This is a genomic window from Oceanobacter sp. 4_MG-2023, assembly GCF_030689165.1.
GTDB lineage: Bacteria > Pseudomonadota > Gammaproteobacteria > Pseudomonadales > Oceanobacteraceae > Oceanobacter.
The window spans coordinates 1-42,784 of the sequence record NZ_JAUYVV010000026.1 but is presented as its reverse complement, the minus strand read 5'-3'; the positions used below and the strand labels follow the sequence as shown (position 1 = coordinate 42,784).

At 52.4% G+C, this 42,784-nt stretch carries 37 protein-coding genes and 2 pseudogenes; 21 read left to right on the top strand and 18 right to left on the bottom strand.

From position 1 onward, the window contains the following. Positions 1-98: 98 nt before the first annotated feature. The 8 genes from Q8W24_RS14835 to Q8W24_RS14800 all read right to left on the bottom strand — a co-directional run bounded on the left by Q8W24_RS14835 (position 99) and on the right by Q8W24_RS14800 (position 8,215). Complete coding sequence (locus tag Q8W24_RS14835) at positions 99-758, bottom strand: hypothetical protein (RefSeq protein ID WP_305475817.1); 660 nt, start codon at positions 756-758, stop codon at positions 99-101. Positions 759-773: 15 nt separating this feature from the next. Beyond that, positions 774-2,066, bottom strand: a complete 1,293-nt coding sequence (locus Q8W24_RS14830; protein WP_305475816.1) for an ammonium transporter — start codon at positions 2,064-2,066, stop codon at positions 774-776. A gap of 1,379 nt (positions 2,067-3,445) precedes the next feature. Beyond that, a complete protein-coding gene (locus tag Q8W24_RS14825) occupies positions 3,446-4,054 on the bottom strand; it encodes a bifunctional 2-polyprenyl-6-hydroxyphenol methylase/3-demethylubiquinol 3-O-methyltransferase UbiG (protein ID WP_305452349.1) in 609 nt (202 codons plus the stop codon). 174 nt (positions 4,055-4,228) lie between these two features. After that, a complete protein-coding gene (locus Q8W24_RS14820; RefSeq protein ID WP_305475814.1) occupies positions 4,229-5,680 on the bottom strand; it encodes a DUF1566 domain-containing protein in 1,452 nt (483 codons plus the stop codon). A 417-nt stretch (positions 5,681-6,097) separates the two neighbouring features. Then, entirely contained in the window at positions 6,098-6,433 is a 336-nt protein-coding gene (locus Q8W24_RS14815) for a hypothetical protein (RefSeq protein WP_305475812.1), read from the bottom strand. Beyond that, positions 6,430-6,906, bottom strand: a complete 477-nt coding sequence (locus Q8W24_RS14810; protein ID WP_305475810.1) for a hypothetical protein — start codon at positions 6,904-6,906, stop codon at positions 6,430-6,432. Before Q8W24_RS14810 ends, Q8W24_RS14815 begins: the two co-directional genes overlap by 4 nt. 106 nt (positions 6,907-7,012) lie before the next feature. After that, positions 7,013-7,663, bottom strand: coding sequence for a DUF4145 domain-containing protein (locus tag Q8W24_RS14805; RefSeq protein ID WP_305475809.1), 651 nt, complete (start codon positions 7,661-7,663; stop codon positions 7,013-7,015). Between the two features lie 75 nt (positions 7,664-7,738). Continuing rightward, positions 7,739-8,215 carry a hypothetical protein gene (locus Q8W24_RS14800; protein ID WP_305475808.1) on the bottom strand — a complete coding sequence of 159 codons (477 nt, stop codon included), beginning with the start codon at positions 8,213-8,215 and terminating at the stop codon, positions 7,739-7,741. A 143-nt stretch (positions 8,216-8,358) separates the two neighbouring features. On the opposite strand from Q8W24_RS14800, the gene Q8W24_RS14795 reads away from it, so the two are divergent. The 3 genes from Q8W24_RS14795 (at position 8,359) to Q8W24_RS14785 (ending at position 11,306) form a co-directional block, all read left to right on the top strand. After that, the gene (locus tag Q8W24_RS14795) at positions 8,359-8,700 is read left to right on the top strand and encodes a hypothetical protein (RefSeq protein ID WP_305475806.1); all 342 of its coding nucleotides are present in this window, start codon (positions 8,359-8,361) and stop codon (positions 8,698-8,700) included. A 445-nt stretch (positions 8,701-9,145) separates the two neighbouring features. Further along, positions 9,146-9,907, top strand: a complete 762-nt coding sequence (locus Q8W24_RS14790) for an SDR family NAD(P)-dependent oxidoreductase (protein ID WP_305475804.1) — start codon at positions 9,146-9,148, stop codon at positions 9,905-9,907. Between the two features lie 25 nt (positions 9,908-9,932). Continuing rightward, positions 9,933-11,306 (top strand): aspartate aminotransferase family protein, encoded by a 1,374-nt coding sequence (locus tag Q8W24_RS14785; RefSeq protein WP_305475803.1) that lies wholly within the window; start codon positions 9,933-9,935, stop codon positions 11,304-11,306. Between the two features lie 58 nt (positions 11,307-11,364). On the opposite strand, the gene Q8W24_RS14780 is transcribed toward Q8W24_RS14785, so the two are convergent. Beyond that, the gene (locus Q8W24_RS14780) at positions 11,365-13,872 is read right to left on the bottom strand and encodes a DNA polymerase II (protein WP_305475801.1); all 2,508 of its coding nucleotides are present in this window, start codon (positions 13,870-13,872) and stop codon (positions 11,365-11,367) included. 583 nt (positions 13,873-14,455) lie between these two features. Here Q8W24_RS14780 and Q8W24_RS14775 point away from each other — a divergent pair. After that, positions 14,456-14,794 (top strand): Rieske (2Fe-2S) protein, encoded by a 339-nt coding sequence (locus tag Q8W24_RS14775; RefSeq protein WP_305452361.1) that lies wholly within the window; start codon positions 14,456-14,458, stop codon positions 14,792-14,794. 112 nt (positions 14,795-14,906) lie between these two features. Here the strand turns inward: Q8W24_RS14775 and Q8W24_RS14770 are convergent, their stop codons facing one another. The 3 genes from Q8W24_RS14770 to Q8W24_RS14760 all read right to left on the bottom strand — a co-directional run bounded on the left by Q8W24_RS14770 (position 14,907) and on the right by Q8W24_RS14760 (position 17,593). Further along, positions 14,907-15,344 carry a hypothetical protein gene (locus tag Q8W24_RS14770; protein ID WP_305475799.1) on the bottom strand — a complete coding sequence of 146 codons (438 nt, stop codon included), beginning with the start codon at positions 15,342-15,344 and terminating at the stop codon, positions 14,907-14,909. A 252-nt stretch (positions 15,345-15,596) separates the two neighbouring features. Further along, positions 15,597-16,394, bottom strand: coding sequence for a DNA/RNA nuclease SfsA (locus Q8W24_RS14765; RefSeq protein ID WP_305475797.1), 798 nt, complete (start codon positions 16,392-16,394; stop codon positions 15,597-15,599). After that, the gene (locus tag Q8W24_RS14760) at positions 16,391-17,593 is read right to left on the bottom strand and encodes a pyridoxal phosphate-dependent aminotransferase (protein ID WP_370693338.1); all 1,203 of its coding nucleotides are present in this window, start codon (positions 17,591-17,593) and stop codon (positions 16,391-16,393) included. Before Q8W24_RS14760 ends, Q8W24_RS14765 begins: the two co-directional genes overlap by 4 nt. Before the next feature lie 256 nt (positions 17,594-17,849). Here Q8W24_RS14760 and dksA point away from each other — a divergent pair, with 256 nt between their 5' ends. The 4 genes from dksA to Q8W24_RS14740 all read left to right on the top strand — a co-directional run bounded on the left by dksA (position 17,850) and on the right by Q8W24_RS14740 (position 23,868). Next, positions 17,850-18,284: an RNA polymerase-binding protein DksA gene (gene dksA / locus Q8W24_RS14755; protein WP_303434236.1), complete on the top strand. Its 435-nt coding sequence runs from the start codon at positions 17,850-17,852 to the stop codon at positions 18,282-18,284. Positions 18,285-18,388: 104 nt separating this feature from the next. Further along, positions 18,389-19,372: a tRNA glutamyl-Q(34) synthetase GluQRS gene (gene gluQRS / locus Q8W24_RS14750; RefSeq protein WP_305475795.1), complete on the top strand. Its 984-nt coding sequence runs from the start codon at positions 18,389-18,391 to the stop codon at positions 19,370-19,372. Between the two features lie 129 nt (positions 19,373-19,501). Further along, positions 19,502-22,423, top strand: a complete 2,922-nt coding sequence (locus tag Q8W24_RS14745; RefSeq protein ID WP_303434234.1) for an ATP-binding protein — start codon at positions 19,502-19,504, stop codon at positions 22,421-22,423. Beyond that, entirely contained in the window at positions 22,420-23,868 is a 1,449-nt protein-coding gene (locus Q8W24_RS14740; RefSeq protein ID WP_305415178.1) for a sigma-54 dependent transcriptional regulator, read from the top strand. The genes Q8W24_RS14745 and Q8W24_RS14740 overlap by 4 nt, the downstream gene beginning before the upstream one ends. A gap of 1,218 nt (positions 23,869-25,086) precedes the next feature. On the opposite strand, the gene Q8W24_RS14735 is transcribed toward Q8W24_RS14740, so the two are convergent. Continuing rightward, positions 25,087-25,722: a hypothetical protein gene (locus tag Q8W24_RS14735; RefSeq protein WP_305475793.1), complete on the bottom strand. Its 636-nt coding sequence runs from the start codon at positions 25,720-25,722 to the stop codon at positions 25,087-25,089. Between Q8W24_RS14735 and pcnB the strand changes: the two genes are divergently transcribed. From pcnB to mtnC, 10 genes are all read left to right on the top strand, one after another. Next, entirely contained in the window at positions 25,697-27,043 is a 1,347-nt protein-coding gene (gene pcnB, locus Q8W24_RS14730; RefSeq protein ID WP_303434231.1) for a polynucleotide adenylyltransferase PcnB, read from the top strand. The genes Q8W24_RS14735 and pcnB overlap by 26 nt on opposite strands. Beyond that, entirely contained in the window at positions 27,040-27,561 is a 522-nt protein-coding gene (gene folK, locus Q8W24_RS14725) for a 2-amino-4-hydroxy-6-hydroxymethyldihydropteridine diphosphokinase (protein ID WP_305475792.1), read from the top strand. The genes pcnB and folK overlap by 4 nt, the downstream gene beginning before the upstream one ends. Positions 27,562-27,769: 208 nt before the next feature. Continuing rightward, a complete protein-coding gene (gene panB, locus Q8W24_RS14720) occupies positions 27,770-28,576 on the top strand; it encodes a 3-methyl-2-oxobutanoate hydroxymethyltransferase (protein ID WP_303434229.1) in 807 nt (268 codons plus the stop codon). Then, positions 28,576-29,463: a pantoate--beta-alanine ligase gene (gene panC / locus Q8W24_RS14715; RefSeq protein WP_368501396.1), complete on the top strand. Its 888-nt coding sequence runs from the start codon at positions 28,576-28,578 to the stop codon at positions 29,461-29,463. Before panB ends, panC begins: the two co-directional genes overlap by 1 nt. 117 nt (positions 29,464-29,580) lie before the next feature. Next, positions 29,581-29,961 carry an aspartate 1-decarboxylase gene (gene panD / locus Q8W24_RS14710; RefSeq protein ID WP_303434228.1) on the top strand — a complete coding sequence of 127 codons (381 nt, stop codon included), beginning with the start codon at positions 29,581-29,583 and terminating at the stop codon, positions 29,959-29,961. Between the two features lie 288 nt (positions 29,962-30,249). Then, positions 30,250-31,908 (top strand): glucose-6-phosphate isomerase, encoded by a 1,659-nt coding sequence (gene pgi, locus Q8W24_RS14705; RefSeq protein ID WP_303434227.1) that lies wholly within the window; start codon positions 30,250-30,252, stop codon positions 31,906-31,908. A gap of 181 nt (positions 31,909-32,089) precedes the next feature. After that, positions 32,090-33,094 carry an S-methyl-5-thioribose-1-phosphate isomerase gene (gene mtnA, locus Q8W24_RS14700; protein ID WP_303434226.1) on the top strand — a complete coding sequence of 335 codons (1,005 nt, stop codon included), beginning with the start codon at positions 32,090-32,092 and terminating at the stop codon, positions 33,092-33,094. A gap of 23 nt (positions 33,095-33,117) precedes the next feature. After that, positions 33,118-33,750 carry a methylthioribulose 1-phosphate dehydratase gene (locus Q8W24_RS14695; RefSeq protein WP_303434225.1) on the top strand — a complete coding sequence of 211 codons (633 nt, stop codon included), beginning with the start codon at positions 33,118-33,120 and terminating at the stop codon, positions 33,748-33,750. Positions 33,751-33,872: 122 nt separating this feature from the next. Further along, on the top strand, positions 33,873-34,436 hold the full coding sequence (locus Q8W24_RS14690) for an acireductone dioxygenase (protein ID WP_305415252.1): 564 nt from the start codon (positions 33,873-33,875) through the stop codon (positions 34,434-34,436). 2 nt (positions 34,437-34,438) lie between these two features. Next, positions 34,439-35,140 carry an acireductone synthase gene (gene mtnC, locus Q8W24_RS14685; RefSeq protein ID WP_305415170.1) on the top strand — a complete coding sequence of 234 codons (702 nt, stop codon included), beginning with the start codon at positions 34,439-34,441 and terminating at the stop codon, positions 35,138-35,140. A 933-nt stretch (positions 35,141-36,073) separates the two neighbouring features. On the opposite strand, the gene Q8W24_RS14680 is transcribed toward mtnC, so the two are convergent. The 5 genes and pseudogenes from Q8W24_RS14680 to Q8W24_RS14660 all read right to left on the bottom strand — a co-directional run bounded on the left by Q8W24_RS14680 (position 36,074) and on the right by Q8W24_RS14660 (position 40,707). Beyond that, positions 36,074-36,787: a hypothetical protein gene (locus tag Q8W24_RS14680; protein WP_305475791.1), complete on the bottom strand. Its 714-nt coding sequence runs from the start codon at positions 36,785-36,787 to the stop codon at positions 36,074-36,076. 386 nt (positions 36,788-37,173) lie between these two features. Continuing rightward, positions 37,174-37,857, bottom strand: coding sequence for a hypothetical protein (locus tag Q8W24_RS14675; protein WP_305475789.1), 684 nt, complete (start codon positions 37,855-37,857; stop codon positions 37,174-37,176). A gap of 335 nt (positions 37,858-38,192) precedes the next feature. Further along, positions 38,193-38,445: pseudogene (locus Q8W24_RS14670) on the bottom strand (transposase); the annotation flags it as partial. 188 nt (positions 38,446-38,633) lie between these two features. Then, entirely contained in the window at positions 38,634-39,461 is an 828-nt protein-coding gene (gene fghA, locus Q8W24_RS14665) for an S-formylglutathione hydrolase (protein ID WP_305475787.1), read from the bottom strand. 124 nt (positions 39,462-39,585) lie between these two features. Continuing rightward, a complete protein-coding gene (locus Q8W24_RS14660; protein ID WP_303434218.1) occupies positions 39,586-40,707 on the bottom strand; it encodes an S-(hydroxymethyl)glutathione dehydrogenase/class III alcohol dehydrogenase in 1,122 nt (373 codons plus the stop codon). A 106-nt stretch (positions 40,708-40,813) separates the two neighbouring features. Between Q8W24_RS14660 and Q8W24_RS14655 the strand changes: the two genes are divergently transcribed. From Q8W24_RS14655 to Q8W24_RS14645, 3 genes and pseudogenes are all read left to right on the top strand, one after another. Then, the gene (locus Q8W24_RS14655; RefSeq protein WP_303434217.1) at positions 40,814-41,686 is read left to right on the top strand and encodes a LysR family transcriptional regulator; all 873 of its coding nucleotides are present in this window, start codon (positions 40,814-40,816) and stop codon (positions 41,684-41,686) included. Positions 41,687-41,920: 234 nt separating this feature from the next. Next, positions 41,921-42,208: a putative quinol monooxygenase gene (locus Q8W24_RS14650; protein WP_305453086.1), complete on the top strand. Its 288-nt coding sequence runs from the start codon at positions 41,921-41,923 to the stop codon at positions 42,206-42,208. Positions 42,209-42,459: 251 nt separating this feature from the next. After that, a pseudogene (locus tag Q8W24_RS14645) lies at positions 42,460-42,784 on the top strand (transposase); the annotation flags it as partial.

The window sequence follows — 42,784 nt, the reverse complement described above, 5'->3', positions numbered from 1 at the left end:
CATTTCGCTGCATTCGTCGCCTTGCCCTGAACAACGGCAACACTCGCGCAGAGCCGTGCAGGATTAAATGGATGTCCTCTGCCGTATAACCTGTGTGCTCAACGTGTGTGATGCTGCAATAGCAGACGGGCGTCCACTCCTTTGAACTTTTTTCTGGCACGTTCAATCGCTTGTGACAGCATGCGATCGGTGGCCACTGGCCCGAGTTGCTCACACATGGCGACATAAACCAGATTCAATAGTGTTTTTAGTTCACCAAAATCGGGCGATAGCAAATTAGTGGACGACTTGCCTAAGGCCAGCATGGAAAACGCATACACCAGGTCTGGTGTCACCCCGCGGTGTTGCGCCTGTTCTTCAGCCTGCATCCGTACCTGCTGCACTTGCGCGGCTGGCACCTGGAGCATTAATTCTTGTACCACCACGCTGAAACAGGGCATCCATTCATGCGTATTGAGCGTAACCGGGTTGTCCAGTATGCCATTACGTTGCCGATAAGCTTCCATTTGCGAGATCGGGTCAGCCTTCAGACCAGATGTTCCTTTCATCAGCAAGCCAATCAGATCACGGTAAAGCTGTGATCGATTGGAGGCGATGGCATGCAAATCCCGACAGTCGTTAAAGAAGCCGTTCAACTCATACTGGGATTTCTGGGCGTAGCCCTCTTCCCAGCGCCACATCACATCCCAGAGTTCGTCGCCATCCAGTACTTCACTCAGTACGGTATACACCACACGACGTTTGGTATCGATATTCATCCATACGCTCCATACTTACTGACGAAAGTACGTCATGTCTTTGTGGAACTCGGGATAGGCCACCTCATAGTGTTCAGACACATCAAGGCCCTGTTGCTCTTCAGCGGTGGTAACCCGTAACCCTATCGTCATCCGGATCAGTCCAAACGTCAGCAGTGACAGCGGGAAAGCCCATACGAACGCAGCCACAATGCCAATCAACTGCACCATCACCTGATGAGTGTTAAACAGATCCCCGGTCACAAACATACCGGCGGCCAACGTCCCCCAGACGCCAGCAAAACCATGCACAGGTACCGCACCCACAACGTCATCCAGTTTCATCCGTTCCATTATCAATGATCCGGCGACGGCGATCATACCCGCAATCAACCCTGTCAGAATGGCCCACTGAGGCTCCATGCTGGCACATCCAGCGGTAATGCCCACCAACCCGGCAATACTGCCATTGACGGTTGCCGTCAGCAAAATGGGAATCCGGAATACGCGGCTGAACAGCAAGGCACCGAGCGCACCGGCACCGGCGGCAAGCTGGGTATTCAGCGCGATCAAACCGATATCCGCCGTCGCAGCCAGAGTGCTGCCGCCATTAAAGCCAAACCAGCCGAGCCAGAGAATAAAACCGCCCAGAGCTACCAGCGACAGGTTATGCCCCGGAATATTGCGGACTTCGCCAGTCTCGCGGGAGAAACGACCAGTACGGGGTCCTAACACAATAATGCCCGCCAGAGCGCACCAGGCACCGACTGAATGCACGACGGTCGAACCGGCAAAATCAATAAAGCCCATATTGGCCAACCAGCCAGCGCCACCGTACAGGCCACCCCAGACCCAGCTGCCAAACACGGGGTAAATAAAGGCCGCAATCACAGCCGACGCCACCAGATAAGCATCGTAGCGGGTACGTTCAGCCATCGAGCCACTACAAATCGTGACGGCGGTTGCGGCAAACATGGTCTGGAACAGCAAAACGGTGTAATCCCAGGGTTCCACATCCGACATCATGAAATGGCTGGAGCCAAAATATCCGGTGACATTATTGCCAAACATCAGACCATACCCGACCAGCCAGAACATCAGGGTTCCCAGACACACATCCATGTAGTTTTTCATCATCACATTGACGGAGTTTTTTGCCCGCGACATGCCGGCTTCGAGTAAGGCGAAGCCTGCTTGCATAAAAAATACCAATGCAGCGGCAGTCACGACCCAAATGGTATCGGCTGCCAGAGTAGAAACGACGGATTCCTCCGCTTGGGCTGGCAACCCGATCAGGCAACCGGTGAATACTACGGCCAATCTGCGCATATCTTATCCTCGTTGTTATATAACGATAAAAAGCAACCTTGTGACAGCCATGGCTATCTCCCCAGACACAGCCATGACCAAGCTCACAAAGTGCTGTGTGACAGATCACCGGATTAATGGGCAATCCATATGCCATCTTGCCCGCGCACCGACAGAGTGCATCTGTTACATGCCAAAGTGGACGGTGGTACTTGTATTCCATAAAAATGGTTTCAGTCATCATTAAATACGCCGCTAATGTGCTTATAAGGTGCACCATCGACTATTGATAAGAAAATCAGTGACAGATTTGGAAAAGCGGAAATCAGACTGGTGCAACCGGTACCAACCGTACCCGGCATCACCACAGAAGCGTGCACCGGGACAGCACATGGGCTGCAAATCGACGTCAAAAATTAACCGCCACAATTGATCTGTCTCAATCGTAGCAGCCAATTAAAATGCCAATTCTGGACAATCAGCATGCCAGGGCACCCACACTTGGCCCGTTGCGTATAAAAACAGCAGTGTTCTTTTCCTGGTCACCCACTGTTGGGGTCTAACGTAAAAAATTCATCGGACAACATGATATAGGGACTACCCAACTCTCCATCTCCAATACGTATTAAATTACTCGCCAAATATATATTCCTATTTTGTAATGTACACCACACCATATTAGGAATGCCTACTGTTTCAAAATCGGAGTTCGTCAAACCATATATTTCCGAACTTCCGACATTACCTGCGCCAAACCTTCCAAAAAAAGGCGATAATCCGAGGGGATTTTAATATCATATTTTTCCAATCACCGAAGAAATATGAAATATCCATAACATCATTATTCTGAAGAATAGAAATCGATTCGTTAATAGCCGCATTATTAATAACCCTACCTGAAAATAGCCATCAAAATAATTAGCCCAGCTCATTCAATATGCTATTTTCCAATCGTCAAACTCTGTTCTGCCAAGACCTGATGGTATCGGATTCGGATTTATAGGAAAGGTTGAATAATAATCAAAATGCATGGCTCCAGTCACTTCAGCGATAGCACGCCCGGCCTTTGAATTAGATGATGTAGATTAATGGACTCACCATCTGGACCAATCAAATCATCTCTTTGAAAGACTCGATTGCCTTGGCTTTTGCTTCAGCCCCAGATCTTTACCACCAGTTCTAGTTGCACTCGCAATTATGTCGTCCCACGCTTTACCTTGCCCTCTGAGATAATCAAAGGAAGGACCAGGTTTGTGTCCGGGTTGCCCTCTGCTCTACTGCCCTGCGACCACCTGACTGGCGTAAAAACGCCGTCACGCCGGGCTTGCTCCGAGGTGACGGCGTTTCCTGTTTCTGAACTGCCGGTTACTGATTTACTGGAGTACCCGGCCAGCCCTTGTTTAATCCTTGGCGGTTTTGCAGGCGACGATCTGCACCACGGCGCTGTCGCCCCGATGGTATTTGCCTTCAACCATATGGCGTTCCACTTCTGCCGCGACTGCAAAATCCAGCCCCTGAAGTTCCGCTTCCAGCGCCTCCAGCGACATAAACATATCTTTTTGTGACGGTGGTGGCCCGCCTGCGCCTTCCATCTCCAGATGCCGTTCGGTATAGGCTTCCAGAATAAACACGCCCCCGGGTTTCAGGGCCGGTTGCACATTGCCGTGCAGCTGTTTACGTAATGCCGACGGCACATGGGCTGCAATCGAGACAATGCCATCCCACGCCTCGGTGCCGAGGTCGAAATCCGCCAGATTGGCGACGACCGTCGAGATAACCACGCCGTTATCCGCGGCCAGTTGCTGTGCCTTGTTGAGGCCAACCGACGACTGGTCGACCGCGGTAACAACATAACCCTGTTTGGCCAAAAAAACAGCATTCCGTCCTTCGCCTTCTGCCAGGCACAAGACCTTGCCGCCCGCCAGTATTTGGCCGTACTGGGCTTGCAAAAAATCATTGGCTACCGTGCCGTAGGCAAAACCTTCTTCGTTATAACGTTGATCCCACATGGGTGATGCTCCTGTTGTCGTCTGCATTCTGTGCCGGTCAAACCGGGTATTCAGCGGTTGGATAACTATTGAATACTGCCGGTTTGAACCTTGGCTTCAGTATACCCATGCAGGCCACTCACTGCTGTTAAACCGTGCTGCCGGGCTTGACTATCAGTCGTTAGCTGACTGCCATCACCGCTGTGGCGGCCGACCCGGCACTCCCAAAGCGTTGATCAATTCATCGGTTGTAACCCCCAGCGCAATTGCCGCCGCCGCAAAATCCGGTGGCCCCTGATTCGGTTTCCCCAATGCCTTGATCAACGCGGTTTCGCTGATATTCAGCGTCGCCGCCGCTGCTGCAACATCCGGTCGCTGGCCAGGGCCACCGGGGCCGCCGCCGTCTGGGCGATGACCGATGCCGCCGGTGTCGCCATCGGCAAATGAGACCACCCGATTGGCTTTGACCGTGGCAGGATCACCTGCCGGCGTGTTGCTCACGTCGCCACCCCGCACCAGACGCACATAGTTGTAATACCTTTCACCATCCGGGCCATCGGCTCCCCCTTCGGCCTTGGTATCAAAGCGGACAGCACCGGCACCGTGCATATCATGGCCCTCATGATCCACCGCGTAACCAAAGGCAACATACCAGGCAAACCAGTAACCGTGGGCATCGTGGGGGTCGATATAAGGGTTGGTGGTGCTGCTCCAGAAGAAGGGATAATCGACGTTGTCCGCTTCATTGGTAATGGTAGAGATATTAAATACGCTGCGATCTATGGCCGGGAAAACCCCGGAATAATCCACCAGACTTTGCAGCTCTTTGATATTCGGCAAGCGCCAGTCATCGTAACCAGCGTCGGTGGCGTTTTCGGCGTAGGCCAATGCTTCTTGCCAGTTCAGGCTTTTGCCGCTGTCGTTTTTACTCCACATCAAACCGGTGGCGTGATCGCTGATGGTGTTATCGCCGTTATCCTGAAAATCGTTAATGCCGTATGGACTGCCACTCACACAACGTACAAATCGCCGACCATTCAGCGCCTTGATATGGCCAGTCCAGTCATTCACAACAAAGGCAACGTCACGCTGGGCCAGCTCGGTATCAACCTGATAATAATTGCTCGACCAGGAGTGCTGTTGCGCACCTTCCTTGCCATTCCCGACCAGATAAAAGTAGTCGGTATCCAGCCAGGGCCAACCGGCAGAAAAGTCCCGGATAGACCAGAGTTCCTTGATATTCGGCAAACGCCAGTCGTCGATACCGCCAAGCTCCAGCGCCGCGCAATAACCGGCGGCATCGGACCAGACCATGGATGCTGCAGATAATGACTGCGTCCACACCAGCCCTGTTACCTGATCGGTGACGGTGCTGTTGCCATTGTCCTGATAGCTGGGCACATTGCCGGTGTATTGGGCATCCTGACCATAAAAAGCCGCCCCGGGCGCTGGGCATTCGATCTCGACACTGTTGTTGTAACAGGTGCCCTGGGCGGTATCGACAATGGCAAAAGCCCGACTCTGGGAATTGGCGGCAGCCTCCGAGCGCCCGCTGGTACCCTCGTGTTTGGTGGCACAGCCAGCCAATGATCCCGCCAGACTCAGCAGTACCGCACTGGTGATGATGTAATGTTGCGATATTTCCATAATTAGCTCTGCCATGTCCTGTAAATTCAGAAAACCGACTGTATGATATAAAACCGATCCACAGAAATATCGAAGACTATGTAAAGTAACGTCGATTAACGCTGATTTTAATCAGGGTTTTGCCATTATTATTTTCAACCTGAGAAGCGGCAATACAGCAGGGCAATACATCAGGATAATAAATCAGGGCACTCCAAGGTTAAAAGCAGTAGGAAACAGGTAAATAAACGCATACGAAAAATCCACTATTCCTATGAGGAAAATAGAAAACACTCAAGATTTATACCTGTCTCCAGAGGATCAACCTAACAACTTTCATTGCCAAAATTACTAATGCAATAACACCTAATGGGGGTTTCGAAGCTTCTTGTAATATCTCTAACAAGCTTATATTTTCCACACCCATTTATATAACTTCTACATGGCTACCTGGAGAGCTTTAATCGCTGTATTAAGCGCGGTATTTAAAATATTAATCGCAGCATTGATAGCCTGTTGAGCAGTAGCCCGTACTTGGATTTCCAATGCAAGTGAGGCGTTTTTCAGTACATCCTTTTCATTTTCGAGGGCTGCATCGAACTCTGCCTCAGTTGCTGTTGGGTCAAGTTTAATGGCAGAAATTAGCTTTAGCCGGTCTTTTTCATCCTCCAGAATTTGCTTCATTTGGTTTCGAATTTGCTCTGTGTCTTCCAGCAACTCTGTTTGCGCGGCATCTACCATCGACTCAAACGTGGCCTCAAAATTAAAACTCATTTTACATCCCCTGCATTAGTCGTGTTGTTCGAAATATTCTTAACTTCTTCGCCAGTTACTATATACCTAATTGCGTCTGCCAACTGTACTCGATAGGCCTTTGCTGATGTATTAGAGATACTTCCCTGAGACTTAATGAGATTAGCAGTCCTACTCCAGACAACGATCACGTTCTCTACCTGTGCTGTTGTTTGTTTGTTTTCATTCCGAGCCTCGTTTTTTAGCAACAAACTGTTCATATCAACTTCAATGCCAATCACTTCCTTTTTGATAGCAGCGTACTTACGGTCTTCACCTTCGGCCTCAAGATAGTTAGCCCAGAATAGATCCACTCGTTTAGCTAAAGCAAAGGTGTCCGCCAACACCTCTTTGTCATAATCAGCAACCAGTGTGACTTGGGTGCAGCTTGATAGCACAAACAATACAAACATAAGTATTGTGTATACTGTCGTTTGTTTGAGATGGTATAGCATAGTTACTATTTTCCTTTTTAGTAGGCTGGTATAGGGCATCTTTTATTGTGTAAATAAGGTGCCCGTTAAAACGGAGGATAATCAAACGGTCGGCTGCATTGACTTGTTATGCCTTTCCATCTCGTTTTTCAACAGCCTGCTTTGCTCCCTCAGGTAAAGCATCAAATAAACTGGCCACTTGCTTTGGTTGAGTTATTTGGTTATCAACAATCAAATTGATCAATCTAAAAAGTGCTACGACTGTATTAGGCTGGTCTTCAACTGATATTTCGCCTGGATGGACAGCATTGTTCCCAACAACACGTACAATATCTAAGGCTTGCTGTATTCTTTGGGGTAATCCACTAGCGACAAGAATGGCAATGTCGTCATTAATATTTTTTCCTTTACCTCCTAACTCACTACATAATTTTTGAATGCAAAGTCTAAGCAATGCTGCTGAGCCTCTTGGAGATTTATTGGAAATATCACGAGCTTCCATATAATCACAACGACATACATCAGGAAGATCTTCGTTAGGCAGCGGCGCAGTATGAACATCTGGATCGATCATGTTGCCAGCTAAAGTATCTCCACCTTCCAAATAATGTGCACGCCAAACGGACATCTTACTGCATCTATGACATTCCGCACGCTTTAACGGAAGCGATTCATTATGTGTCCGAATCCAGTCCCATCTCATTGCTGAGAATGCGCCACAATAAGGACATGTGAATGCATCCTTATCTATTTCTGGTGCTTCGTAATGTTGTTCCATACTCATCCTTTATCAGGCATAACGCCTCAATGCAGCCGACGTGTTAGCGGTCGGCTGCATTGATTTTTTAAGCGATTATTCTATTTTACTAATATCATCCAGGCTAAACTCTGGATGATATTGACAGACAAAAGCCAGTATAACTGCTCTAGCCTTTTCTATGACCTGAAACGCTGGCTCAGAATTTTCAAATTTGCCAGAATGTACAATGCCATTTCGAATCTTGTTTATTTCAATAATATCGCTAGAAAGCTGCCCAAAGGTTTTAGCGTAATCCTTCCCTTTAACAGCAGGCAATATCAGTTTTTGAAACTTCCCTTGTATCCCATTTGCCCATACCATTAAGTGGCTTACAAATTCTTCGTCAATACCTTTAATATTTTCTAGTTCTTCACGAACTACCAAATTCGACGCAATTTCAGCTGCGGTAGCAGCCCTTACAACAGAACCAGACCATTCCCTACGTGAGTACAGCCCGGAAAGCTTTTTCCAATTCGATTGTATTTTTTCAATATCCGTTCGATCTTCGTATTTTTTACTCGTATATGACATTGGAGCTCCATATCGCATAACAGCTTATTCATACGCATGCGCGTTTTTCTGGTGGCACGATTTATTGCGAGAAGAAGGCTGGCATTTGAATTGACTGATGATTTCCGTTTTCACTGAACTCTCCTCCCTGGAAAAGCACGCATGTGCATTTTTCTGTTTTAACGGGCGTATTATTTCTACACCAAAAGCGCAAAACCATTGATCTTTATGGGGTTACGCTAACAGCAACCGAAAAAATGCGCAACCTCTCTGGAAATACGAGCATGGATTTTCTATTCGACCTTATTATACTGTTTATAAATACAGATGTTTCAGAAAAAGTAGAACCATGGGTAAACGTCCGTTTTGAGCCAGATCTCTCGTTTCATCAGGCTGACTGGATACAGCCTTCGAGCAGAAAAAACAGACCTCTGCTGATCATGGCCGGCATGGTCGTCTCTGCAAACCCTGCGACGCCAGCATTTTACGGCGGATCATGTCCATGATCAGGTACAGATACCAGTAGCGGCCCGAGACCGTGCTCGCACACATGGGATTATCGCGTATGTTCATACCCAAGTGCTCACCAGAACCTGACACGCCTGCGGGCACGCGGTTTGACTTCTGGCTCTACATTCGTAATCAAGCTGGATCTACAGCTACCAGCGGATTCCCCTATACCTTAGTCATCTTAATCAGTATGTTGAAAAACCGTTGTGGTGCAGCCAGACATGGCCGGTATGTTTATCAGGATGCAATGTCTAGCCATTGCCCTGAGGCTAAAAACTGTTTCATGCAGTTACACCCCGACCGTTTATTTAACAATAGCAACGCTATCTTGTTGCTATTGAATCAGCCGACAGGGATCGGTCTGTCAATAACAGCCATACCGATATTATTTTCAGTGTATGGGTTAAAACATTGTTTACATGTGTTTAAAGGGTCTGTCTTATGAATAAAACCGCCGTTATTACTGGTGCTACCTCCGGGTTTGGTCTGGCAACAGCCCGTGAATTTGCCGCTGCGGGCTGGAATCTGGTACTCACCGGACGCCGCCAGCAACGACTCGACGAGATAGGCAAAGAGCTGGCGGATAAAACCCAGGTTGCCACACTGGTCATGGATGTCTGTGACTCTGTTGCTGTGCTCAAGGCATTTGATGAACTCGCGGCCCCTTTCGACAAGATTGACCTGCTGATCAATAACGCCGGTCTGGCGCTGGGTACCCAGGGCGCACAGGAGTGTGATCTGGCGGATTGGCATACCATGATCGATACCAATATCAAGGGGCTGACAACGGTAACTCATGCGTTATTGCCACGGCTGATCGAATCCGGCGAAGGCAGCAGCATCATTAATATTGGTTCCATTGCGGGTAGCTGGCCTTATCCGGGCGGCAATGTTTATTGCGGCACCAAGGCGTTTGTTGAGCAGTTTTCGCTGGCCTTGCGTTGTGATCTGGCTGGTACTGGCGTGCGGGTCAGTTGCCTGGCTCCCGGGCTGTCTGAAAGTGAGTTCACTCTGGTCAGAACCGGTGGCGACCAACAGGCTTACGATAATCTGTATAACGGTGCCCATGCTATCCAGCCAGACGATATTGCGTCGACTCTGCTGTGGCTGGCCAACCAGCCGAGCCACCTGAATATCAATACGCTTGAGATTATGCCGGTAAGACAGAGCTGGTCTCCTTTTGCCATCAAACGCGATATCTGACACCGGAATCCAACGGAGATACGTTATGCCACCACTCGATCAATACACCGACGAAGAGATCAAACACTTCGATCAATCTTACGTCTGGCATCATATAACCCCCGGAGCCGCGGCCGCGAAAGGGCTGCCTGTGTTCGTCAAGGGCGATGGTCTGGATTTGTGGGATATCGATGGCAATCACTATCTGGATGCCTCTGCCGGTGGTGTCTGGGTCACGAATGTGGGTTATGGCCGGCGGGAAATTGTGGATGCGATCAGCGCCCAGTTGCTAGAGCTGAATTTCTTTGCCGGTGGTATGGGCAGCAAACCGGCGGCCAGCTTTGCCCATCGCCTGCTGGAAAAGATGCCGGGGATGAACCGGGTGTACTATTCCAGCTCCGGTTCCGAGGCCAACGAAAAAGCCTTCAAGATGGTGCGCCAGATTTCCCACAAATATTATGACGGCAAAAAGAACAAGATTCTTTACCGCGATCGGGATTACCACGGCACCACCATCGCCGCCTTGAGTGCGGCCGGGCAATCCCAGCGCCGGGAACAGTTCGGCCCGTTTGTGCCGGATTTTGTTGAGTTTCCGCACTGCTTTGAATATCGCAACCAGTTTGACGATGCCACCGACTACGGCCAAAAAGCCGCCCAGTTGCTGGAAGATGTTATTCTGCGCGAAGGGCCGGAAACGGTTGGCGCGGTGATTATTGAGCCGATTACCGCCGGGGGCGGCATTATCACGCCACCAGAAGGGTATTTGCAGGCGGTCGACAGAATCTGCAAAAAGCACCATGTGCTGCTGATTATCGACGAAGTGGTGTGTGGCCTTGGTCGTACCGGCCAGTGGTTTGGGTATCAGCATTATGATGTGCAGCCAGATATCGTCACCACGGCCAAAGGGGTGGCGTCCGGGTATGCCGCGATCTCTTGTACCGTTACTACCGAAACGGTGTATCAGGCGCTGCAGGAAGAGAATGCCGCCGATACGATGGGCTACTTCCGTGATATTTCCACTTATGGTGGCTGTCTGGCTGGCCCGGCTGCGGCCCTCGCCAATATGGATATTATCGAGCGCGAAGGCCTGATCGAAAACTGTCAGGTGATGGGTGACCGGTTGATGGCGGGCTTGCAGGCATTAAAAGCCAAATACCCGTTGATTGGTGATGTTCGCGGTAAAGGGCTGTTGTGTGGGCTGGAGCTGGTCGCCGATCCGCACAGCAAAGAACCGGTGGATGAGTCCGTAACCATGCAGTTGGTGGGAGCCTGTAAAAACGCAGGCTTGTTGGTCGGCCGTACCAACCGCTGTTTTGATACGTTTAATAACGTGATTAATATGAGCCCGGCTTTGTGTGTCACCGACGCTCAGATTGACCAGATCCTAGCGATACTGGATCAGGGACTCTCCACCATGTGATCACACCGCCGTGCCTGTCGGTAATTACCGCTATGCACGGCGTCTTGCCCGTTACCTGTCACAAAAACAAGGACCCTTGCATCCCCAGCAGGTCATCCACGTCATCGCCAGTAAACTGAAAAATCGCAGCGGCAATGGGCCGTAGTTGCTTGTCGATATAGTGCTGATAATCCGGTGCGGCAGTTGGGTAGCTTATGCCGTCGTGCTGGTCGTTCTCTGATATGTCATCCAGCGGCTCCGGGCCTTTGGCGGTGATGCGGTAACGTATCCAGCCACGCCCTTGCTGGTATCTCGGCATCAGGCCGTTCTGTTGTCGCCACTGATCCAGTTTCATTGCTGCCCGGGCATGGGGCGGTATCTGCCGCTGGTACATGGCCAACGGTTGTCGCAAACGTTTACGGTAACTCAGCAGATGGTCCGAGTGCCCCGCCAGCAGGTCATCCAGCTGTTGCCGCACCCAATGCGAATACGGCTGCTGCAGAAAGATTTTCCGGTACAGCTGTTGCTGGAACTGCCGCGCCAGCGGTGTCCAGTCGGAGCGCACCGCTTCCAGCCCTTTGAAAACCATGTGTGGCAGGCCATCGGCATCGTGGATCAGCCCGGCATAACGTTTTTTGCTGCCCGTGTCTGCCCCGCGGATCGAGGGCATAAAAAAGCGCTGATAATGGGTTTCGTATTCCATTTCCAGATAACTCTGGATGCCAAACCGTTGTTGCAGGTTATCTGCCCACCAGCGATTCAGGTCACTGGCCAGCTGCTGGCCAATCCGGTCGGCGGCGGCATCGGAGACCGCCGTACGCAAGCAGACAAATACCGAGTCGGTATCGCCATAAATCACTTCGTAGCCTTGTGCCGCAATCCAGTCGGAGCTGGCCTGGATAATTTCATGGCTGCGTTTGGTAATCGAAGCCGACAGCCGGGTGTCGTGAAACCGGCAGCCTTCCGATCCCAGAACACCGTAACAAGACGCCATAATGATTTTGATCGCCTGAGACAGCGGCTTGTTGCCTTCTTGCTTGGCGTGTTCCCGGTGTTCGCCCAACCCTCGGATCAGTTCGGGCAAAATATGCTGTTGTTGATGAAAACGCCCACCAAAAAAGCCCGGCACCCAATGGTCATTGGGTAACGCCTGTGTGGCGTCGGTGGCCAGCCCTTCGATCAAGCCCATCGGGTCGATCTTGAAGGTACGGATAATCGATGGGTACAGGCTTTTGAAATCCAGCACCAGTACGTGCTCGAACAGGCCCGGGGTTGAATCCATCACATAACCACCGGGGCTTTTTTCGGCCTGATAACCTTCGCCAATATTGGGGGCGATATAACCGGCGCGGTGCAGGCGCGGCAGGTAAAGGTTCTCGAAGGCCGCCACCGAACCGCCCATCCGATCCAGTGCCAGCCCGGTCATCAGGCTGCGTTCGATCGCAAAATCCAGCAGTTTGACCTTTTCGAAGATACGCCAGACCAGATCACAATCCTGCAGGTTATAGGCGCTGAAGGCGGCCAGGTCGGTTTGGTAAAGCTGCTGAATATCGTCACCGCGCTGGCTGCCGGTCAGCAGCTTGGAGTCACCTAACAGCTGTTCAGACACCGCATTCAGCGAGAAACTTTCAAACTGGTAGCTGGCTGCCCGGAGCAGTTCGATCCCATCCAGTGCCAGCCGCCCGTCCATATTCACGATAATCCGGTCGGGGGTATTCCGTTGTTGCCGAACCCGCAGGATGCTGCCGTCCCGGCCCCAACTCATGGGGATGGTATGTTCGTGGTATTTTTGCTGCAGCACATCCAGATCGAACTGGATCAGGTTCCAGCCCAGTATCACATCCGGGTCGCTGGCAGCTATCCGGTTGTTGAGGGCGTGTAATACCGATGCTTCGTCCGCTAGCCGGACCAGCTCAGATGGATCTGTTGCCGCTGCTGGTGCGGCACCATGTTGCTCCACCAGCAGCACACACCGGTGCGTTGGTGTCACCAGCCCCACCGAATAGAGTTTCAGCGCTTCTCCCTGCCGTGGAATATTGGTCTCGATATCCAGCGACAGCCAGCGCAAAGTCGGGCGGTAGCTGCCCGGGGTTAAATGGCCACCGCTCAGCCATTGATAGGCAGGGCCTGCGGCCTCTGTGTCTGTGTCGGTGTCGGCAACCGCGGGTAACGCAGATGCCAGCCCGCCCTCTTCGTAATGGATCACCGCGGCACCGTAAATAAAACGCTCCATCAAGTAGCGGTCGGTAATACGCACATCCACTTCGCGACAGGGAATGCCCTGGTTCTGTAGCAAGTTGCGCCAGCGATAGCAGTAGCTGGCGGGCATATAACACGCCGTGACCGCTTGCTGTGTAAAGGTGGTGAGTTCAACCGCTCGACAACGCACAGGCCAACCGAGGGTGTGGGCCATGCGTTCAGCGTCTGCCTGATGGCGACGTTCGATAAAACACACCGCTGGCTGGCGTAGTTGCTGGCGTAACGGGCCATTCGGGGTGTGCCACCAGAATACCAGCTCAGAATCCTGGGCTGGGGCGCTATCCGACCAGCTGGAAGTCAGTAGAAAGGCATCAAGCGAACGGCTCATGAAGGATCATCGGTGCAGGTGGGTGTCCAGTTTAATCAACCTGGTTTTGGCTGACTACAACCGATCGGTAACCGACCCGCCCCCGGTTCACAGCCAATTCCCAACTGAGAGGGCTATCAGCCGCGGCAAGCGTTCATACCTCCAAGAGAAGGTCATTAGAGAAGATCATAGGGAAGGTCATAATGCGCCACTCCCGGCATCCGCCCAAAATAAATGAGAATTATTATTGACACCGATAATGAGAATGACTATTGTTTACTTATCGGCGCTAGAGATAGCAACGGTGTTCACATCACAGCTCAGGTTGTGCGGTGATCTCTCTCATCAAGCTAATCACGGTTGCTTTGCCCCTCTATTTGAGGGGCGTTTTTTTGCCTGCTGTTTATTGCTTCTGATTCCTGCTACTGGCACTTGTGCTTGTTCCCTGTTATCCCGGTCACTCTCGCTATTCCGCACTTGCGCATAACTGGTCATGCTGGCCCTTGGGTATTACCATTCGTGGCTCTGCGTGAGCGGTAGGCGGGCTATTGTCCAGCGGCAGCTGCCGTTCCCTTGCGTCACACCATGTTAACCCGGGGTAATAATGACGATAAATACATGGCGCAGCGTATGTGCCACAGACGCTATTGCCGAGGGTTGCAGTCGAGGTTTTGAGCTGGATGATACGGCGTTACTGGTCGTGCGGCGGGGCGGGCAGTGGTTTGTTTTCCGCAATCAGTGCCCACATCTGGGGATTCGGCTGGAATGGGTTCCAGATCAATTTCTGGATATCGATGGCCATTTTATCCAGTGCAGCACCCACGGGGCCTTGTTTCAGGTTGAGGATGGCCGGTGTATCGCTGGCCCCTGTAGCGGCCAGTATCTAACGGATGTTGCATCGACAATCCGGGACGGCCAGCTGTTGGTACAACTGGATGGATAAATATACCGCCAGCCTGATACCTCGTTTTAACCATCATCTGAACAACCGCTGACGCTGCCGGTTGGCAGCGCCAGCCATCTTGCGGAGCAGACAACAACTCCGTCAGCGGCTTTTAGTTAAACGCATTTTTGAGTGCGCTTTTGCCGGATTCATAACTTTCTTCGGCTACTTCTTTACCTTCGTCATAACTTTCTTTGGCAACATCCTTGCCGTTGTCATAACTTTCTTTAACCACTTCTGTGATTGTTTCCTTGCCAGCTTCATAACCTTCCTTGAGGGTTTCCTTGCTGGATTCGTAGCTGTCCTGGGCCATCTCCTTGCCTGCTTCCATTCCTTCTGCCGCCATGCTTTCGCCTTCGTCGGAGCTGTCTGCGACGGCTTCGCTGCCGTCATCGACCTGACTGGCAACGTCTTCTTCGCCACTATCAAACATCGCCTTGCCTTTGCTCACCAGGCTGTCCCACCAGGACGGCTCGTCATCGGCATAAACAGGTGCCGCCAATACGACAGCCAGGCTGGCAACAGAAATCAATCGGGTGGTTACATTCATACAAGTACTCCGGAGTCGTTAATATGTATCCATGGATGCGCCAATACGCTCGTTGCGACTGGCCCGCGGATCGCGAGCAACAGCATAGTCGGAAAAGAGCAATAATTAACGGGGCAAATGTCTTCTTGCTGTTCTTTACATAAACGGCACCAGGCTGGTGTCGCGCAAAATACAGTGATTGGCTGTCGTTTACGGCGCTGTTTTTTGCCGCCGCCCGGCTACTGCGGCGACCCTAATCTGGCTGGAAGCGGCTTATTCCGTCCCCGGAGCCACAACAGCAGACACAACCGCTATTTCCTGATTGGCTAACAGCTGTAAGCTGGATTGCTCAACATCAAACTGCACTGGCAAGGCCAGCACTTCAACGCCACTGTGGATCACCTCGGCCAATGCCGTGGCGTAGTCCGGGTCGATATCCGCCGCTGCGGCAACCCGGGTTATTCCCTCCAGCGCCACACAGAATAACAACAGGCTGCGATGGCCTTGTTGTTGTAGCTGCTGCAGGCGGCGCAAGTGCTTCAAGCCACGCTCGGTGCGGGCATCCGGGAAACAGCCCATGCCGTGGCCCCGATCTTCACGCAGCAGCGTCAGGCTTTTGACTTCGATATACAAATCCGGCAGCCCTTCCCCTTGCAGCAAAAAATCCAGCCGTCCATCCGTCACTTTGGGTTCTCGTTGTACCCGGGTGTAACCCTGGAAGCGCTCAGATACCGTCAGGCTGTCTGGTGAGCTGGCCGGAGCCGTGCCTGGCTCCGCCGTCAATTGGGCCTGCAGAAATTCAGCCACCAGCTGATTGGCTCTGGCGGTATTGATGCAGGCTTTATACAACCCTGCCACTTCAGTCCATTCCCAGCTGTAGCGCAGTTTGCGCCTGGGATTGGCGCTGTCCCATAACCAGACCCGGCAACCGGGATCGGCACAGCCGGTCATGGCACCAGTATTGGCGCAGTGGGCGGTGATTATATCGCCGTTATCCAGCTCGATATCCGCCAGAAAGCGCTTGTAGCGTTTGATCAAACGGCCGGGAATCAGTGCGGAGCTGTACTTCATCCGCGTGGCACCAACCAGTCTGACAGCCGTTCGACCGCCTGTTTCAGTCGCGCCAGATCGGCGGTAAAGGCAAACCGGATATGGGTCTGGGCCTGATATTCACCAAAATCCACCCCGGGTGTCAGGGCAACACCGGTTTCGCGCAAGGCGCGCAAACAAAACGCCAGACTGTCGTCGGTAAAACGGCTGGCATCGGCGTACACGTATAATCCACCATCCGGTGCTACCGGCACCACAAAACCCAGCGCTGGCAAGGCGGTGAGCAGATAGTCTCGGCGTTCAGCCAGAATGTTCCGCCGCTCAGCCAATAGCGCCAGCGTTTCTGGTTCAAAGGCGGCCATGGCAGCGTGTTGGGCCGGGGTTGGCGGTGCCAGAAAGACATTCTGCGCCAGGGTTTCCAGTGTCGGCACCCAGTGCTCCGGCACAACGGCCCAACCCAGTCGCCAGCCGGTCATGCCAAAATATTTGGAAAAGCTGTTAATCACCACGGCGTTATCGGCAACCGCTAACACGGTTTCCGGGCTGCTGCCGTAATTCAGCCCCTGATAAATTTCATCAACCCATAACTCGCCGCCCAGCCGTTCAGTTGTACTGGCCAATCGAGACAATTCCGTCAGATTCAGGACGGTACCCGTCGGATTCGCCGGGCTGGCCACCAGTGCGGCCCTGGTGGCCGGTGTCCAGTGCTGCTCCAGCATCGCCGGGGTCAGCTGATAACGTTGCTCAGGCCCTGCAGCAATCAGCTGGCCACTGGCTTCAAACAGCCGGGCAAAGTGGCGATTACACGGATAGCCGGGGTCAGCCAGCATCAGCTTGTCGCCGCTTTCCAGTCGGGCGGCAGCCAGTAATAACAAGGCACCGGAAGCGCCGGGAGTCAGCACAATGCGGGACGCCGCAACGCGGATACCAAAGCGCTGTTGATACCACTCGGCAAGCTTTTCACGCAGTGCTGGCAGGCCCAGCGCCGGGGTGTAGCCGGTTTTGCCCGCCCGTAACGCGCCAAAGGCGGCATCGATCATGGGCGCTGGCGTTGGAAAGTCCGGTTCCCCGACTTCAAGGTGAATAATGTCGTGACCGGCGGCCTGCAAGGTTTGCGCTTCGGTCAGGATCGCCATCACCTGAAACGGGGATATTGCCTGGCTGCGCCGGGTCATGGCGGGCTCGGTTGGTGTCTGGGATGGTTGGGCGGTGTGTTCCACAAAAGTCTCCTGCATCGAACTCAATAGTGTGACAGAAGCCAGCAATTCGACAAATTGTCGAGCACTAACGCGTCTATTTGCCTGCTGGCGGCTTCGGCCCCATGAAATAGTTGGCGCTCGCGCCGTTATCTGATAGTTTCCCGGCCTTATTATTTTGGCGTCCATGGACATGCCGGATCAGGCCACTGGTCCTTACTGCCATGAGCGCCAAGTGTTCGGTTGATTGAACCCGTTAACCAGGTGAGGCAGCAACACCATGCCGCAAGATAAAAAAGAATTCGCTCTGACAGACTTTACTCCTTACCAGGCGTCCGCGACTGAAGAGTATATGAACGACGCTCAGCTTGAGCATTTCGCAAATATTCTGCGTAAATGGAAACAAGAGCTGATGGAAGAAGTCGATCGCACCAAAGAGCACATGCAAACGGAGCTGAACAATTATGCCGATCCCAATGATCGCGCCAGCCAGGAAGAGGAATTCAGCCTCGAACTGCGGACCCGTGACCGTGAGCGTAAACTCATCAAAAAGATCGATAAAACCATTGAGCTGATCAGCAAAGGTGATTACGGCTACTGTGAAGCCTGTGGTGTAGAAATTGGTATTCGTCGTCTGGAAGCACGTCCAACCGCCGACCTGTGTATCGATTGCAAAACCCTCGCAGAAATCAAAGAAAAACAACTGGGCGTCTGACCCGGTTGTACGCGGCGGGCAGTACTTGCCCGCACGTTTCCTGATGCCAAGTGCTTATGCCCTGCTCTGCTGCTGTTTCCGCATACCATCCGGCAACCAGTCCAGTGACTGATTCCGCCACCTCCCAACACGCCTCTTCTGCGCAACTGGCAACCCCACGCACAACAGCTCATAAAGCGGTTTATATCGGCCGTTTTGCGCCGTCGCCTACTGGCCCCTTACATTTTGGATCGCTGCTGGCGGCATTGGCCAGCTATCTGGATGCGCGCCACGCCGGTGGCCAGTGGCATGTGCGTATTGAAGACCTTGACCCGCCGCGGGAAGATCCGGCCGCCAGCCAGCATATTCTCCGCACGCTGGAAGCCTATGGCCTGACCTGGGATGGCAGCATCTGTTACCAGAGTCAGCGTCATGCGGCTTATTTACACGGCTTGCATCAGCTGGCCGATCTTGGTCTGGCGTTTCCTTGCGGCTGTTCCCGCAAGCAGTTGCAAGGGCGTTTGCATCTGGCAGGCTGCGCCCATCCCCCCAACAAGGAAGCAGGGCAGGATTACGCCTGGCGTTTCCGGGTTGATCCCCAGGCCGCGCCGGTGTGTTTTGACGATCGCCTGCAAGGCCGCTATTGCCTGTCACCCAGCCGTGACATCGGGGATTTTGTAATTCGTCGCCGCGACCAGCTCTGGTCGTACCAATTGGCAGTGGTGCTGGATGACCACGACCTGGGTATCAACCAGATCGTTCGGGGCATTGATCTGATTGACTCGACCCAGCGCCAGCTGTTGATCTATCAGGCGTTCGGTTGGGATGCACCCGGCTACGCCCATATTCCGGTCGCCACCGAACGCAACGGCCAGAAGCTCAGCAAACAGAACCTGGCACTGCCCTTACAACCCGACCACAGCGGCCAGACGCTCTGGCTGGCGCTGGACTGGCTGGGCCAGCAACCACCCGCCACTCTGCAAGGTGCAGGGAATCACACCCTGTTGCAGTGGGCGATCCAACACTGGCAACCCGAACGTTTGCATGGCCGCCACCAGCTGCCTGCTCCGGCGGCGTTTCAACGCCCTGGCAGTAGTGATCCGGCATAAATATCAGCGCTGAAAGGCTTTATGTTACCCTGTCGTCCTTTTTTAGCGTCGCGGTTTTAGCCCGATAACGCAGTGGCCTCGCCGCTGTTGCTCGTGACGGTCACCCGCTCCAGACCAGGAACCTGCCTGATGACGTTCAGCCTCAGTCTGCTCTGCCTGATATTACTTGGCTATCTGGCTCTGCTGTATCTCAGCGCCTACGCTGTCGAGCGCAGCTGGATACCGCGCCGCTGGGTACAACAACCGCTGGTGTATCTGTTGTCGCTGGGGGTATTTGCCAGCGCCTGGGGCTACTACGGCAGTGTCGCGCTGGCGCAGCTGTACGGCTACGGCTACCTGTCTTATTTTGGTGGCCTCGCCGGTGCTTTTTTGCTGACGCCACTGTTGCTGCGGCCGATCCTGCGTATTACCCGCCGCTATCAGCTTAATTCCCTCGCCGATCTGCTGGCCTTCCGCTATCGCAGCCCGTCTGCGGGTGTGCTGGTCAGTATTTGTATGCTGTGTGTGGTGGTGCCGTTACTCAGCCTGCAAATCAAGGCCGTGGCCGATACCCTCGACATTCTCAGCCCGGGCTGGCCGGTGAATTATCTGGCGCTCGGCTTCTCCGCCATTCTGCTGACGCTGGCGGTCCTGTTTGGCGCGCGCCAGATGACCCCCCGTGAGAACCACGAAGGGCTGGTATTTTCTCTGGCGCTGGAGTCCCTGTTCAAACTGATTGCCATTGCCGTGACGACCCTGGTGCTGCTGTTCGATATTATTCCGGCCTCTGTCGGTGGCGACCAATGGCTGCAGTCGATTCATCAATACCTTGCCAGCCGCCCTTCGGGGCCACCCAGTGGCCCCTGGCTAACGCTGTTTTTGATGTGTCTGGCGATTGCGATTGCAATGCCCCATACCTTTCACATTACCTTTACCGAAAACGTCAGCAACCGGGCCTTGCGACTGGCCAGCTGGGCCTTCCCACTGATTTTATTGGCGCTGAGCCTGTCGATACCGCCCTTGCTCTGGGGGGGCATGAACCACCAGCTAACGGTGCCTACCGAGTACTTTGCCCTGGGGCTGGGGCTGGAAACCGGCTCGCCGACCATTACGCTGCTGGTCTTTCTGGGTGGTGTCGCCGCCGCCACCGGTGTCAGTATCCAGATGACGCTGGCCACCACCTCGATGTTGCTGAACCACTTGCTGTTTCCGCACTATCAGCCCAGCCCGAAACACGATTTTTACCGCTGGCTGCTATGGTCACGGCGGTTGTTGATTCTCGGGCTGATTGCGCTGTCGTATCTTTTTTATCAGCTGATGGGCGATACCCTCGACATCAACCGCCTCGGTATTTTGGCCTGTGGGGCCGCGATGCAATTCTTGCCCGGTATCGTCGGCCTGCTGTACTGGCGCGGAGCCAGCCGCACCGGCTTTGTGGTTGGCCTGAGTGTCGGCCTCGGTATCTGGTTGCTGGGGCTGCTCTTGCCGCTGTTACTGACCGGCTCCGAGTGGGAGCACTGGTTTATGATTCCCGACGAAAGCAACTGGCACCGCACGGCGCTGCTCAGTGTGCTTGGTAACGCCATGCTGTTTGTCGGCATCAGCCTGACACGCAAACCAGAGGATGCCGAGCTCAGTGCCGCCGATGCCTGTGTGATTGCCGCCCAGCGCCCCAGCATGCAACTGTTGGAAGCCGAAAACTCCAACGACGCCATTCTGACGCTCAGTCGGCCACTGGGCCGCTATATGGCAGAACGTGAAGTGCATCAGGCACTGACCGACCTCGGTCTGCCCAGCTACGAAGACCGGCCGCACGAGTTGCGCCGCTTGCGGGTACGGCTCGAAGCCAACCTGTCGAGCCTGCTTGGCCCCACCGTGGCACAGGATATTATCCGCCGCTATTTGCCACTGCAGGAAGGTACCGAACTCAGTAGCGATATTTATATTATTGAGCAGCGGCTCGAAGGTTTTAATGACCGCCTCTCTGGTATTGCCGGAGAGCTGGACCACCTGCGCCGCTATCATCGCCAAACCCTGGAACGGTTGCCTATCGGTGCCTGCTCGCTGGCAGAAGATGGCGAAATCCTGCTCTGGAACCAGGCCATGGTTGAGCTGACCGGCCTGGCAGCGGAGCGGGTAACCGGCACCTTGCTGGCGCAATTACCCGAGCCATGGGGGGATTTATTAGGCCGCTTTATTACCACAACCACCCTCCATGAACACAAAAAACGGGTCGATATTGGCTTGCAGCCCCACTGGTACACATTGCACAAATCCATTATCCAGTCGGCCAACCGCCAGCCCGGCGGTATCGTGCTGCTGCTGGAAGACCAGACCGAAACCCAGCTGCTGGAGCGGGAATTGATTCACAGTGAACGGCTGGCCTCAATCGGCCGTCTGGCGGCGGGTGTCGCCCATGAAATTGGCAACCCGATCACAGGTATCGACTGCCTCGCCCAAAGCATGGAATACGAAACCGACAACCCCGAGATACACCAGATTGCCCAGCAAATCCGGGAGCAGACCCAACGTGTCAGCCGCATATTGCAATCCATGATGAATTTCGCCCATGCCGGTAATCACGCCACCGAAAACGAAGAAGTCAACCTGCATCACTGCCTGGAAGACGCCATGCAACTGCTGCGGCTGAACAAGCGCAGCCCGGATATCGAGTTCGTTAACCAAAGCGACCCCGAACTGATGGTCATTGGTGATTCCCAACGCCTGGTACAGGTGTTTATTAATCTGCTAAGCAACGCCCGTGATGCCAGTCAACCTGGACAACAAGTCATTGCCGATACACTGGCAGACATGCATCAGGTGACTGTTCGCGTTATCGACCAGGGACACGGCATTCCGGCCGATACAATGGAACAGGTATTCGAGCCTTTTTTTACCACCAAGGAAGTGGGGAAAGGCACCGGTCTTGGTCTGGCATTGGTGTACAGTATTATTGAAGAACATTATGGTCAGGTACAGATCGTCAGCCCAGTCAGCGGGAATGCCGGTACTTGTGTTAAAGTCAGCCTCCCGCGTTACCTGCCGGAAAACAGGATGGAAACAAATCTATGAGTCGCATTCTGGTCGTCGAAGACGAAGCCATTATTCGCCAATCGGTACGCAGACTACTGCAGCGTCACCACTACGAAGTCACCGACCTCGATAGTATCGATGCCGCCCGTGAGCACGATCTGAGCACCTTTGATCTGGTGATCACCGATTTGCGCCTGCCCGGTGGCCAGGGCACCGATCTGATAGAACTGGCCGGCACCACCCCGGTTCTGATCATGACCAGCTTTGCCAGCCTCCGCTCTGCGGTCGATGCCATGAAAATGGGAGCGGTTGAGTACATAGCCAAACCTTTTGACCATGGCGAACTGGTCGAAGCCGTCAAATCGATCCTCGACAAGGCCCGTCAATCGCTGACAGACACCTCCGCCGTGACTGCCAGCCAGCCGGCGCCCGCTCAAACCAGCGACAGCAACAAGGCCGGACACAACGACGCCACCGATATCTCCCGCAACAACGGCATTATTGGCAGCTGCGATGCCATGCAAAAACTGTTTCGTAAAATCAGCAAGGTTGCCCCCACCAACGCAACCGTGATGATCAATGGTGAATCCGGCACCGGCAAAGAGCTGGTTGCCAAGGCCCTGCACAACCAGAGCCACCGCGCCGCCGCCCAGCTGATTTCGGTCAACTGCGCCGCCATCCCCGAAACCCTGCTGGAATCCGAACTGTTTGGCCATGAAAAAGGCGCTTTCACCGGCGCTGCCAGCCAGCGTCAGGGGCTGGTTGAAGCCGCCAATGGTGGCACCCTGTTTCTCGACGAAATCGGTGAGCTGCCACTGGAAGCCCAGGCGCGACTGCTGCGGGTATTACAGGAAAGTGAAATCCGCCGCGTGGGGGCCGTACAAAGTATCAAGGTCGATGTACGCCTGATTGCCGCCACCCACCGTAACCTCAAGGAAATGGCTGCCTGTGGCGAATTCCGCGAAGACCTGTACTACCGCCTGAATGTGGTTGAACTGATCTTGCCGCCGTTACGTGAGCGCGGTGACGACGTAATCGAACTGGCCAGCTTTATTCTCACACGGGCTTGCGAAAAACTCGGCCAACCACCGATGCAATTCGACAGCGGCGCCATCGCCAGCATCAAACAGTACCAATGGCCTGGCAACGTTCGTGAACTGGAAAACGCCGTTGAGCGTTCCGTTATTCTTGCGGAAGATCAGTACGTCAGCGCAGAACTGCTTGGCATCGACCTCTCCCCCGATCGCTACATCAGCTCCGCCATGCGCGAGAACCTGATCGAAAACAACAACAACCCCGCGACCGCCGAACGGGCAGAACACAGCGACCAGGGTGACTTGTCTCTCGACGACTACTTTGTGCATTTTGTGCTGGAAAACGAAGCCAAAATGACCGAGACCGACCTTGCCCGCAAACTCGGCATCTCCCGTAAAAGCCTGTGGGAACGACGCCAGCGCCTGGGCATACCGCGCAAGAAAAAATAACCGCGCTCCACCAACCACGCCTCAAGCAACCGCAGCACCTGGCCGCCACGAAATCGTTCAGGGCGGGCATTCGTGCTGCTAGCTGCCATTGCAGCAGCACACCCCAAACAGCCCACCACCAAAGTGTTACCCCACTACCCCAAACAAGCCAACGGCAACGCTACTCGCGGTAACACACTGAGTAACACCTCGCATCATTACGTAAAAATACCAATATAATTATGGACACCCACCACAATCAAAAACGTAACTTATTGATTTTAAAGGATAAAAAATAAAATAAAGGAAGAGCCCGTTTATTGGCACACAAATCGCTTTAACCAGCGCAACAACAAGAGCTGGCATCACCACCAATAAAAACAATCAGTGATCTCCAACCTTACGCCGCCAATAACAATAACAATCGGCGAATGAGCGTCAGAACAAAAAAAAATCGTACTCTCTCGCGAACCCCGCATCTGTAAAGATGGCGGGGTTTGTTCTTTTCCGGGCCGCCGTATTTATAACCGGCTCCGTCCATACCAGGCTCTATTTACATCCATCTCTCCGTATCACTCTATCCGTGCCCCCGGCTCCGTCCGTGTCCCTTTATCTATATTCATACCGGTTCCATTCGTATCCATGTGTCCTTGTCCGCTTCTCCTCCCAAAGAAGTGCTACCCAAGTGTTACGCCATGGCCAATGTGTTACCCAACTCCCCGCTATCAAGGTAACAAATGCCTGTCATTCATGGACATGATGCACCATGGAATACCTAACTCATTGATATTAAATAAGTTTTATTTCTTGGCACGGTACTCGCTATATTAAACTCAAGAACAAGAGCTGAGGCAGACTATAAAAATAACAAGCTGCACTCAGCCAGCCATCACCGACAATAAAAATAACAAACGGTGATTGAGTATAGGACAGACCATGCTATCCCCCGGAACCCCGCACCTGTAAAGGTGGCGGGGTTTGTTATTTCATCCCTTCTCACTGCGACACCATCACTGCGACACCACCACATCGATTCGCTTAATGCCTGATTCCACTCTATTCAATTTCTGTACAAGCCGGGATCGTGTGTATTCAGGGCATTGGGGCCGTCAGGATTTCCGTGATCGTCCGCCGTAGTGCCCTTGCGATACGGTTGGTGCCGATAATCCATCGATCTGTATGGCCGGTGCCTGGGGTATCCGGCGCTGCTGGTGACTGGTGACTGGTGACTGGTGACTGTTACTGGTGACGGCTGCTGACTGTGCGGCGTAAAAATCGGCTGGTAGCAAAATTAAAAGTTGCATTCTGATTCTTTTCTGGCACGAAAAACCCTCTTTGGCTCAAAGTGTTACCTCGCACACTGGTTGTTACCTTAGACCCCGAAAGCAGGTAACAATCCGGGCCAAATATTGGGGAAATAATTTCCAAAAAATCATAAGCTATTGATTTAAATGGTATTTTAAAAGTTGGCACAGCACCTGCTTTATCTATATCACGAAGCGCAGCGGACAATAAAAACAACAATGCGAAGCGCTTCTCGCAGATGACAATAACAATAACTTCCATCTGCCGTGGCAAGTCTCGATAACAAAAATAACAAGAGATGCGCCCTGTCGGCTGTTTCGAATGAATGGTCTCGCTGATAAAAATAACAACAGGCGATACTGAATATTCAAAAGAGCGGACACCCAGTCCGAGCATTGAGGGACACAATAATAAAAATAGGGCCTCCCAGTAAAAGCCGCCATTGTGCGGCTTTTTTATTGCCTGTTTGACGGATTGATTTATCAATTGTGGCTGACACTGGTAAACTCTTTCGCTTCGTTGCGAGTAACCAAACTGAGCATCAGTGAAGCGCCTAACCAAATTTATCAAAAATATTCTCCAGCCCGACGACGTTGCCGACAACGCCGCGCCTTCCGCCAACCTGCGTGTTATCAGCCGTGATGAGCACAATATCAGTCGCAGCCAGATCAGCGACGCGGCTTTAAAGGTCTTGTACCGGCTCCATAATGCCGGCCACGAAGCCTTGCTTGTTGGTGGTGGTGTACGGGACACCTTACTGGGTCTGTCGCCCAAGGATTTTGACGTCTCCACCGACGCCACGCCGGAACAAGTGAACCAGCTGTTCCGTAATTCCCGCCTGATCGGTCGCCGATTCAAGCTGGTGCATGTGGTGTTTGGCCGGGAAGTTATCGAAGTCGCGACATTCCGCGCCCCTCCTACCGAAGCACATTCCAGCAAGGAAGCCTCTACCGGCGACCAGGGCATGATCCTGCGGGACAATGTCTTCGGTAATCGTGAGGAAGACGCGCTGCGGCGGGATTTCACCATTAATGCGCTGTACTACAATATTGCGGATTTCAGTGTGTATTCCTATGCCGGTGGCTGGGACGACCTGCAAAGCCGCCAGTTGCGCCTGATTGGTGATCCGGAAACCCGTTATCGTGAAGACCCGGTACGGATGCTGCGAGCCATCCGCTTTATGGGTAAGCTCGATTTTGATCTGGAAGCTGATACCGCGGCACCGATTCCCATGCTGGCACCGCTGCTGGAGCAAATTCCTGCCGCTCGCCTGTTTGATGAATTACTGAAACTGTTTCTGGCTGGCAAGGCACTGACCACTCTGCAATTACTGCGTGATCATGGTTTGTTCCGGCATATGTTTCCGGCAACCGAACAGTGTATGCAAGAAGATGAAGTTGCTCGCAATATCGCTGAAAACACCATGCGTAATACCGACACCCGCATTCAGGCTGGCAAGTCGGTTACGCCGTATTTTTTCCTGGCGGCACTGCTGTGGCCTGCTCTGGTAAGAATGCAGCAAGAATTTGAAGCATCCGGTATGGCCCCTCATCCGGCGCTACAAAAAGCCGCTGACCGGGTTTTATCGCAACAGATTCGCCACACCGCCATTCCCAAGCGTTTTTCTATTCCGATGCGCGAAATCTGGGAGCTGCAGTTGCGTCTGCCCAAAATCCAGAGCCGCAAAGCCAAAGAATTGCTGGCGCATCCTCGCTTCCGCGCCGCTTACGACTTCCTGCTGCTGCGTGAGCAATCCGGTGAAGATTTACACGGTATTGGTGACTGGTGGACCGAGTTACAAAAACGCGAAGGGGTACCCGATACGTCTCGCCATGCCTATCGCGATGAGCCGCAGCGCAAACGCCGCCGCCGCAAACCCCGCAACACATGACACCGGTTACTTGTTACCTCGGGCTGGGGGCCAATCTCGACCAGCCCGCCGATCAGTTGCGTCAGGCATTAAGCGCCCTGGAGCAGTGTCGCGACATCCAGCTGACAGGCTGGTCGTCGTTTTATCGCAGCAAGCCGGTCGGGCCGCAGGATCAGCCGGATTATGTCAATGCGGTTGCTCGCATAGACACAACCCTGGCACCGCTGGCGCTGCTCGACCAGTTACAGGCGATCGAACAACAGCAGGGCCGTGTGCGCTTGCGCCGTTGGGGAGAGCGAACGCTGGATCTTGATATCCTGCTGTACGCCGACCAGTGTATCGACCTGCCACGCCTGTCGGTGCCCCATATTGAGATGTGCAACCGGTTGTTTGTTATCCAGCCCTTGGTCGAATTGGCCCCGGACGGTCGATTACCCAATGGCACGGCCTTGTCCTCGATACTGGAGACACTGACGGAGCAAGATCAGCTGGTTATCATGACCACTCCCAGTCGCGCCGATCTGCTATCCCCCCCGTGACCCTGGCCGCGGTGAAATACCCCCATACCATCCTGTTGTCGCGTCATCCGTACGCATAATGGCTTGACGTCTGATACGTCAAAAAATGAGCAGCAGGATCGAACGACCTGTTCCAATAAACAAAAGTTAACCTGCCAATATTGACTTATGATCACCAATCCGCACCATTGGCGACCTGATAGTGGCTTATCCACACGGGAGTAGCACATTGAATCCAGTAACACTTCGTTCATTACAGGCATACAAGGCCCAGCAGCAAACCTTTGCTGTGGTGACCGCCTACGACGCGACCCTCGCGCAACTGGCCGCTGATGCAGGCATTGAAGCCCTGTTGGTTGGTGATTCGCTGGGTATGGTGCTGCAAGGGCAAGACAGCACCTTGCCTGTCACTTTGACAGATATGGTGTATCACACTCGCTGTGTTGCCAATGGCAACCGCCGGGCACAACGACCGGCGCTGATCATGACGGATCTGCCCTTTATGAGCTACGGCACGCTGGAGCAAGGCCTGGCCAGTGCCCGCGCCGTGATGCAAGCCGGTGCCCATATGGTCAAGCTGGAAGGTGATCAATGGCTTGCACCACTGATTGCCAGCCTGGCACAACAGGGAGTGCCAGTGTGTGCTCACCTTGGTCTGACGCCGCAATCAGTCAATAAGTTAGGTGGCTACCGGGTACAAGGCCGTGGTCAGTCGCATGCCGATACCATGGTGGATGCTGCGGTCACTCTGGCAGAAGCCGGGGCTGACATGATTTTACTGGAATGCGTACCGGCCGACCTGGGTAAGCGTATTACGCAGGCCGTCACCGTGCCGGTCATCGGAATCGGTGCCGGCTCAGCAACCGATTCCCAGGTGCTGGTCATGCACGACATGCTGGGGCTGAACCCGAATCATGTCCCGAAATTCGTCAAGAACTTTGCCACCTCAGGACGTACTGTTCCCGAAGCGCTGGCGGCTTATAACGACGAAGTCAAGAATCGTACCTTTCCCTCCCCGGAACATGAGTTTGCCTGATGTCTACACCCACCATGATGACTGTTCACACCGTCTCCGAGCTGCGCCAACAGCTGCGCGCAGCCAAAGCCGCAGGCCATGATATTGGCCTTGTCCCGACCATGGGTAATCTGCACCGGGGTCATATCTCGCTGATCGACGCCGCCCGGCAGAGAAACTGCTTTGTGGTCGCCAGTATTTTTGTCAACCCGCTGCAATTCAATGACCCCAGCGATCTGGAACGTTATCCGCGCACGCTGGAAGCCGATAGCCAGCAACTGGCCGACGCCGGATGCCATCTGGTGTTTGCCCCTTCTGTGGCCGAAATGTATCCCCATGGCCAGAGCATCCAGACCCATGTCCACGTACCCGGGGTGTCTGCCGGGTTGTGTGGTGGCAGTCGTCCGGGCCACTTTGATGGCGTCGCCACCGTCATATCCAAACTGTTCAATATGGTACAGCCGGATCTGGCGTTTTTTGGTGAGAAAGATTTCCAGCAGGTTGCGGTGATTCGGAAAATGGTCGAAGACCTCAATATTCCGGTATCACTGGTGCCAGTACCAACGGCTCGCGCCAGCGATGGGCTGGCACTCAGTTCCCGTAACGGCTATCTGACCGATGCTGAACGACAGGCGGCACCACAGCTGTATCGCACGCTGACCCGAATCGCCCAGGGCCTGCAAGCCGGTGAAGCCTTGCCCGGATTACTGCAGCAGGCCGACCATGACCTGCAGCAACAAGGGTTCATCAGGGACTACATCGAAGTACGTGATGCCGATACACTGGCCGAACTGGACACCAGCGAGTTAGCCAAAGCCACCAGAATCGTGATCCTGGCTGCCGCCTCGCTTGGCAAAGCCCGGCTGATCGATAATATTCTGGTGTCATTGAATACCGATTTTGATTAGGGCATACTCCCGCCCCCTTGCATCAATCGTGCAATTATTGGCCGATCTGGCGAGGGAAATCCCCGGTTTCGGCGTCGTTCCAAGTGCGTCGAACCGCAGTACTCTTAAGGGGTTACCATGCAATCCATTATGCTGAAAGCCAAACTTCACAAAGCCTGTGTGACACACTCAGTGCTTAATTACGAAGGTTCCTGCGCCATTGATGGCGCTCTGTTGGATCTCGCCGGTATGCGCGAATTCGAACAGATCCAGATCTACAACATCAGTAACGGCAAACGCTTCACCACCTATATCATTCGGGCGGAAGACGGCTCTGGCATGATTTCAGTGAACGGGGCAGCCGCGCACATGGCTGACGTTGGTGATCGGATTATCATCTGTACCTTCGGTAATTTTGACGAAGCAGAACTGGCAACGTACAAACCCAAAATGGTGTATATCAACGCTGATAACACCGCCAGCCATACCAGCTTCGATATTCCTGTACAGGTCGTCTGACCTGCCCGGCCACCTCCCGTGGTGGCCGATTCTTTTACTGGCGATTCTTTTGCTGGCGATTTGTCCGCCACGGTGTTTTTCCCTGCTGCTCTCTACCGCCTATGTGTCGTTATCTTCGATATGGGCATCTTCTCTGTTGTTTCCCTGTTGCTTCTCTGCTGTTGCTTCTCTGTCCGGCTCTTATTCCCGTTGATATAACGCCGACCAAAGTACTTATGCGATTTTTTGCTGACCATGAAGCAGTTCCGTATACTCCTCACAGACCATATGGACATTGAAGGAAGCTTTATGACCCTGGCCAGTAGCCTGACCCAGTCCGATACCTGGAAAACCCTGCAGCGCCATTACGGCGAGATCAAAGACCAGCACATGCTTGACTGGTTCGCTGCCAACCCGAACCGCTTTGATGATTTTCATCTGAACGCTGCCGGTTTGAGTCTCGACTACTCCAAAAACCGTGTCACCCAAGAGACCCTGAGCCACCTGTTACAACTGGCGGAGGAACGCCAGTTACCGGCCAAAATCAACGCCATGTTTGAAGGCGAAGCGATTAACCGCAGTGAAAACCGCCCCGCCCTGCATACCGCCCTGCGTAACTTCAGTGACCGGCCAGTGATGGTGGATGGCACCGATATCATGCCGGAAGTACGCGACACAGTACGGCGAATGGAAGAATTCTGCTGGAAGATTCGTCGTAACCAATGGCGCGGCTACAATAACGCGCCGTTTACCGACGTGGTGTCCATTGGCATCGGAGGGTCATTTCTGGGGCCAAAACTGGCGTCCAATGCCCTCAAGCCGTATTCCGACAGCGGCCTGAATGTGCACTACCTGGCCAACATTGACGGCACCCATATCACCGAGATTCTCAAACATCTGAATCCGGCGACGACGCTGTTTATTATCCAGTCCAAATCCTTTGGCACCCAGGAAACCCTGAAAAACGCTCTGGCTTGCCGTCAGTGGTTTCTCAGCAATGGCGGCTGTGAAAAGTATTTGTGTCGGCATTTTGCGGCGGTTTCTTCCAACGTTGAAAAAGCGATTGAATTTGGTATCGCCGAAGAAAACATCTTCCCGATGTGGGACTGGGTCGGCGGCCGTTATTCACTCTGGTCAGCCATTGGCCTGCCGCTGGCGCTGGCGATTGGTATCGACAACTTCCGCGATATGTTGCGTGGCGCTCACCATATGGATGAGCATTTCCGTACTGCGCCGCTGGCGCAGAACATGCCCGTTATCATGGCCTTGCTCGGTATCTGGTACGTCAATTTTTTTGGTGTCAATTCTCACGCCATTCTGCCTTACGACCATTATTTGCGCAGCCTGCCCGCGCATTTACAGCAGCTGGATATGGAAAGTAACGGCAAGTCCGTCACTCTCGACGGCCAACCGGTGGATTACCATACCGGCCCGGTGATCTGGGGCGGTGTTGGTACCAATGGCCAGCACGCCTTCCACCAGTTGCTGCATCAGGGCACGCATTTTTCTCCTTGCGACTTCATCATGCCGATGTGCAGTCACAACCCCATCGATAACTTCCATGCCATGCTGGTATCCAACTGCCTCAGTCAAAGCCAGGCGCTGCTGCAAGGCAAAACAGAACAGGAAGCCATCGCCGAACTGATGACCGAAGGCAAAACAGATGCCGAGGCCAAGGCACTGGCGAAGCAGAAAGCCATCAACGGCAATCGCCCCAGCAATACCCTCTACTTCCCCAAAACAACGCCGCAAAGCGTCGGTGCCCTGATCGCCCTGTACGAGCACAAGGTGGCCGCCCAGGGCATGATCTGGGGGTTGAACTCCTTTGATCAGTGGGGAGTTGAACTGGGTAAAAAACTCGGCAGCAAGGTATTGGATGCCCTGGAATCCGATACCATCCCGGATACCTTTGACAGCTCCACCAGCGGTCTGATTGAAGCCTTCCATTGCATGCAGTCGAAACTTTGATCAGCGGCTGCGTTATGTCCTGACATGACGCAGCCGGAAGGTATTTTTCCGGCGATTGCCACGGTCCCGGTCGCGACAGTTGCCACGGTTAGCGCTAAACTGTGCGGGTTTATATCTTCTAAGACAGGCCATACTCGAGGGTATCGAGGGTCTGTCGTTCCCATTGGAATAACCCACGCTTATGTCTCTACACTCTCAGGTCGTCGCCATTGAATGGCGGCAACAGACGCTGCATTTGCTCGATCAGCGCATCCTTCCCCACCAACATCAGCTGGTTGAATGCCACTCCGCCGCCGATGCCGCCGATGCCATTCGTTCAATGGTGGTTCGTGGTGCGCCAGCAATTGGCATTACTGCCGCTTATGGCTTCGCACTGGATGCACTGGCAGGTCGCGATCTGGATATTGCGTATCAGGTACTGGCCGAATCCCGGCCAACGGCGGTGAATCTGTTCTGGGCACTGGAGCGCATGGCCGCGCTGACCAACGCCAACGGCCAGCAACTTCTGGCCGAAGCACGACGGATTCACGAGGAAGATATCCAGGCCAACCTGACCATGGGCCAATGGGGTAGCGAATTACTGGGCGACCAGACCACGGTGTACACCCACTGTAATACCGGTGCACTGGCAACCGGTGGCCATGGCACCGCACTGGGCGTTATTCGCAGTGCCTGGGCTGATGGCAAGATCCGCCATGTCTACGCCGGAGAAACCCGTCCCTGGTTACAGGGGGCGCGTCTTACCGCCTGGGAACTGATGCAGGATGGTATTCCGGTCTCTCTGGTGTGTGATGGGGCCGCCGCCCAGCTGTTCCGACAGGGCGATACCGCCTGGGTTATTGTCGGTGCTGACCGCATTACCGCCAACGGTGATGTCGCCAACAAGATTGGTACCTATAGCCTGGCAGTACTGGCCCGCCATCATGGCATGAAATTCATGGTCGTCGCCCCCTCCACCACCTTTGACCTGAGCTTGCCATCCGGTGCTGATATCCCGATTGAACAACGGCCGATGACCGAAGTAACCCGTCTGCAAGGTATCCAGATTGCACCGGACGACTGCCAGGCCATCAACCCGTCGTTTGACGTTACTCCGGCCGGGTTGATCGACGCCATCGTGACCGAGCGTGGTGTGATTCATCAACCATCGGTTGCATCAGTGGCTGCTCTGCTGGCAACTCACTGACAAGAATATCGCCGAGGAGTATCATGGCACTTGTATTTGATCCGGAAGCTTTCCGTTTGGCCGCCTCTGACCTCTGTCGTTATGGCAAACAGCTATACGATCGCGACTGGTCTCCGGCCACCAGCTCCAACTACTCTGTACGCCTGAATGAGCACGGCTGTGCCCTGACCAGTTCGGGCAAGCACAAGGGGGAATTGACCCCGGCAGATATTCTGGCGGTCGACTGGCAAGGACAGGCCTGGACTGCAGGCAAGCCCAGTGCCGAAACCCTGTTACACACACAACTGTATCAGCGTGACCCCGCCATTGGCGCCGTGTTACACACTCACTCCAAAGCCGCCGTGGTGCTCTCTCATATCCACCCGACCAGTGAACTGATACTCAGCGGCTGGGAACTGCTGAAAGCCTTTTCAGGCCAGACCAGCCATCACTGCCAAATGGTGATTCCGGTGTTCGATAACGACCAGGACATCCACCGTTTGGCGCAGCAGGTTGAACAGCGCATGCAAGCCAGCCAACAAGGCCATGCCTACCTGATTCGTGGTCACGGGGTTTATACCTGGGGACAGAATCTGGCCGAATGCATGCGTCACCTCGAAGCACTGGAACACCTGTTCGACTATCAACTGGAACTCAAACGACTGAGGCAGCAATGAAACGTCCACCAAAACCAAGGTACATCACTCGTCAGAGCCTGACTCGTAAAGATCTCCGTACCTGGAATAATGGTAAACCCTCCCACGCCCGACGCAGTGGCTACATGCGCGCCGAGTTGGATATGGTGCAAGAAGAGCCCGGCAGCATCTTGCGAATTTACCCGGACCACGAAACCGCACAACTGTTATTTACGACCGACACCCACGCCCACATTCGCGAACGCCTGCAACAGGTGGGTGTACGCTTTGAACACTGGAGCACCGATACCGAGTTAACGCCCGGCGCTAGCGAGGAAGACGTCATTGCCGCTTACGCCAGAGACATCGACCGCCTGGTACAGGAAGAAGGCTATCAGAGCATCGACGTGGTCAGCCTCAATACTGACAACCCGAAAAAAGCCGAATTGCGTCAGGTATTTCTGCAGGAACACCGCCACAGCGAAGATGAAGTCCGTTTTTTTGTCGCTGGCGAAGGGCTGTTCAGCCTGCATATCGATAACAAGGTGTACGAAGTACTCTGCCTGCAAGGTGATCTGATCAGTGTACCGGCCAATACGCCACACTGGTTTGATATGGGTGACAATCCCGGTTTTATCGCTATTCGCCTGTTTAACAACCCGGATGGCTGGGTGGCCAATTACACCGGTAACCCCATTGCCGACCGTTTTAATCGCCTGGAAAACTGACCATGACGGTAACTGCCATTCTTACAGATATCGAAGGCACCACCTCTTCCATCGCCTTTGTCAAAGAGGTGCTGTTTCCTTACGCGGCCAGCCATCTGGCCGGTTACGTACGGGCCAACCAGCACGATCCTCTGGTACAGCAGCAGCTGCATGCTACGGCGCAGCTACTCGAAGAGGAAGCCCCCGGCAGTGGTATCAGCAGTGCGGATACCGATGCGCTGATCAATACCCTGCTGGAGTGGATCGCCACTGACCGCAAGGCCACTCCACTCAAGGTATTGCAGGGGTTGATCTGGGAAGCGGGTTACAAAAACGGTGACTACGTCGCACATATGTACCCGGATGCCACCGCCAACCTGAAACAATGGCATCAGGCAGGCATTCCTCTGTACGTGTATTCATCCGGGTCGGTAAAAGCGCAGCAGCTGTTTTTTGGCTATAGCCAAGATGGTGATTTATTGCCACTGTTTCGTGGCCACTTCGACACCACGGTCGGCGGCAAACAGCAAGTTGCATCGTACCGGGCGATTGCCCAGCAGTTACAGCGGGATAGCCGCGAGGTGCTGTTTCTGTCGGATATCAAAGCTGAACTGGACGCTGCCGCTGCCGCTGGCATGCAAACTTGCTGGCTGGTACGTGATGGCGAGTTGCCAACCCAATCACCTCACCCGGTAGTCAGCAGCTTTGACGATATCGTGCTCTAGCAGGCCGTTGAAATTCGTATCTGATTCGCTGATAGAAGCTCTTCCGCCTTATAAATCACACTTGTTTGGTTGTTTTCTGGCCAGGTTTTCCATTTAAAACGGGATTATCCATCCCGTTTCCGTTTATCAGACTGTAGTGGTCAAGTGAGTCATTTAAATCTGACTCGACTAACTCTCTCATTGGTGAATTCCACGCCTGCAGCAGGGGCGCGACGTCAGGAGCGTCCCTTGCCTGCATTTGTTATGAAATTTTTGTATTCTCGCCACAGACTAAGTCGCCACTTCCAGCGCACCTTTACTTTTACGGGCTTTCCAATGCTGGTATCCACATAAAGGTTGAAAGTCATTATCCGATACAACGCTGTCAGTGCGTTGTCAGCGAACAGAAACTCTTCCCTTTTTTCCAATTCCGCAAAGAAATCTGAAGGGTGGAATATCAGTACTTGCTCCCCATCTGATAGCTGCTTTGGAAGCTTTGAGCACATATGGCTGACGCGACGATCAAGGTATGGAAACGTCCAGAAGTTCAGCTTTCCTGAGAAGGGATATTTTCTGTACCTCCAGTGGTAATTCGTCACACTGACTTGGCGTGGGCCTACATTGACGCATGAAAGCGTGTAAACTAAAAAATTCAACACATGGGGATTCTCTTGTGGAATTACTACCGAGGAGAGAGTTGCTCTAAGTTGAACTTTTCGATCTCTAACGGATAGCCACAGTGCGACGCCCGAGATTAGGACAGTGCCAACAGCCGATAGCCATGGGGCAAAGCTATTTATAAACAACCATGTCTCTTTGCACTCAAATGTCACTCATAGCCCCCATTCATAACGCCGCAGTAAATTGCAGCTATGTAGTTGGTTGTTTTTAGTGGCAGCGTAGCAACCGCCACTAAAAACAAACGACGGAATAGATGTCAATTTGACTGCCTTGTTATGTGGCCTGTGCATTGAACTCAATTAAATTACCATCCGCATTTATTATTAATATTTTTTTAAATATACCGAAATCAATATCAAGCATAGCTTTATTATATAAATCAATAATTCCTATACTAGACAAATTGAAACACGAGGTATAATTATCATTCAGAGCTAACCAAACATCGCCTGCGATAGCTTTACACTTACCTTTTTTGGTATCGATTGCTTTATCTAAAATTTCTTTAAAAACACTATCTATAGAAGCATACGCTAGGTTTTTAACAACTTTATTTATGTCTCGAGTGCACTTATCTAATGGCATACAGAAAGGAAATATTCTTCCTTTTTTATTTTCTTGCTCTTCAATAATGAGCTTAACAAAAATACCATCGATACATTTTTTATCGTCATTTAAAGCCGTTTTTAAGAAATCAATTATTTCTTTTCTTCTTTTTTTATTAAGCTTTAAATTTGCATGATAAATTGTGACTTTATATAACTTAAAGTCGGGAATATTTAAATTGGATAATAAGCCCTGATAAGCCATATTAATTGACTTTCTATTATCTTGTAAGTTTTCATTTAACTCAGTTAGCTCAATTCCTACACGACCACCGTTAAATTCTAAATAAATATCAGGTGGATCTTCACCTTCGAAATACTTACCAGAATAATGATTAGATATAATATCAGCATCAAATATTTCTTTTTCACTTAGTGCCACACTAGATACTCCACATAACGCCTCATTCAGAGGCAAATAATCAGCTGGTTAAAATAAGCGACGAAGGAGCAAAAACCAACTGTTATTTGTCCTTTGCAATGACTTGTTATATGCAGCGCAGGTTAAACCAAGCACAGCACAAACTTAAGCGCACCCGTTATTATTGCACCCAACTATAAAATTTTGAGCTACAACACCACAGCTTAAACTGAAATAATAATTTTTCTACCTTTAAAAAAGGTGCAAGAAGAAAAATTTATTAGTGGTATAACCCAAACGTTTCTAGCGAAAAATATAAAGAATGGTTTTTCTCTAAGACGTAATTATTTTTAGCATATAACGCCGCATTGCAGCGGCTTGTCCGCTGCAATGCTTTGTTAGGGGTTTTAAGCGCCTGGTATTGGTTTACACTCTTTTGGCAATAAAAGGGCTTTTGCCTCAAAAGAATCGGGTTGTCCATTAAATACAACCTTGAGAGTGTTAAATTTAGGCTTATTTGCAGACTCTCTTGCTTGATTAACCAAGGGAAGCAACATATTTGTTAATGATGATTTTGAATCATTCCATAAATTCTCATCTGCTTTTAGACGGAATTCTCCCGTATATTCCACCCACTCTTTTGCGACTATAAGTGCATCGTAATACATGCGCTCCCAGCGGTCGCCGTCAGCTTCGTTGATTTCATCGAAATCTTTGAACTCAACCTTTGCAGGTCTTAGTTGCTGCAAGCTAGGCGCTACAACTTCTCCCACGCCATTGCCTAATTCGTCAACTTTCCAATCGTAATTGGGTGGCACGATAATTCCGTATGCGTACTCAAAATCCCAAAAGTAACGAATAATCCCTTTAGACTTTGGAAACCCTCCATCTTGTAGCTTACAGGTAAATGGACTGCTTGATTTTTCTAATTCTACCCTGTTGACTCTGGATAAAATTCCGTAAGCAGGAACTTGGCCTGTGATGAGAGCGTCAATTCTCTCTTCGAGCTTATTAATTTTTCCATTTTGGAAAAAGTAGGCTCCACCAGCCCCAATTAAAAGTGCCACAACAGCGGCTATTATTTCTTTCATGGTAGGTTTCTCCTTTAGTTTCCCTAACAGTTTATTAGTGCGCATGCGCGGTTTCTGGGCAAGCCGATTTCTGGGAAATCACCGTAACTACTTGAATGATAGGAAGTAAAATCCATTTCCAGATCAGTCCATTCTGTGAAAGCGAGCATGCGCATTAACTCCTGTTCCCGTGTGCCTTGCGTATTAATCTGTCAACCTGCGCAACAACTTTCCGTGTATCAATGCCTTGACGATAACAACGTCCGGGAAAGCGCGCAAGGCTTCTGAAAAAGCGCGCATTGGTTTGGGCAACTTTCAATTTTACTGGATATCCATACATATCAGATCAAGGAGTGATCAATGCTCAGGCCGACAAACCAGCGATAGAGCATGTTGTACTGAATCTGCGCGACCAGCTGCCGTTCGCTGCGAATACTGAAGAGGATTTGCAGCAGCAAGGCTCTCAATAAACGCTCCGGAGGAATAGATCAGGCTGAGTTTCCAATCGATGTGGGTGAGTGCCTGATCGAACAGGGTTTTGATGGATCGTAAAGGGTGATCGTGTGGAACCTTGCCGAAGCCAGTAGGTATCAGGGATAAAATCAACAGCCTGCTAGAGACTGGAGCTGACGGGTACACCAGCCTGATGGCTGCGCGAGCGATCAACGACGATACTGGTATCCGACGACCATCCGCAGATGCCAGTATCCCCACTCTCGACTCTCAAGCCATGTTCTGCTTGTTACCCCTGAGCAGTGATTGATAAGCAAGTACCAACCAATACCCGAGCGCCAATATCAGAAATGGCGATAATGAAAACGTAAGTGCTCTTCAATAAATGAAGCAATAAAGTAATAGCTGTGATCGTAACCGGCATGTATTTGCAATGTCAGTGGGTAATCACTTGCTTCTGCAGCAGCGGTCAGTGTCTCTGGCTTTAATTGCTCCACCAGAAAGTTATCTGCCTCTCCCTGATCCACTCGCGCTGGAATACGCACCGCTGGGTTTTTCATCAGCTCACTGGCATCGTGTTGCTTCCACAACTCACGGTCTTTACCCAGATAAGCAGTCAAGGCTTGCTGACCCCAAGGGCAGTTCACCGGATTACAAATAGGGCTGAATGCCGATACAGATGAAAACATACCCGGATTTTTCAAGGCGATCGTCAATGCCCCGTGGCCACCCATCGAGTGACCGGCAATTGCCCGTTTGGCTGTCACCGGGAAAGTCGCTTCGATCAGGGCGGGCAATTCGCTGACGATATAATCGTACATGCGATAGTGCTTGCTCCAAGGCTCCTGGGTGGCATTGACATAAAAACCAGCCCCCTGACCAAGGTCGTACTGGTCTGCATCGGCTACCTCTTCACCACGCGGGCTGGTATCCGGTGCGACAATCGCAATGCCCAACTCCGCTGCCACTCGCATGGCACCGGCTTTTTGCATAAAGTTTTCATCGCTACAAGTCAGTCCCGACAACCAGTACAGCACCGGTACATCTTGCCCCTGCACCGCTTGTGGCGGCAGATAAATCGCAAAGCGCATATCGCAGTTCAGTACTTCCGACCGATGCGTATATTGCTTGTGCCAGCCATCAAAGCTTTTGTTCTGACTAATCATTTCCATGGAAGTCCCCTTCAGATAGGTCAGACGCCTGCCAGCAGACGTCAGATGCAAATGGTTAAACGGCAATGCCGACGGCGAAGCTGGCCAGGCCAGGCCAGACCTCCGCCATCTGGCATCAGGGGTTTCAGTAATGAATAACGGAACGGATTGATTTGCCTTCATGCATCAGGTCAAAGGCTTCGTTGATCTGATCCAGTGGCATGGTGTGGGTGATAAAGTCGTTCAGGGCAAATTCGCCAGCCATGTAACGTTCAACGATTTCCGGCAGCTCGGAACGACCCTTGACGCCACCAAACGCTGAACCGCGCCAGACTCGGCCAGTCACCAGCTGGAATGGGCGGGTAGAGATTTCCTGACCGGCACCGGCAACACCGATGATCACGGATTCGCCCCAGCCTTTATGGCAGCATTCCAGCGCTGAACGCATCACATCGACGTTACCGATACACTCGAACGAGTAATCCACCCCACCGTCGGTCAGGTCAACGATCACTTCCTGAATCGGCTTGTCGAAATCTTTCGGGTTGATGCAATCGGTTGCACCCAGTTTTTTCGCCAATTCGTATTTGCTTTCATTGATATCCACACCAATGATACGGCTGGCTTTGGCCATGGTGGCACCAATGATGGCCGACAGACCAATACCGCCCAGGCCAAAAATAGCCACGGTGGCACCTTCTTCGACCTTGGCGGTGTTCATCACTGCGCCCATGCCAGTGGTAACACCACAACCCAGCAGACACACTTCTTCCAGCGGGGCATCCGGGTTGACTTTGGCCAGAGAGATTTCTGGCAGCACAGTGTACTCAGAAAAAGTAGAGCAACCCATGTAATGGAAAATTGGCTCACCCTTACAAGTGAAACGCGTGGTGCCGTCTGGCATCAGGCCCTGGCCTTGTGTGGCACGTACAGCCTGACACAGGTTGGTTTTACCGGATTTACAGAACTTGCACTCGCCACATTCGGCGGTGTACAGCGGAATCACATGGTCGCCTACTTTCAGGCTGGTCACGCCTTCACCAACAGACTCAACGATACCACCACCTTCGTGGCCCAGAATCGATGGGAAAATACCTTCAGGATCTTCACCAGACAGCGTGAAGGCATCGGTGTGACACACACCGGTCGCGACAATTTTTACTCGCACTTCACCGGCTTTTGGTGCAGCGACTTCAACTTCTTCAATCTTCAGAGGCTCTTTCGGGCCCCAGGCAATCGCGGCACGGCATGTGATGGATCCAGTCATGTTGTTCTCCTGCTGAGGATTTATTTATTGTAAAACACCATTCTAGTTTTTCCCCACATGGATATAATCCCCTCAATTAACAATTTATCTTTACGGTGTAGAAATAATGGTGCAATGGGAAGGAGTCAGAGAATTTGTTGCCGTGGCCGAAACCAGCAGCTTTACCGCGGCCAGCCAACGGCTGAAACTATCGGTAGCTCAGGTCAGCCGCCAGGTTGCCGCACTGGAAGCCCGACTCAACAGCGAATTGCTCCACCGCACCACCCGCAAGGTGTCGGTGACGGAAGCCGGCCGACTGTATTATCAGCATTGTCGGCCTTTGCTTGATGGCCTGGAAGAAGCCGAGCAAGCGCTTAACTCCCTCAACCACAAAGCCACCGGACTGTTACGACTGACCGCACCGTTCACCTATGGTGAAAATCATATTTCCCTGTTGCTCAACGACTTCCTGCTGCTGCATCCCCAGGTGCAGCTTGAATGCCAGATGACCAACCAGAAACTCGATCTGATTGACGGCGGTTACGACCTCGCCATTCGCCTGGGCAAGCTGGAAGACTCCTCCATGAAGGCTCGCCGCCTGACCACTCGCCAGCAATATCTGTGTGCTTCGCCAGAGTACTTGAGCAAACGGGGCGAGCCCCATTCGCTCTCGGAGTTACAACACCACAACTGTTTGCTGGGCACTCTCGATTACTGGCGTTTTCGAGAGTACAACCGGGAAAAAATCCTTCGCGTCAGCGGCAACCTGCGCACCAACAGCGGCCTGGCGCTGGTCGATGCAGCCCTCAAGGGCATAGGTCTGGTTCAGCTGCCGAATTATTACGTCAAGGAACATATCGACAGTGGCGCACTGGTTGAGCTCTTGCCGCAATTCCAGCCGGAAGCCGAAGGGATCTGGGCGCTGTATCCGCACAGCCGCCACCTGTCGACCAAGGTCAGGCTGTTGGTGGATTTTCTGGCAGAGCGGCTCGGGAGTTGAGTTAACGGAAAATCAAGCAGCGGCCACGTAAATGCCGCAAGGATAAGATATATACCACCTGCGCAATTCTTTTTCCCAATACTGACACTGGACTACCTGCCCGCTGGTGCACAAGCTATACAGGTACATCAGCAAGCAGAAATCGGTTTGCTGAAATGTGATTATCCGCTGGCTTATACGGTGTTTACTGGAACATAAGCTGCTTTTATCTCTTGAAGTAACAGGAAAATGAATATGTCAGATTACATTGCAATGACTGCTGTTATTGAAGCCAGAACCGGTTGTGCAGAAGCATTGGAAAAACAGTTGCCAGAGTTCGAGAAAGTCACCAACGACGAGCCAGGCTGTGTTGAATTCAGGTTTTTTAAAGCAGCCGAAAAGCCAAACCAGTTTATCTTATGGGAGATTTTTACCAGTCAGGAATCACTGGCAACCCATATGAATGCGGACTATACCAAGGACCTTTTTGCTCTGGATTTAATACAATCAACTCAAGTGATAAAACACAGCAAAGTGATATAGAGGCTCTCGTTCGTAGGGGCTGTCAGCGGGGTGTTTAAAGTTCTGTGTCAGCTCATTCTCACAGATCCAAAGACTATTAGGACACCCACCAATCAAGCAGACTATTAATACAGACTATCAGGACGGACTATCAGGACACCCACTAATCCGGACTATCAGGACACCCATCGATCAAGTACTTTTGCCTGATTCCATTGCCGCGTCGCGATGTCATAATTGAAAATCATCAACTTCACGGACGGAGTTCGACTATGCCCAAGCCTCGTAAACAACAGGTCTCGATTGAGGCCACTCCTTATTACCACTGTGTTTCTCGCTGTGTACGTCGCGCTTATCTGTGTGGAACAGATTCAGTGTCTGGCCAGAGTTACGAACATCGCCGCGGTTGGCTGGAAGAGCGTATTCTGGCGTTGCCGCAAATATTCGCCATCCAGGTTGCGGCTTATGCAGTGATGTCGAATCACTACCATGTGGTGCTGTTTATCGATACCCGACAGGTTCAGGCCTGGAGCGATATGGACGTTGTGCTGCGCTGGCATCAGCTGTTCAAGGGCAATGCGCTGTCGCAGCGGTTTG

What these genes read in the sequence shown, in the direction of transcription:
- mtnA (WP_303434226.1), top strand. Translation starts at nt 32,090, where the DNA reads ATGTCTCTACACTCTCAGGTCGTCGCCATTGAATGGCGGCAACAGACG.
- Q8W24_RS14790 (WP_305475804.1), top strand. Translation starts at nt 9,146, where the DNA reads ATGAATAAAACCGCCGTTATTACTGGTGCTACCTCCGGGTTTGGTCTG.
- Q8W24_RS14770 (WP_305475799.1), bottom strand. Translation starts at nt 15,344, where the DNA reads ATGAATGTAACCACCCGATTGATTTCTGTTGCCAGCCTGGCTGTCGTA.
- Q8W24_RS14810 (WP_305475810.1), bottom strand. Translation starts at nt 6,906, where the DNA reads ATGCTATACCATCTCAAACAAACGACAGTATACACAATACTTATGTTT.
- panC (WP_368501396.1), top strand. Translation starts at nt 28,576, where the DNA reads ATGTCTACACCCACCATGATGACTGTTCACACCGTCTCCGAGCTGCGC.
- Q8W24_RS14780 (WP_305475801.1), bottom strand. Translation starts at nt 13,872, where the DNA reads ATGAGCCGTTCGCTTGATGCCTTTCTACTGACTTCCAGCTGGTCGGAT.
- Q8W24_RS14830 (WP_305475816.1), bottom strand. Translation starts at nt 2,066, where the DNA reads ATGCGCAGATTGGCCGTAGTATTCACCGGTTGCCTGATCGGGTTGCCA.
- fghA (WP_305475787.1), bottom strand. Translation starts at nt 39,461, where the DNA reads ATGGAAATGATTAGTCAGAACAAAAGCTTTGATGGCTGGCACAAGCAA.
- Q8W24_RS14800 (WP_305475808.1), bottom strand. Translation starts at nt 8,215, where the DNA reads ATGTCATATACGAGTAAAAAATACGAAGATCGAACGGATATTGAAAAA.
- Q8W24_RS14775 (WP_305452361.1), top strand. Translation starts at nt 14,456, where the DNA reads ATGACGATAAATACATGGCGCAGCGTATGTGCCACAGACGCTATTGCC.
- Q8W24_RS14695 (WP_303434225.1), top strand. Translation starts at nt 33,118, where the DNA reads ATGGCACTTGTATTTGATCCGGAAGCTTTCCGTTTGGCCGCCTCTGAC.
- Q8W24_RS14655 (WP_303434217.1), top strand. Translation starts at nt 40,814, where the DNA reads ATGGTGCAATGGGAAGGAGTCAGAGAATTTGTTGCCGTGGCCGAAACC.
- Q8W24_RS14675 (WP_305475789.1), bottom strand. Translation starts at nt 37,857, where the DNA reads ATGAAAGAAATAATAGCCGCTGTTGTGGCACTTTTAATTGGGGCTGGT.
- Q8W24_RS14740 (WP_305415178.1), top strand. Translation starts at nt 22,420, where the DNA reads ATGAGTCGCATTCTGGTCGTCGAAGACGAAGCCATTATTCGCCAATCG.
- panD (WP_303434228.1), top strand. Translation starts at nt 29,581, where the DNA reads ATGCAATCCATTATGCTGAAAGCCAAACTTCACAAAGCCTGTGTGACA.
- Q8W24_RS14820 (WP_305475814.1), bottom strand. Translation starts at nt 5,680, where the DNA reads ATGGAAATATCGCAACATTACATCATCACCAGTGCGGTACTGCTGAGT.
- Q8W24_RS14745 (WP_303434234.1), top strand. Translation starts at nt 19,502, where the DNA reads ATGACGTTCAGCCTCAGTCTGCTCTGCCTGATATTACTTGGCTATCTG.
- Q8W24_RS14690 (WP_305415252.1), top strand. Translation starts at nt 33,873, where the DNA reads ATGGTGCAAGAAGAGCCCGGCAGCATCTTGCGAATTTACCCGGACCAC.
- pgi (WP_303434227.1), top strand. Translation starts at nt 30,250, where the DNA reads ATGACCCTGGCCAGTAGCCTGACCCAGTCCGATACCTGGAAAACCCTG.
- mtnC (WP_305415170.1), top strand. Translation starts at nt 34,439, where the DNA reads ATGACGGTAACTGCCATTCTTACAGATATCGAAGGCACCACCTCTTCC.
- folK (WP_305475792.1), top strand. Translation starts at nt 27,040, where the DNA reads ATGACACCGGTTACTTGTTACCTCGGGCTGGGGGCCAATCTCGACCAG.
- Q8W24_RS14765 (WP_305475797.1), bottom strand. Translation starts at nt 16,394, where the DNA reads ATGAAGTACAGCTCCGCACTGATTCCCGGCCGTTTGATCAAACGCTAC.
- dksA (WP_303434236.1), top strand. Translation starts at nt 17,850, where the DNA reads ATGCCGCAAGATAAAAAAGAATTCGCTCTGACAGACTTTACTCCTTAC.
- Q8W24_RS14805 (WP_305475809.1), bottom strand. Translation starts at nt 7,663, where the DNA reads ATGGAACAACATTACGAAGCACCAGAAATAGATAAGGATGCATTCACA.
- Q8W24_RS14835 (WP_305475817.1), bottom strand. Translation starts at nt 758, where the DNA reads ATGAATATCGATACCAAACGTCGTGTGGTGTATACCGTACTGAGTGAA.
- Q8W24_RS14815 (WP_305475812.1), bottom strand. Translation starts at nt 6,433, where the DNA reads ATGAGTTTTAATTTTGAGGCCACGTTTGAGTCGATGGTAGATGCCGCG.
- Q8W24_RS14825 (WP_305452349.1), bottom strand. Translation starts at nt 4,054, where the DNA reads ATGTGGGATCAACGTTATAACGAAGAAGGTTTTGCCTACGGCACGGTA.
- Q8W24_RS14650 (WP_305453086.1), top strand. Translation starts at nt 41,921, where the DNA reads ATGTCAGATTACATTGCAATGACTGCTGTTATTGAAGCCAGAACCGGT.
- Q8W24_RS14785 (WP_305475803.1), top strand. Translation starts at nt 9,933, where the DNA reads ATGCCACCACTCGATCAATACACCGACGAAGAGATCAAACACTTCGAT.
- Q8W24_RS14660 (WP_303434218.1), bottom strand. Translation starts at nt 40,707, where the DNA reads ATGACTGGATCCATCACATGCCGTGCCGCGATTGCCTGGGGCCCGAAA.